General features: G+C 61.9%; 51 protein-coding genes, 3 tRNA genes and 1 riboswitch. Of the genes, 40 read left to right on the top strand and 14 right to left on the bottom strand.

Annotated elements, in window-relative coordinates; translation table 11 throughout:
- Positions 1 to 338, top strand: a 338-nt coding sequence (locus B9N72_RS01575; protein ID WP_085274709.1) for a transposase, incomplete at its 5' end; no start/stop codon positions are given.
- Here the strand turns inward: B9N72_RS01575 and B9N72_RS20530 are convergent.
- Both B9N72_RS20530 and B9N72_RS01580 read right to left on the bottom strand, forming a co-directional pair.
- Entirely contained in the window at positions 329 to 553 is a 225-nt protein-coding gene (locus tag B9N72_RS20530) for a hypothetical protein (protein ID WP_143477728.1), read from the bottom strand. The genes B9N72_RS01575 and B9N72_RS20530 overlap by 10 nt on opposite strands.
- Before the next feature lie 103 nt (positions 554 to 656).
- On the bottom strand, positions 657 to 3,587 hold the full coding sequence (locus B9N72_RS01580) for a DEAD/DEAH box helicase (RefSeq protein ID WP_085274710.1): 2,931 nt from the start codon (positions 3,585 to 3,587) through the stop codon (positions 657 to 659).
- Between the two features lie 316 nt (positions 3,588 to 3,903).
- Here B9N72_RS01580 and B9N72_RS01590 point away from each other — a divergent pair, with 316 nt between their 5' ends.
- Positions 3,904 to 4,284: a hypothetical protein gene (locus B9N72_RS01590; RefSeq protein ID WP_200810863.1), complete on the top strand. Its 381-nt coding sequence runs from the start codon at positions 3,904 to 3,906 to the stop codon at positions 4,282 to 4,284.
- 278 nt (positions 4,285 to 4,562) lie between these two features.
- Here the strand turns inward: B9N72_RS01590 and B9N72_RS01595 are convergent, their stop codons facing one another.
- A complete protein-coding gene (locus tag B9N72_RS01595) occupies positions 4,563 to 5,984 on the bottom strand; it encodes an integrase (protein WP_085274712.1) in 1,422 nt (473 codons plus the stop codon).
- A gap of 204 nt (positions 5,985 to 6,188) precedes the next feature.
- Between B9N72_RS01595 and dusA the strand changes: the two genes are divergently transcribed.
- The 8 genes from dusA (at position 6,189) to recG (ending at position 14,147) form a co-directional block, all read left to right on the top strand.
- Positions 6,189 to 7,130 carry a tRNA dihydrouridine(20/20a) synthase DusA gene (dusA, locus tag B9N72_RS01600; protein WP_234985856.1) on the top strand — a complete coding sequence of 314 codons (942 nt, stop codon included), beginning with the start codon at positions 6,189 to 6,191 and terminating at the stop codon, positions 7,128 to 7,130.
- A gap of 250 nt (positions 7,131 to 7,380) precedes the next feature.
- Entirely contained in the window at positions 7,381 to 7,974 is a 594-nt protein-coding gene (gene rdgB / locus B9N72_RS01605; protein ID WP_085274713.1) for an RdgB/HAM1 family non-canonical purine NTP pyrophosphatase, read from the top strand.
- A 106-nt stretch (positions 7,975 to 8,080) separates the two neighbouring features.
- On the top strand, positions 8,081 to 9,271 hold the full coding sequence (hemW, locus tag B9N72_RS01610) for a radical SAM family heme chaperone HemW (RefSeq protein ID WP_085274714.1): 1,191 nt from the start codon (positions 8,081 to 8,083) through the stop codon (positions 9,269 to 9,271).
- 2 nt (positions 9,272 to 9,273) lie between these two features.
- Positions 9,274 to 9,657 (top strand): RidA family protein, encoded by a 384-nt coding sequence (locus B9N72_RS01615; RefSeq protein ID WP_085274715.1) that lies wholly within the window; start codon positions 9,274 to 9,276, stop codon positions 9,655 to 9,657.
- Between the two features lie 139 nt (positions 9,658 to 9,796).
- Positions 9,797 to 10,432: a LysE family translocator gene (locus tag B9N72_RS01620; RefSeq protein ID WP_085274716.1), complete on the top strand. Its 636-nt coding sequence runs from the start codon at positions 9,797 to 9,799 to the stop codon at positions 10,430 to 10,432.
- Between the two features lie 35 nt (positions 10,433 to 10,467).
- Positions 10,468 to 11,313 (top strand): PhzF family phenazine biosynthesis protein, encoded by an 846-nt coding sequence (locus B9N72_RS01625; protein ID WP_085274717.1) that lies wholly within the window; start codon positions 10,468 to 10,470, stop codon positions 11,311 to 11,313.
- Between the two features lie 84 nt (positions 11,314 to 11,397).
- Complete coding sequence (locus B9N72_RS01630; RefSeq protein WP_085274718.1) at positions 11,398 to 11,832, top strand: DUF2147 domain-containing protein; 435 nt, start codon at positions 11,398 to 11,400, stop codon at positions 11,830 to 11,832.
- Between the two features lie 266 nt (positions 11,833 to 12,098).
- Positions 12,099 to 14,147: an ATP-dependent DNA helicase RecG gene (gene recG, locus B9N72_RS01635; protein WP_085274719.1), complete on the top strand. Its 2,049-nt coding sequence runs from the start codon at positions 12,099 to 12,101 to the stop codon at positions 14,145 to 14,147.
- 210 nt (positions 14,148 to 14,357) lie between these two features.
- Here recG and B9N72_RS01640 read toward each other — a convergent pair whose 3' ends face one another.
- From B9N72_RS01640 to pstS, 5 genes are all read right to left on the bottom strand, one after another.
- On the bottom strand, positions 14,358 to 15,818 hold the full coding sequence (locus B9N72_RS01640) for an inorganic phosphate transporter (protein WP_085274720.1): 1,461 nt from the start codon (positions 15,816 to 15,818) through the stop codon (positions 14,358 to 14,360).
- 215 nt (positions 15,819 to 16,033) lie between these two features.
- Positions 16,034 to 16,798 carry a phosphate ABC transporter ATP-binding protein PstB gene (gene pstB / locus B9N72_RS01645; RefSeq protein WP_008953457.1) on the bottom strand — a complete coding sequence of 255 codons (765 nt, stop codon included), beginning with the start codon at positions 16,796 to 16,798 and terminating at the stop codon, positions 16,034 to 16,036.
- 12 nt (positions 16,799 to 16,810) lie between these two features.
- Positions 16,811 to 17,659 carry a phosphate ABC transporter permease PstA gene (pstA, locus tag B9N72_RS01650; RefSeq protein WP_085274721.1) on the bottom strand — a complete coding sequence of 283 codons (849 nt, stop codon included), beginning with the start codon at positions 17,657 to 17,659 and terminating at the stop codon, positions 16,811 to 16,813.
- A gap of 77 nt (positions 17,660 to 17,736) precedes the next feature.
- Complete coding sequence (pstC, locus tag B9N72_RS01655; protein WP_085274722.1) at positions 17,737 to 18,699, bottom strand: phosphate ABC transporter permease subunit PstC; 963 nt, start codon at positions 18,697 to 18,699, stop codon at positions 17,737 to 17,739.
- A gap of 120 nt (positions 18,700 to 18,819) precedes the next feature.
- Positions 18,820 to 19,860 carry a phosphate ABC transporter substrate-binding protein PstS gene (gene pstS, locus B9N72_RS01660; protein ID WP_085274723.1) on the bottom strand — a complete coding sequence of 347 codons (1,041 nt, stop codon included), beginning with the start codon at positions 19,858 to 19,860 and terminating at the stop codon, positions 18,820 to 18,822.
- Between the two features lie 157 nt (positions 19,861 to 20,017).
- On the opposite strand from pstS, the gene tpiA reads away from it, so the two are divergent.
- The 18 genes from tpiA to B9N72_RS01750 all read left to right on the top strand — a co-directional run bounded on the left by tpiA (position 20,018) and on the right by B9N72_RS01750 (position 36,076).
- Entirely contained in the window at positions 20,018 to 20,764 is a 747-nt protein-coding gene (gene tpiA / locus B9N72_RS01665; RefSeq protein WP_085274724.1) for a triose-phosphate isomerase, read from the top strand.
- Position 20,765: 1 nt separating this feature from the next.
- The gene (secG, locus tag B9N72_RS01670; RefSeq protein ID WP_085274725.1) at positions 20,766 to 21,110 is read left to right on the top strand and encodes a preprotein translocase subunit SecG; all 345 of its coding nucleotides are present in this window, start codon (positions 20,766 to 20,768) and stop codon (positions 21,108 to 21,110) included.
- A gap of 14 nt (positions 21,111 to 21,124) precedes the next feature.
- Positions 21,125 to 21,209 (top strand) — tRNA-Leu (locus B9N72_RS01675).
- A gap of 90 nt (positions 21,210 to 21,299) precedes the next feature.
- Positions 21,300 to 21,656 (top strand): NADH-quinone oxidoreductase subunit A, encoded by a 357-nt coding sequence (locus B9N72_RS01680; RefSeq protein ID WP_008953452.1) that lies wholly within the window; start codon positions 21,300 to 21,302, stop codon positions 21,654 to 21,656.
- Positions 21,647 to 22,123 carry a NuoB/complex I 20 kDa subunit family protein gene (locus B9N72_RS01685; RefSeq protein ID WP_008953451.1) on the top strand — a complete coding sequence of 159 codons (477 nt, stop codon included), beginning with the start codon at positions 21,647 to 21,649 and terminating at the stop codon, positions 22,121 to 22,123. Before B9N72_RS01680 ends, B9N72_RS01685 begins: the two co-directional genes overlap by 10 nt.
- 11 nt (positions 22,124 to 22,134) lie before the next feature.
- Positions 22,135 to 22,728, top strand: a complete 594-nt coding sequence (locus B9N72_RS01690; RefSeq protein ID WP_085274726.1) for an NADH-quinone oxidoreductase subunit C — start codon at positions 22,135 to 22,137, stop codon at positions 22,726 to 22,728.
- Positions 22,721 to 23,974: an NADH-quinone oxidoreductase subunit D gene (locus B9N72_RS01695; RefSeq protein ID WP_085274727.1), complete on the top strand. Its 1,254-nt coding sequence runs from the start codon at positions 22,721 to 22,723 to the stop codon at positions 23,972 to 23,974. Before B9N72_RS01690 ends, B9N72_RS01695 begins: the two co-directional genes overlap by 8 nt.
- Positions 23,974 to 24,474, top strand: coding sequence for an NADH-quinone oxidoreductase subunit NuoE (gene nuoE / locus B9N72_RS01700; protein WP_085274728.1), 501 nt, complete (start codon positions 23,974 to 23,976; stop codon positions 24,472 to 24,474). The genes B9N72_RS01695 and nuoE overlap by 1 nt, the downstream gene beginning before the upstream one ends.
- Positions 24,474 to 25,769, top strand: a complete 1,296-nt coding sequence (gene nuoF / locus B9N72_RS01705; protein WP_085274729.1) for an NADH-quinone oxidoreductase subunit NuoF — start codon at positions 24,474 to 24,476, stop codon at positions 25,767 to 25,769. The genes nuoE and nuoF overlap by 1 nt, the downstream gene beginning before the upstream one ends.
- Before the next feature lie 3 nt (positions 25,770 to 25,772).
- The gene (gene nuoG, locus B9N72_RS01710) at positions 25,773 to 28,130 is read left to right on the top strand and encodes an NADH-quinone oxidoreductase subunit NuoG (protein WP_085274730.1); all 2,358 of its coding nucleotides are present in this window, start codon (positions 25,773 to 25,775) and stop codon (positions 28,128 to 28,130) included.
- Positions 28,131 to 29,180, top strand: coding sequence for an NADH-quinone oxidoreductase subunit NuoH (nuoH, locus tag B9N72_RS01715; protein ID WP_085274731.1), 1,050 nt, complete (start codon positions 28,131 to 28,133; stop codon positions 29,178 to 29,180). It abuts the gene before it with no gap.
- A gap of 28 nt (positions 29,181 to 29,208) precedes the next feature.
- Positions 29,209 to 29,688 (top strand): NADH-quinone oxidoreductase subunit NuoI, encoded by a 480-nt coding sequence (gene nuoI / locus B9N72_RS01720; protein ID WP_198019650.1) that lies wholly within the window; start codon positions 29,209 to 29,211, stop codon positions 29,686 to 29,688.
- Between the two features lie 9 nt (positions 29,689 to 29,697).
- Positions 29,698 to 30,342 carry an NADH-quinone oxidoreductase subunit J gene (locus B9N72_RS01725; RefSeq protein ID WP_008953443.1) on the top strand — a complete coding sequence of 215 codons (645 nt, stop codon included), beginning with the start codon at positions 29,698 to 29,700 and terminating at the stop codon, positions 30,340 to 30,342.
- Positions 30,343 to 30,368: 26 nt separating this feature from the next.
- Positions 30,369 to 30,674, top strand: a complete 306-nt coding sequence (gene nuoK / locus B9N72_RS01730; protein WP_008953442.1) for an NADH-quinone oxidoreductase subunit NuoK — start codon at positions 30,369 to 30,371, stop codon at positions 30,672 to 30,674.
- Between the two features lie 34 nt (positions 30,675 to 30,708).
- Complete coding sequence (nuoL, locus tag B9N72_RS01735; RefSeq protein WP_085274732.1) at positions 30,709 to 32,760, top strand: NADH-quinone oxidoreductase subunit L; 2,052 nt, start codon at positions 30,709 to 30,711, stop codon at positions 32,758 to 32,760.
- A gap of 43 nt (positions 32,761 to 32,803) precedes the next feature.
- Positions 32,804 to 34,297 carry an NADH-quinone oxidoreductase subunit M gene (locus B9N72_RS01740; RefSeq protein ID WP_085274733.1) on the top strand — a complete coding sequence of 498 codons (1,494 nt, stop codon included), beginning with the start codon at positions 32,804 to 32,806 and terminating at the stop codon, positions 34,295 to 34,297.
- Positions 34,298 to 34,315: 18 nt separating this feature from the next.
- Positions 34,316 to 35,770: an NADH-quinone oxidoreductase subunit NuoN gene (nuoN, locus tag B9N72_RS01745; RefSeq protein ID WP_085274734.1), complete on the top strand. Its 1,455-nt coding sequence runs from the start codon at positions 34,316 to 34,318 to the stop codon at positions 35,768 to 35,770.
- 9 nt (positions 35,771 to 35,779) lie between these two features.
- Positions 35,780 to 36,076 (top strand): DUF2818 family protein, encoded by a 297-nt coding sequence (locus B9N72_RS01750; RefSeq protein WP_085274735.1) that lies wholly within the window; start codon positions 35,780 to 35,782, stop codon positions 36,074 to 36,076.
- A 365-nt stretch (positions 36,077 to 36,441) separates the two neighbouring features.
- Here B9N72_RS01750 and B9N72_RS01755 read toward each other — a convergent pair whose 3' ends face one another.
- Positions 36,442 to 37,308 carry a lipid A biosynthesis lauroyl acyltransferase gene (locus B9N72_RS01755; RefSeq protein WP_085274736.1) on the bottom strand — a complete coding sequence of 289 codons (867 nt, stop codon included), beginning with the start codon at positions 37,306 to 37,308 and terminating at the stop codon, positions 36,442 to 36,444.
- Positions 37,309 to 37,317: 9 nt separating this feature from the next.
- Positions 37,318 to 38,205, bottom strand: coding sequence for a lysophospholipid acyltransferase family protein (locus B9N72_RS01760; protein ID WP_085274737.1), 888 nt, complete (start codon positions 38,203 to 38,205; stop codon positions 37,318 to 37,320).
- Between the two features lie 79 nt (positions 38,206 to 38,284).
- Between B9N72_RS01760 and metK the strand changes: the two genes are divergently transcribed.
- From metK to B9N72_RS21345, 4 genes are all read left to right on the top strand, one after another.
- Positions 38,285 to 39,454 carry a methionine adenosyltransferase gene (gene metK, locus B9N72_RS01765; protein ID WP_085274738.1) on the top strand — a complete coding sequence of 390 codons (1,170 nt, stop codon included), beginning with the start codon at positions 38,285 to 38,287 and terminating at the stop codon, positions 39,452 to 39,454.
- Between the two features lie 176 nt (positions 39,455 to 39,630).
- Positions 39,631 to 39,701, top strand: a riboswitch (S-adenosyl-L-homocysteine riboswitch).
- Between the two features lie 213 nt (positions 39,702 to 39,914).
- Complete coding sequence (gene ahcY / locus B9N72_RS01770; protein ID WP_085274739.1) at positions 39,915 to 41,327, top strand: adenosylhomocysteinase; 1,413 nt, start codon at positions 39,915 to 39,917, stop codon at positions 41,325 to 41,327.
- 284 nt (positions 41,328 to 41,611) lie between these two features.
- Positions 41,612 to 42,448, top strand: a complete 837-nt coding sequence (metF, locus tag B9N72_RS01775) for a methylenetetrahydrofolate reductase [NAD(P)H] (protein ID WP_008953433.1) — start codon at positions 41,612 to 41,614, stop codon at positions 42,446 to 42,448.
- 169 nt (positions 42,449 to 42,617) lie between these two features.
- Positions 42,618 to 42,818, top strand: a complete 201-nt coding sequence (locus B9N72_RS21345; RefSeq protein ID WP_234985857.1) for a YqhA family protein — start codon at positions 42,618 to 42,620, stop codon at positions 42,816 to 42,818.
- Between the two features lie 117 nt (positions 42,819 to 42,935).
- Here the strand turns inward: B9N72_RS21345 and B9N72_RS01785 are convergent, their stop codons facing one another.
- Positions 42,936 to 43,415, bottom strand: coding sequence for an Lrp/AsnC family transcriptional regulator (locus B9N72_RS01785; RefSeq protein ID WP_085274740.1), 480 nt, complete (start codon positions 43,413 to 43,415; stop codon positions 42,936 to 42,938).
- A gap of 171 nt (positions 43,416 to 43,586) precedes the next feature.
- Between B9N72_RS01785 and B9N72_RS01790 the strand changes: the two genes are divergently transcribed.
- From B9N72_RS01790 to B9N72_RS01820, 7 genes are all read left to right on the top strand, one after another.
- The gene (locus B9N72_RS01790) at positions 43,587 to 44,372 is read left to right on the top strand and encodes a phenylalanine 4-monooxygenase (RefSeq protein WP_085274741.1); all 786 of its coding nucleotides are present in this window, start codon (positions 43,587 to 43,589) and stop codon (positions 44,370 to 44,372) included.
- Positions 44,373 to 44,604: 232 nt separating this feature from the next.
- Positions 44,605 to 45,687, top strand: coding sequence for a 4-hydroxyphenylpyruvate dioxygenase (gene hppD, locus B9N72_RS01795; protein ID WP_085274742.1), 1,083 nt, complete (start codon positions 44,605 to 44,607; stop codon positions 45,685 to 45,687).
- Between the two features lie 199 nt (positions 45,688 to 45,886).
- The gene (locus B9N72_RS01800; RefSeq protein WP_085274743.1) at positions 45,887 to 47,017 is read left to right on the top strand and encodes a homogentisate 1,2-dioxygenase; all 1,131 of its coding nucleotides are present in this window, start codon (positions 45,887 to 45,889) and stop codon (positions 47,015 to 47,017) included.
- A gap of 194 nt (positions 47,018 to 47,211) precedes the next feature.
- Positions 47,212 to 48,195 carry a fumarylacetoacetate hydrolase family protein gene (locus B9N72_RS01805; RefSeq protein WP_085274744.1) on the top strand — a complete coding sequence of 328 codons (984 nt, stop codon included), beginning with the start codon at positions 47,212 to 47,214 and terminating at the stop codon, positions 48,193 to 48,195.
- Positions 48,188 to 48,838: a maleylacetoacetate isomerase gene (gene maiA / locus B9N72_RS01810; RefSeq protein WP_085274745.1), complete on the top strand. Its 651-nt coding sequence runs from the start codon at positions 48,188 to 48,190 to the stop codon at positions 48,836 to 48,838. The genes B9N72_RS01805 and maiA overlap by 8 nt, the downstream gene beginning before the upstream one ends.
- Before the next feature lie 153 nt (positions 48,839 to 48,991).
- Positions 48,992 to 49,067, top strand: a tRNA-Phe gene (locus tag B9N72_RS01815).
- A gap of 46 nt (positions 49,068 to 49,113) precedes the next feature.
- Positions 49,114 to 49,189, top strand: a tRNA-Phe gene (locus tag B9N72_RS01820).
- A 56-nt stretch (positions 49,190 to 49,245) separates the two neighbouring features.
- On the opposite strand, the gene B9N72_RS01825 is transcribed toward B9N72_RS01820, so the two are convergent.
- The gene (locus B9N72_RS01825) at positions 49,246 to 50,025 is read right to left on the bottom strand and encodes an AraC family transcriptional regulator (protein ID WP_085274746.1); all 780 of its coding nucleotides are present in this window, start codon (positions 50,023 to 50,025) and stop codon (positions 49,246 to 49,248) included.
- A 132-nt stretch (positions 50,026 to 50,157) separates the two neighbouring features.
- Here B9N72_RS01825 and B9N72_RS01830 point away from each other — a divergent pair, with 132 nt between their 5' ends.
- Positions 50,158 to 51,057: a DMT family transporter gene (locus B9N72_RS01830; protein WP_085274747.1), complete on the top strand. Its 900-nt coding sequence runs from the start codon at positions 50,158 to 50,160 to the stop codon at positions 51,055 to 51,057.
- Positions 51,058 to 51,143: 86 nt separating this feature from the next.
- On the opposite strand, the gene B9N72_RS01835 is transcribed toward B9N72_RS01830, so the two are convergent.
- Both B9N72_RS01835 and B9N72_RS21605 read right to left on the bottom strand, forming a co-directional pair.
- Entirely contained in the window at positions 51,144 to 52,487 is a 1,344-nt protein-coding gene (locus B9N72_RS01835; protein WP_085274748.1) for a dicarboxylate/amino acid:cation symporter, read from the bottom strand.
- A 376-nt stretch (positions 52,488 to 52,863) separates the two neighbouring features.
- A partial coding sequence (locus B9N72_RS21605) for a THUMP domain-containing class I SAM-dependent RNA methyltransferase (protein ID WP_327078267.1) occupies positions 52,864 to 54,844 on the bottom strand: 1,981 nt, incomplete at its 5' end.

Consider the following 54,844-nt stretch of genomic DNA (forward strand, 5'->3'; position numbering starts at 1 on the left):
CCCATGAACAGACCGTGCGCAAGCAAGAGGTTGAGGTCTTTTTGCAGAGTTTGGCTGAGCGATCCAGTCGTGAGCGGCCGACCTTGCTGATCCTGGATAACGCGCGGATGCACGCCGCCATCAGAGAAGATAAACGTGATGTCTGGTTGCTGGATCATGGGTTTCATCTCTGCTTTCTGCCAGCTTATAGCCCAGAGCTGAACCTGATCGAGCAGCTCTGGAAACAAGCCAAATACCACTGGCGACGATGTAAGACATGGGGTGCCACCGAATTGAAAAGCAAGGTGACCGACTTGCTGGATAGGGTTGGCACAGAACTCAAATTTAGTTATGCGTGATTACTTAGTTTCTCGTGCGTTGAAATAGTTACATCTTGCCCCTTAAACCCTATTTTAATGTTTCCAATTGCGTGAAAATTACCGTCTTGATCGTGTATTGACAAATGGAACATTGTAATAAATGAAAAATCATTCCAATAGTCTATTTTTAAATATGCCTGATCAACACCGTTGCCTGGCATGCTTTCTCCACGAGGTATGACTTTAAATTTCATTAATATCTTATCCATTAAATTAGGTTATATGACCGTGATGCCTGAAGTTTCCAGTAAGCAGCACTTCGTGGTGCGAACAGGCTACGTTGTACCTTGGAACGAATCAGGGGCTCGCAATTACTCGCATGTCCACGTCCGCAATGTCACGCAGATACATATAGCTGGTACCAAGAACTGTCATAACGCTATCGGTAACCTCATGAACAGAGAAGGCAGGCTGCACAATGAAGAAGCCCATCTGCACCTCCACGTCGCGCGATTTAAGCCTCAGAAAGTCAATTTCTTGGGGCGTGCCTTTAAGCAAGCGCTCTTGACCATTGCTATACCGATTGAGCAATCGTTGGAAGAGCTCAGGGCCCTTGTGTAGCCATTTCGCAGAGCGACTTGCTTGTCCTGCAACGACATATGCATCATTTACACGTGCACCGGGCTGGTGGCCGCTACTACAGTACTTGCAGTGGTAAAGATCCACCACGACGTGATCTGCAGCATGTCGAACCGCAACCAGATCAGCAACTTCGCCGGCACCATCATCGTTGAAAACAATGTCGTAGCTTTCAGCGATTTTCTGATACGTAAAGCCTTGGACAGAATCAAAGTCTGCAGCGTGCGTCATGGATTCCTTGTGAATATTCGTCGTTCCCCAGTCCCAGCTAGAAAGTAGGTGGCGCGGCAGAGTCACATTTAGTGATGCGTGGGTGTAGTAGCGGTAGTTTCCGATGAGTATTGAGCCATCGGCTTGAAGTAGGCGTAGACGCTCGCGATCAAGGTACTCGTGAAGGTCGTGTTGCTTGTTACCGATGCGAATACTTGCCTGCCCTGTTGAATACCGATATCCGTCATCTTCAAGCTGTATGCGGATTGTTAGTAAGTTAAGCTCTTCACCGGCGGGCGTAATTGCTGAAAGTGGAACAGCAAGCGTATTTGAGCTCTCCTTTATAGGCAGGCCAAGTTTGGTATCCAGCAGCGAGTAGGATGCGCCACCGACGGTGATTGCACACCGGCTCTCAGTATCGACACCCATTGAGTCCGGCCAATCTGCAAAAAATATTCCATCAGGCCAGTGCCCTTGCAATTTCTCTGCACGCATGACATTGTGAAGAATCGCCGCCGTGTCGATAGAGGAGTCGTTGATCTTCGATGCAACCATGTCGCACCACTCCACCCACTCGTTGACAGCCCCAGTGTCCATCTTCCATAGCTTGCCCTTTGCCGAACACCCCGCCGTTGTACTCTCGCCAGCTGCGTGACCAACGCCAAAGATATTCGACTTGATAGAGCGACCATTTTCTAAATCATCCATGACACGGTTAACGTCTTGTCCGACGTGCATGGTAAAGCGAACATCTCGACCGGACCGACTTAGTCCAACGTTTTGGAGCTTGAGTCGGTTTATGCCATGCATAACTCTGAAAACGTCATCGCCGTTAATTCGCTGCGCAGTATTGGCCACAAGAGATTGAAAACGCGCAGCTTGGCGCTCATCACCTGTACACGAAATAAAGAGAGTTGAATCGCTCTGCCGGTAATATGCGAGATACAGGTGCCACGTCGAACCATAGATTGAGTCGCTCTTCGCCCACGCTACAGGGGCAACTTCGTTGGTGACCGCCATAACAATGGTGCCATCATCGCTAACTGAATGAAGTTCCAGCCCCTCTTTGGGAGTACCCAGTTGCCGGACCGATTTGGGATGCCAATTTGCTGGGGTAAGCCGGTACGCGAGTGTGCTGATATTGGGGGATGGGTTGAGAGCTGCGATTTTGGCACTATCCGTGTCACCTTCAAACCTCGCTTCAAATTCCTGCCGCTGTAGCTCGCGATTGATGCGCTCGGCACTAACTTCGCGAATTATCAGGCTCCAATCCGCACTTTCCTCGTATAGAAGTTTCATCGGGCTGTCAGCGCGTTGGTTGGCGATGTTTGCCACAAACTTCGCAGTTCCTAGGCGAGAGTCCGTGCGAGTGAGACGACCGATAAACTGCAAAGTGACAGCTGGGCTCTGGTGTTGGTCATGGATCGCAGCGATTTTGAGTTCTGGTAGATCGAACCCTTCACCGAACATGTCGACACAAACGACAATCCGACTTTGCCTCGTCCTGATTTGCTCGAGATCGCGCTCCCTGTGCTTGCTCTTACTGTGGATGACCACGGGCTCAAACCTAGCACCTAGTTCGGCATAGAGCTCAAAGATCTTGTTTGCCTTTGGGATCGTGGCACACCGGGCCATGAGGATGTGGTCGAAGCCTGCCTCGATGTCGGCGACTAGGAGCTCGATTGCTTTGGCGGCGATCGTTCGGTCGATTTCACTAGTCACATATTCTCGGACAGGGAAAAAGTCGATTCTCTGGAAGTAGTTGTCTCGTTGCGCCTGACTCAAAGAGTAGTTGAAGATGATTTTGCCGTTGAGACGCTGCTGGTCGAGCCGGAAGGGAGTAGCAGTGAAGTACACCGTCGGCTTTGGCTCAAACGCTTTACGAATTCGGCCCCAAGTCACTGCCGCTACATGATGTGCCTCGTCAAATATCAAATGCGTGTAGTTAGCAGCGAATGCATTCAGTTCATCATCACTCAACTGCGCGAGCGCAGCAGGCGTTGCAATCGTTACGTTTGCCCCAACGATCGCACCGAGGTTCATCGCGGCATCACGGCTGTCGATGCGATGAACAATAGGGGAGAGAATGTCCGGGGAAATTGCGTTTATCGCGCGAAGTCGCGTTAGGGTGGCAAGGCGTTCGCCAATCTGCGTGCGCAGCGCGTCAGAGGGAACAATCAGCAAAGTGCGGGGAAAAAGGCCCGCGATGATGATCGAAAAGATAGCATCTGTTTTCCCCGTACCTGTCGGCATGACCACTGTTGCCGGGACAGCGGGATCGGAATCGAGGTGAGAGAATACTGCAAATGCTGCTGCTCGCTGCGGTTTTCGAAATCCCGTGAAGTTGTTGAAATTACTCTCGACCGCGAAGTTCAACCTGCCATCGGCCCAACTCCGGTAGACGGCATTCTCTCGGTAGAAATCGACATCAACATCCATTGCGAATATCCCTTACTTAAGATCCGATTGTGCCATCGCGTTGAAGATCAAGGCATACCAATACAGGCCGTTGAACTGGTCACCCTGCCGGTGCAGCTCATCCTGAAAGTTGGTCGCCCGCAAAGGCGAGGTGGTACTGCAAAAGCAAACAGTATCACCATACCTCAGTGAAGTGACATTGGCATTTATCAAAAACTTCAGCATCACAATCTGGATAGGAAAGAAACAAGCTGATTCCGGTCAGGTACTTCTGGCAACCGCGAAAGAACTACAATAACATTGTCATCAACTGAAAAAGCCTGAACAGGCCATGTGGATGGAAATGGACGAACTGGACCGCAGCCACTACACCTTGCACGCCTGCGCGCATTGCAAGGGAACAGGTACCTGCACTAGTGGGCCGGACGGGGCCAGCTGCATGGTGTGTGCCAAAAGGAATGAGCTGAAAAAAGGCCTTTACCACGGGCTGGCCTGCGGCACCTGTGGCGGGCTAGGGAAAACCGACACCATGACCTACCGCATGACCCACCGTACCCAGCCGATCCTGTCCATCAGCCTTGTTTTCGGATCAATCGGACTGATACTGCTGTTTGGCTTCGCCGGCAGCCCCTACTTCCACGAGGTTCTGACCTTCTGCACGACGCTACTCGGTAGTGTGATTGGCTACTATTTCTCGAAAAACCCAAAGCAAAGTTGAACAGGTTTCTCCGCAGGCAAGAACTGACAGGGAAAAGTCGTAGGGCAATGCTGTTAAATCCATCATCATGCCGGCAAAAAACAGGCAAATATATGAAAAATTACCCTCCAGGGCGCTTTCTGTTTGCTCCTGTGCCGTATGCAAGCGCCCCACCTCCTCACCCCGGACGTGTCCGGAGTTTTGTGTAAGGCTGCCGCTCTACATTCATCTGTCAAATGGCCGCTTTGGCCGATCAGCAGGCATGATCGGCCCGAGCTCCGCACGAATAATCTGTGGGCTTACTCTTGTGTTTGTCGTATCAGAACCTGCAGCAATTCATCAGCAAAAAGATTCTGCTTGCCATGCCTGCCCAGTCGTCCGGTTTTGAGCCTATGTCGGAGGCTGTTGATGGTTGTCGCCTCTGGCAGCCAGATCATTTCCCCATCTGATTCAACCTCGAACAGCTCCTGCTCTTCCTTGAACACAACAAAGACCTTGGTGTCGGTGAAGAAAGCGGCAAACAGGATGCTTATCCCTCCGATGTCTTTGGGGCGAAGCCCAAAGGCATCCAGAACATCCTGTCGGCATGACCATTCTCCTGCGTAACAACCGTCTTGCTCTGGTCTTTCGGGTTCGATTCTCACGACTGTAGGGGAGAGAGGGGCGCCGAACTTATCGTGCAGCGATTCCGGTCTGAGTTGGGTATAGCGTTTGAGATTGTTCCAGCTGCGATGGCCAGACACCATGGCCACTTCTTGGATCGATAGCCCCGCCTCGAACAGGCGGCTGATTCCCTCGTGACGCAGGTCGTGAAAGCGCAGGTCGTGGATGCCCAAATCGTTACAGGCGCGCTGCCAGGCGGCGGTCACTGAGCGGATGTTATAGGGGAAGATCAGCTCGGCGTCTCGCGGTTGAGCTTGGACAATGTCCCAGGCTTCACCCAGCAAGGGGACCCATTGGTCGTTGAAGACCTTGTGCTTCGGGTCTTTGCGCTGGCGCACCAGGATCAGCCGCTTTTCTTCATCGAGATCGTCCCAGCGCAGTCTTTCGATCTCCGCTGCACGCATGCCGCTTGAAATAGCAAACCGTACGAGGTCGACATGGGGGATGATGGAGTTGTGCGAGGATTGGCGTGACTCCAACCAGGTGAAGATGCGTTGCAGTTCATCTCCCGTCGGGCGACGATCACGGGCGCGGCTTTTGCCTATCAACTTGAGCTGGTGCAGGGTGCCCATGGCTTCATCTATGGCTTGCCCTGAAACGGGCATGGACCAGACACGCTTGGCATGCTCCAGAACCGATTTCAGGTAGCTGACGTCGTGTAGCACCGTGGCGGGACCCGCTCCTTCCTCCTGACGGTCACGGCAGTGTTGGATGACATCGGCTGCATCCAGTGTTAGTGCTTCCTTTTCGGCAATCGGGCGGGCTAACAGGCTATCCAACACATAACCCTTGGTCCGGCCGATCTTGCCGGCGGGGTCTAGCTCTTCAACGTAACGACCAATCAGCATGCCGACCGTCGCTTTGCCCATCTTGCGCTTCTCGATTGCCCCATGCCCCTTCAGGTCGAGCTCCAGCCGGGCAGCCCAGTCTCGAGCCAGCTTTTCCTTCGGGAAGCTGCGGGCTTCGCTGAAAATGATCTTTCCACCGCGCTTGACCCGTACTTGGGCGCGATAGGATAATTCTCCGTTTGTTTTCAATTGCTTAGTGATCGTTGCCATGTCGATAGTACTCCGGTGCTACGAAGTGCTTGTGATTGGTGCTATATCCCCGAAAAGTAGCACTTACTGTAGCACCAAAGTGACGAAAATGGGCAAAAATTGGCCGGAATGGACAGAAATAAGATTGTAGCTAATGGTGCTGAAAGCCGCGCCAATCAAGGAATTCAAGGGAAATTGCCGGCCAGACGGTTGTCGGTTGCGCCGATGCTGGACTGGACCGACCGCCACTACCGCTTTTTCGCTCGCCAGATCACCCGGCACTCCTGGCTCTACACCGAGATGGTCACCACCGGGGCGCTGCTGTACGGCGATGTCGCCCGCCACCTGCGCTATCACGAGTGCGAGCATCCCGTCGCGCTGCAACTGGGCGGATCGGAGCCGGACGAGCTGGCACGCTGCGCCAAGTTGGCCGAAGAATGGGGCTACGATGAGATTAACCTCAACGTCGGCTGTCCCTCGGAACGGGTGCAGAAGGGCGCGTTCGGCGCCTGCCTGATGGCCGAGCCGCAACTGGTGGCCGACTGTGTCAAGGCGATGCGCGACGTGGTCGGCATCGACGTCACCGTCAAGCACCGCATCGGCATCGATGCGGTGGAGGACTACGGCTACGTGCGCGATTTCGTCGGACAGATCGTCGAGGCCGGCTGCGCCACCTTCATCGTGCATGCGCGCAATGCCATCCTCAAGGGCCTGTCGCCCAAGGAAAACCGCGAAATTCCGCCGCTCAAGTACGACTACGTCTATCGCCTCAAGCGGGAATTCCCCGACGTCGAAATCCTGATCAACGGCGGGGTGAAGACCAACGACGAGATCGCCCATCACCTGCAACACGTGGACGGCGTGATGGTGGGGCGCGAGGCCTACCACAACCCGTGGCTGATGGCGGAGTGGGACGCGCGTTTTTACGACGACGCCAGAACCGCGCCGACCCGCGACGCCGTGATCGAGGCGATGCTGCCGTATATCGAGCAACGGCTGGCCGAACCCGGCACCCAGCTGCGTCACATCGCACGCCACATCCTCGGTCTCTACCAGGGCCTGCCGGGCGCGCGCTCCTGGCGCCGCATGCTGTCCGACTCGGCCTTGCTCAAGGGAGCCGACGCCGGCCTCCTGCTCACGGCACGCGACGCCACTGACCGCAGCTGAGATTTGGCGTATGACAAACGGCCGGTCCGGACCGATGTGTCCCGCCGGCCGTTGTTTTTGATTCAGGTCTATGTCATGGCTTAGCTATTTTCATTGGTGTAAATCACTGAGTGTGAATAAAAATACAGTGATAGCCTCCAATAATTAGAGATTTTTCTGCTGAATTGTCTGTTCCTGATTTTTCACTTCCGATGCACGCGCATCTGTGGCTAAATCGCAGCCGATAGCAGGTTTCACTCCAGGAGAACCCATGTTCGACCGCATCGTGCTGGCGAGCAACAATGCCGGCAAACTGAAGGAATTTTCTGCGTTGTTCGCCGAACTCGGCATCGCCGTGCATCCGCAAGGCGAGTTCGACGTGCCAGAATGCCCGGAACCGCACCACACCTTTCTGGAGAACGCGCTGGAAAAGGCGCGCCACGCCAGCCGCGTCACCGGCCTGCCGGCCTTGGCCGACGACTCCGGCATCTGCGTCGAGGCATTGGCTGGTGCGCCCGGTGTGCAGTCGGCGCGTTTCGCCGGCGAGCCGAAGTCTGACGCGAGCAACAACGCACTGCTGTTAGAAAAGCTGGCCGGCGAGCCCAACCGCCGCGCTTGGTACTACTGCGTGCTGGTATTGGTGCGCCACGCCGATGACCCGCAACCCATCGTCGCCGATGGCGTCTGGTACGGCGAGGTGATCGACAGCGCGCGTGGTGAAGGCGGCTTCGGCTACGACCCGTACTTCCTGCTGCCCGGCTACGGCCGCACCGCCGCCGAGCTCGATGCGGGCGAGAAGAACCGCGTCAGCCACCGCGGCCAAGCGGTGCAGGCGCTGATGGCCAAGCTCAAGGCGCTGGCGTGAGCATGGCCGCCGCCAAGAATCCAAGCCGCAACGCACTGGAAGCGAGATCGCGAAACCGAGCGAGCAGCGACGAGACAGTACTAATAGTACGGCGAGGAGCAGCGCAGTGACGGTGACAAAGATATCGCTTTCAGGGCTAAGCGGATTACGTGAACTGCCGCCGCTGTCGTTGTACATCCACTTTCCCTGGTGCGTGCGGAAGTGCCCGTACTGCGACTTCAACTCGCACGAGGCCAAGAACGGCTTCGATGAAGACGCCTACGTCGCAGCGCTGCTTGCCGACCTCGAAAGCGCCTTGCCGGCGGTGTGGGGGAGGCCGGTGCACACCATCTTCATGGGCGGCGGCACCCCGAGCCTGTTCTCGGCACGCGCGATGGACACGCTGCTGGCCGGCATCCGCGCTCGCGTGCGGCTGTATCCGGACGCCGAGATCACCATGGAGGCCAACCCCGGCACCTTCGAATCGGACAAGTTCAAAGGCTTCCGCGAGGCCGGCATCAACCGCTTATCGATCGGCATCCAGAGCTTCGACCCGGCGCATCTGAAGGCGCTCGGTCGCATTCACGACGGCGACGAGGCACGCCGTGCGGTCGACATCGCGCTGACGCACTTCGACAACGTCAACCTCGACCTGATGTACGCGCTACCCGGCCAGACCCTGGAGCAGACTCTGACGGATATGGGCACCGCGTTGTCGTTTGGCGTCACGCACGTTTCGGCGTATCACCTGACCATCGAACCCAACACGCTGTTCGCGCGCTACCTGCCGCCCAAGCTGCCGGACGACGAACTGTCGGCCGACATGCAGGAGGCGCTGGAAGCGCGCCTGGCCGAAGCCGGCTTCCATCACTACGAAACCTCGGCCTTCGCCAGGCCCGGGCGCGAGTGCCGGCACAACCTGAACTACTGGCAGTTTGGCGACTACCTCGGTATCGGTGCTGGCGCGCACGCCAAGATCAGCGCCCACGACGGCATCGTGCGCGAGATGCGCTACAAGCAGCCGGCCGCCTACCTCAAGGCGGTAGCCGAGGGCCAGCCGGCGCAAAGCCGCGAGCGCATCGCCCGAGGCGACCTGCCGTTCGAGTTCATGATGAACCTGCTGCGCCTGACCGATGGCTTCGAGCTGCGCCTGTTCGCCGAACGCACCGGCCTGCCGCTGACGCACATCCAGCGCGAGCTGGCTGAGGCCGAGGCGCAGGGGCTGATCGAACGCGACCTGACCACGCTCAAGCCGACCCTGAAAGGCCAGCGTTTCCTCAACGACCTGTTAACCCTGTTTCTGAAAGAAGGAGAATAAGCATGGCAAAAGAAATCATCCACACCGACAACGCCCCGGCCGCCATCGGCGCCTACTCGCAGGCCGTCAAGGCCGGCAACACCGTGTACCTGTCGGGCCAGATTCCGCTCGACCCGGCCACCATGACCGTGGTGGAAGGCGGCTTTGCCGCCGAGGCGCACCAGGTGTTCAAGAACCTCAAGGCCGTGTGCGAAGCCGCCGGCGGCTCGCTCGACCAGATCGTCAAGCTCAACGCCTACCTGACCGACCTGTCCAACTTCGCCACCTTCAACGAAGTGATGGGCCAGTACATGAGCCAGCCGTTCCCGGCGCGTGCCGCCATCGGCGTGGCCAGCCTGCCCAAGGGCGTGCAGGTAGAAGCCGACGCGGTGCTGGTGCTGGAATAAGCGCTTTCGCACGCACAAACAAGCGGCCTCAGGGCCGCTTTTTTGTTTTTGGCGGGGAATACAGTGTTCAACCCATCGCTAATGGGCAGCCGGGCCGCATCATGTTAATTTGCAGTACAGATCACCATAGGACGCTGACATGATTGGCATCGAGACATTAGGGTTGTTCTTGCTGAGTGTGATGCTGCTGTTGCTGTCACCAGGACCGAACATGGCGTTCCTGCTGTCGTACAGCACCCTGCAGGGCGCTCGCGCCGGTTATGCCGTGGCGCTGGGTATTCTGCTGGCGGACGTGGTGCTGACCCTGCTGACAGCGGGTGGGGTGACGGCGATGCTGATGGCTTGGCCGCCACTGTTCGATGCATTGCGCCTGGCTGGTGCAGCTTACCTAGTGTGGCTGGCCTGGAAAGCCTGGCGCAGCGGAGGCCTGATGGCCTTGGCCATCCAGCCCAAACGGCGCGAGAGCGAGATCTTGCGCATGGCCATGTTCAATAGCCTGCTCAACCCCAAGGCGCTGCTGTTTTTCATGGTGTTCTTGCCGCAGTTCGTGAATGCGTCGCAGGGCCATGTCGGCTGGCAACTTTGCCAGTTGGGTGCGGTGCTGACTCTAGCGGCGTTCCTGTTTCATGCCCTGCTGGGCCGCATGGCGGCATCGGTCAGCGGCTGGCTGACACGCCAGCCGGGCTTTGCGGTATGGCAGGGGAGGGTGCTGGCCATCGTGCTGCTCGGTCTGGCTGCGCGCTTGCTGCTGTTGCAGCGTCCGGCACAAGGTTAGCCATCATGCAAAAAAGCTCCCTGTTAGGAGTCGCGATGCGCTCGTTCTCCTTCCAACTCGTCAACGTGTTTGCCGAAAGCCACTTCGGCGGTAACCCATTAGCTGTGTTCACTGATGCCGAAGGGCTCGACGACGCCACCATGCAGGCCATCGCGCGCCAGTTCAACCTGTCGGAAACGGTGTTCCTGTTTCCGTCCGGCACAGCGGCGGCGCGGCTACGCATCTTCACTCCGAGTTACGAACTGCCGTTCGCCGGGCACCCCACGCTCGGCAGCGCCGCGGTGCTGCACCGACTGGGTCGGTCTGGTGACGACTTCGTGTTGGAAACCAACGCAGGGCCGATTCCACTGACACAACGCGACGGCGTGTTTACGCTGCAGGCCAACGCCGCCACGGCCCGGCCATCAGGGCTCAGTCTGGCGGACACCGCCGAGATGCTCGGCCTCTCCGCCGCCGACATCGTCGCTGCGCCGGAATGGGTCAGTACCGGCTCCGAGCAACTGCTGGTGCGCATCGCCAGCCGCGAAGCGGTGCAGGCGGCACGCCCCGATCCTCAACTGTTCATGCAGCGCGCCACGCTCCATCCCGGCCGCAGCGTCGCCTACCTGTGGTATGAGAACGACAACGTCGCCACGGTGCGGCTGTTCTTCGAGCAGCATGGCGCGGTGATCGAAGACCCGGGCACCGGCTCGGCCTGCGCCAACCTCGGTGGCTGGTGCGCACTGAACGGCCATCAGCCGCTGGCGTGGCGCGTGGAGCAGGGTCACGCCATCGACCGCCTCAATGTGTTGGAACTGACAGTGAGCGCGGCGGGCGAGGTACGTGTCGGCGGGCGTGTCATTTTTGTCGGTTCCGGGGTGTTCGAGTTACCCGGTTCTTGACGCTGAATCGGCGTGAAGGCATCCTCGAGCTACGGCTCCAAACCAACGTTTAAATAGTGGGCTGACACGAGGAGAGGAATAATTATGAAACACCTTGCAAAACTGGCGCTGCTGGCCCTGGCTGGAGGCATGTTGGCCCAGTCGGCGCTGGCACAAAGCGCCGCCGGCACCTGGAAGACCATCGACGACGAGACCAAGCAGGCCAAGGCGCTGGTGCAGATCAGCGAAGGGGCCGACGGTCAGCTGTCGGGCAAGATCATCAAGCTGTTCAACAAGCCGGATGCCGTGTGCGAGAAGTGCGATGGCGCCAACAAGGGCAAGCCGGTCAATGGCCTGACCATCGTCTGGGGGCTGAAAAAGGACGGCGAGGCCTGGAACGGCGGCGAGATCCTCGACCCCAAGTCCGGCAAGGTCTACAGCGCCAAGATGAAGCTGGTGGACGGCGGCAACAGGCTGGAGGTGCGTGGCTTCCTCGGCGTGTCGCTGCTGGGGAGAACCCAGGTGTGGGAGCGCCAGTAAGCGCATGACATCAGGCGGCTGGGCCGTCGCATCTTGAGTGCCGGTGGAGTGCGTGCGACTTTATCGCGGAGATTTGCACGCAGAAATTCACTCCGCGATACGGAATCCCCATGTACGCGGTTTACATTTCGGTTCCTGTGCTCCGGCCACACTCAACCTGCCTCGGCTCGCTCGCCTAGCGGGGTTAAATCCCGCAGTGACCCTTCCGGGGCGGATGACACCGCGGTGTCTTCCGCCTTTTTGTTTTTCGGTACAATCGGCCGGTGATGAGTACCTTTCCCGATATCGCCAGCCAGCCGCCCGCCGTGGCGCCCGCTACCGCCAAGCGGCTGGAGAAGCTGGGCATCCGCCGCCGTTTCGATCTCGTCCTGCATCTGCCGCTGCGCTACGAGGACGAGACGCACCTCTACCCGATCGCCCAGGCGCCGTATGGCCAGGCGGTGCTGGTGGAGGGCGAGGTGGTGGCGCACGAAGTGCAGTACCGCCCGCGCAAGCAGCTCCTGGTGCAGCTCGAGGACAAGAGCGGCACGCTGATGCTGCGCTTCATCCATTTCTATCCCAACCATCTCAAGCAGCTGGCGCAAGGCAAGCGCGTACGCGCGCTGGGCGAGGTGCGGCGCGGTTTTCGCGGCGACGAGATGGTGCATCCGAAGATTCGCGAGGTGCTGGAGGGGGACCCGCTGGCCGACAGCCTTACGCCGATCTACCCCACCGTCAATGGCCTGACCCAACCGGTGTTGCGCCGGCTGATCCATGCCGAGCTGAAGGCGCAAACCCTGGGTGAAACCCTGCCGGAAGCCGTGCGAGGGCAGCTCGGGCTGGTGCCGTTCGCCGACTCCATCCGCCTGCTGCATGCGCCGACGCCGGAATACTCCGCCACCCAGCTCGCCGACCCGGCCTTGCCGGCCTGGCAGCGCCTGAAGTTCGACGAACTGCTGGCGCAGCAGCTGTCGATGCGGCTGGCCTACCGGGCGCGGCGGCGCGGCAAGGCGCCGGTGATCGCCGGTGACGGCCGGCTGCGCGCCGCGCTGTCCGCCAGCCTGCCGTTCGCGCTGACGGCAGCGCAGCAGAAGGTGCTGGGCGAAATCACCGCCGATCTGGCGCAGCCCCACCCCATGCACCGCCTGCTGCAGGGCGACGTCGGCAGCGGCAAGACCGTGGTCGCGGCGTTGAGCGCGCTGGCGGCGATCGAGGCCGGTTTCCAGGTGGCACTGATGGCGCCGACCGAGATCCTCGCGGAGCAGCACTACCTCAAGCTCTCAGCCTGGCTGGCGCCGCTCGGCATCGAGGTGGCCTGGCTGAGCGGTTCGCTGCGCAAGAAGCAGAAGAGCGCGGCGCTGGAGCAGGTCGCCAGCGGCCAGGCGCGGCTGGTGATCGGCACCCATGCGCTGTTCCAGGACGAGGTGGTGTTCGACAACCTGGGCTTCTCCATCGTCGACGAGCAGCACCGCTTCGGCGTCGGCCAGCGCCTGGCACTGCAGGGCAAGGGCGGCGAGCCGCACCAGCTGATGATGTCGGCCACGCCGATCCCGCGCACGCTGGCGATGAGCTTCTACGCCGATCTCGACGTCTCGGTGATCGACGAATTGCCGCCGGGGCGCACCCCGATTGTTACCAAGCTCATCAACAGCGCGCGCCGCGACGAGGTGGTGGCCTACGTCGACCGCACCTGTGCCGGCGGCCAGCAGGCCTACTGGGTATGCCCGCTGATCGAGGAGTCGGAAACCCTGCAACTGCAGACCGCGGTCGATACCCACGCCCAGTTGGCCGAAGACCTGCCGCACTGGCGCGTGGGTCTGGTGCACGGACGTATGAAAGCGTCGGAAAAGGCCGAAGTGATGGCCGCGTTCGCCGCCAACGAACTGCAGGTGCTGGTGGCCACCACGGTGATCGAGGTCGGCGTCGACGTGCCCAATGCCAGCCTGATGGTGATCGAGCACGCCGAGCGCATGGGATTGGCGCAACTGCACCAGCTGCGCGGGCGGGTCGGGCGCGGCGCCGCCAAGAGCGCCTGCGTGCTGATGTTCGATACCCCGTTGTCGGAACTGGCCAAGGCACGGCTCAAGGTGATCTACGAAAACACCGACGGCTTCGAGATCGCGCGCCAGGACCTCAACATCCGCGGTCCCGGCGAATTCCTCGGCGCTCGCCAGAGCGGCCTGCCGATGCTGCGTTTCGCCGACCTGGAACAGGATATCGAACTGCTGGAGGCGGCCAAGGAACTGGCACCCGAGCTGCTCAAACGTTGGCCGAACGAAGCCGCGGCCCATCTCACGCGCTGGCTCGCCGGGCGCGAGCATTTCCTCAAGGCATGAAAAAAGGGCCGCATGAAGCGGCCCTCGAGCGTAGCGAGGCTCCCTTGCAGGGCAAGGGCGGGGGGATTGGGAATAGATGGGCAGGCTGCGGAGTCAAATACTTGGGTGGAGAGGCCCGGCTTTGCCGGGTCCTGTAAAAACGCATCGAAGTACTTTGTCAGCAGCCGGAGGGCCGCTTGCAGCGGCCCTGGTCTTGTCCTGCGGCAACGCTCAGACGAACAGATGCACGCCGAGGTAGTAGAAGCCGATCGACAGTCCGATGCACACCGGCAGCGTCAGAATCCACGCCATCAGGATGCTTTTCAGTGTCGACAGCTGCAGGCCGGAACGGCCTACCACCATGGTGCCCGCCACCGCGCTCGACAGCACGTGGGTGGTCGAGGCCGGGGCACCCACCAGGCTGGCCAGGCCGATCGCCACGCCGGTGACGATCTGCGCCGACATCCCTTGCGAATAGGTCATGTCCTTCTTGCCGATCTTCTCGCCCACGGTCAGCGCCACGCGCTTCCAGCCCACCATGGTGCCGATGCCGATCGCCAGAGCCACCGCCGCGATCACCCACATCGGGGCGTACTCGGTGGTGACCGTCAGGTCGCGCTGGATGCCCTTCAGCTGTTTTTTCTCGACGTCGCCGATGCTGGCGATCTTGGCGATCTTCTTGGCGCTGTCGGCCAGGCAGATCAGCTGGGTGCGGATGGCCCAGCGCTGGCTTTCCGGCAACTGCTGGAAGCTTCGGGCCTCGCCGATCGCCGACAGCAGCGTGCCGGCGTACTGTTGCGTGGCCGCCGGGCTGCAGCTGAAGGCCTGCGTCGGCTTGGCGGAGGCCGGGTACTGCGCCAGGATCGCCGACTCGTTGCGCTGGTACAGCTCCTTGAGCTGCAGCGCGGCGATCTTGGTGTGTTCGATCTGGATCGGGTCGCTGTCCAGATTCACCACGAACTGCGCCGGCACGATGCCGATCAGCACCAGCATCACCAGGCCGACCCCCTTCTGACCATCGTTCGAACCGTGCGAGAAGCTCAGGCCCATCGACGACACGATCAGCATGAAGCGCGCCCAGAACGGCGGATGCTTGCGCCCTTCGATCTGCTGGCGCTGGAACGGGCTCTTGTGGATGTTGCTGCGCGGCCACCAGTTCATCAGCAGGTAGAGCAGCAGGCCGGCCAAGCCGGCGCCGAACAGCGGCGAAAACAGCAGCGACATGCCGACGTCGATCGCCTTGCCCCAATTGATGCCGGTGCTGACATCAGTACCGTTGATCAGCGAGTTGCCGATGCCGATGCCGAGGATCGAACCGATCAGGGTGTGCGAGCTGGAGGAGGGGATGCCGAAATACCAGGTGCCGAGGTTCCAGATGATGGCCGAAGCCAGCAGCGAGAACACCATCACCATGCCGCGGTTCGAGTTGACCGCCACCAGCAGGTCCACCGGCAACAGGTTGACGATGGCGTAGGCCACGGCCAGACCGCCGGTCAGCACCCCGAGGAAGTTGAAGATGCCCGACAGCATAACCGCCGCTTGCGGTTTCATCGACTGGGTATAGATCACCGTCGCCACGGCGTTGGCGGTGTCATGGAAGCCATTGATGAATTCGAAGGCCAGAACGAAGCCCAGTGACAGGATCAGGGTCAGGGCCACATGGGTTTCCAGCCCTGAAAAGATGTCCAGCATGATAAGTTTCAAAAAGATGAAAGAAGGGCGGAATTGTTGGCTTTGGCCGGGGGAACGTCAAGTTTTTCACGCCGGGTGTGGCAATGGAGGCAGGGTGCACCACGCCAACTTGACGGCGGCAAATCCAGCATTCCGTCATAGTCACGCCACGGGCATCCACAAAGCAAAACGCCCCTGCAGGCAGGGGCGTGGCAAATGGCGTGCGGCGACGGCGATCAGCCGAACTTGCCGGTGATGTAATCCTCGGTCGCCTTCTTTTTCGGCGTGGTGAAGATCGCATCGGTATCGCCGAACTCCACCATCTCGCCCAGGTACATGTAGGCGGTGTAGTCGGATACCCGCGCCGCCTGCTGCATGTTGTGGGTCACGATGGCGATGGTGTAGTCCTCTTTCAGTTCGTGGATCAGCTCTTCGATGTGGGCGGTCGAGATCGGGTCCAGCGCCGAGGTCGGTTCATCCAGCAGCAGCACTTCCGGACGCGACGCCACGGCACGGGCGATGCACAGGCGCTGCTGCTGGCCGCCGGACAGCGAATTGCCCGACTGCTTCAGTTTGTCCTTCACCTCGTTCCACAATGCCGCCTTGCGCAGCGCCCATTCCACGCGGTCGTCCATCTCCGCCTTCGACAGTTTCTCGTACAGCTTCACGCCGAAGGTGATGTTGTCGTAGATCGACATCGGGAACGGCGTCGGCTTCTGGAACACCATGCCGACCTTGGCGCGCAGCAGGTTGATGTCGACGTCGCGGCCGAGGATGTTGTGGCCGTCGAGCAGGATCTCGCCTTCCGCATTCAGCCCGGGGTAGAGCTGGAACATGCGGTTGAAGGTGCGCAGCAGGGTCGACTTGCCGCAGCCCGAGGGGCCGATGAAGGCGGTTACCTTGCGCGAGGCGATGTCGAGGTTGATGCCCTTCAGGGCGTGAAACTTGCCGTAGTAAAAGTTCAGATTCTTGACCTGAAGCTTGATGTTGTTTTCAGCCATGTCCGTCAAGCCTTAATGCGATTGGGTTTTCTGACTGCCCATCCAGCGGGCAATGATGTTCAGCGCCAGCACGCTGAAGGTGATCAGCAGCGACCCGGCCCAGGCCAGGGTGTGCCAGTCGGCGTAGGGGCTCATGGCGAACTGGAAGATCACGATAGGCAGGTTGGCCATCGGCTGGTTCATATTGCTGTTCCAGAACTGGTTGTTCAGCGCGGTGAACAGCAGCGGCGCGGTCTCGCCGGAAATGCGCGCCACCGCCAGCAGAATGCCGGTCAGCACCCCGGCCTTGGCCGAGCGCAGCGTCACGTACAGCGTCACCTTCCACTGCGGCGCACCCAGTGCCGCCGCGGCTTCGCGCAGGCTGCCCGGCACCAGTCGCAGCATGTTCTCGGTGGTGCGCACCACCACCGGAATCACCAGGATCGACAAGGCCAGCGCCCCGGCCCAGCCGGAAAAGTGGCCGACGCTGACCACGTACATCTCGTAGATGAACAGGCCGATCACGATCGACGGCGCCGACAGCAGGATGTCGTTGATGAAACGGGTCGCCGGCGCCAGCCAGCCACGCTGGCCGAACTCGGCCAGATAGACGCCTGCCAGGATGCCGATCGGCGTACCGATCAGGGTGCCGAACAGCGTCATCAGCAAGCTGCCGTAGATGGCGTTGGCCAAGCCGCCGACGCTGCCCGGGGGCGGCGTGCTGCGGCTGAACACGTCGAGCGACAGCCCGCCCAGGCCCTGGTCGATCAGGGTCCACAGGATCCAGAACAGCCAGAACAGGCCAAATACCATGGCCATCATCGACGCCCCCATATTGAAGGCGTTGACGAGGCGGCGGCGGCGGTAAATCGATGGATCCATGGCAAAGCGTCCAGTCTGTCCCGGGCTCTCGGCCGACGAGGACGGGATGGCCGCAGGGATATGTGTACGATCATTCATTATGATGCCTTCCCTTCCTGCTTTTTCAGGCGCAGCAGCAGCATCTTGGAGCAGGCCAGCACGACGAAGGTGATGAAGAACAGAATCAGGCCGAGCTGAATCAGCGACGACAGGTACAGTTCGCCGCTCGCCTCGGCAAATTCGTTGGCCAGCGACGAGGCAATCGAATTGCCCGGTTCGAACAGGCCGGTGGCGAAATTCGACGAGTTGCCGATCACGAAGGTCACCGCCATGGTTTCCCCCAGGGCGCGGCCGAGTCCCAGCATGATGCCGCCGACCACGCCAGTCTTGGTGTAGGGCAGCACCACGTAACGCACCACCTCCCAGGTGGTGGAGCCCAGGCCGTAAGCCGATTCCTTGAGCAGCGTCGGCACGACTTCGAAGACATCGCGCATCACCGAGGCGATGAACGGAATGATCATGATCGCCAGGATCAGCCCGGCGGTGAAGATGCCGATACCCATCGGGGCGCCCTGGAACAGGAAGCCGATCAGCGGCAGCTCACCCAGGTTGTCGATCAGCATCGGCTGCACGTGGTCGGCGAACAGTGGGGCGAACACGAACAAGCCCCACATGCCATAGATGATGGACGGAATGCCTGCCAACAGCTCCACGGCGATCCCCAGCGGGCGCTTGAGCCAGGTCGGGCACAGTTCGGTCAGAAACAGGGCAATGCCGAAGCTGACGGGAACGCCGATCAACAGGGCGATCAGCGAAGTGGCCAGGGTGCCGTAAATCGGCACCAGCGCGCCGAACTTCTGGGACACCGGGTCCCAGTCGCTGGTCATGAAGAACTGCCAGCCGAAGGCCTTGATGCTGGGCAGGGCGCCAATGACGAGAGAAATCAGGATGCCGACCAACAGCGCCAGAACCAGGAACGCGAACATTCGCGTGACGTTCCGGAACAGCTTGTCGAGCATCATCTGACGGTTCATCCGCTGCTCGTTATTGTACTTTTCCATGTATGGCTCTATGTATTTCGATCCAGACAAAAAGCCGGGGAGAGACGTCTCCCCGGCCTGATCGCCCGGCGCTGGCAGGGCGTAACCCCCATTGTGCCAGCCGCCGTCTGATATGGCGATTTACTTCCAGATGGCTTTGCCGCTGTTGTCGGTGATCTGCTTCCAGCTGTCGCGGATGGTGGCCTTCACGTTGGCCGGCATCGGAATGTAATCCAGATCCAGCGCAGTCTTGTCGCCGTTCTTGTACGCCCAGTCGAAGAACTTCAGCGCTTCGCTACCCTGTACCGGCTTGTCCTGTTTCTTGTGCATCAGGATGAAGGTGGCACCGGAGATCGGCCAGCTGGCCTTGCCCGGCTGGTTGGTCAGGATCAGGTAGAAGCCCGGGGCGTTCTTCCAGTCGGCGTTGCCAGCAGAGGCCTTGAAGCTCTCCTCGCTCGGGGAAACATAGCTGCCGGCCTGGTTCTGCAGCTGGCCGTAGGACAGCTTGTTCTGCTTGGCGTAGGCGTACTCGACGTAGCCGATGGCGCCCTTGATGCGGGTTACGTAGTTGGCCACGCCCTCGTTACCCTTGCCGCCCACGCCGGTCGGCCAGTTCACGGCGGTGTTGGAGCCCACCTTGCCAGCCCAGTCGCTGGACACTTTGGATAGGTAGTTGGTGAAGATGAAGGTGGTGCCGGAGCCGTCGGAGCGGCGCACCACGGTGATCTTCTGTTCCGGCAGCTTGACGCCCGGGTTCAGGCTGGCGATGGCCGGGTCGTTCCACTTGCTGACCTTGCCCATGAAAATCTCAGCCAGCAGCGCGCCGGTGAACTTGATCTGACCTGCAGCCACGCCCGGCAGGTTGTACACCGGCACCACGCCGCCGATCACGGTCGGAAATTGGGTGAGGTCGGACTTTGCCAGCTCTTCCGGCTTCAGCGGCATGTCGGAAGCGCCGAAATCAACGGTTTTCGACTGAATCTGCTTGATGCCGCCGCCGGAACCGATCGACTGATAGTTCATGCTGTTGTTGCTGGAGGCTTTGTAAGCCTCGGCCCATTTGGCGTACAGCGGGTAAGGGAAGGTAGCGCCGGCACCGGTAATGTCTGCGGCGAAAGCCGTTCCGGACACAACGGCCCCCGTCAGAACCAACGAGGCGGCCAGGCGAATGGACTGTTTCATGCTTACTCCGTGTGAGCGACACAGTTGACGATGGGCGCATCCTAGCCCCCGTACTTTGCAGAAATATTACAAGTTGTCTTTTGGGAGCTGCCGGTGGGCGGTTTGACGCTCCTATGATCGGGGATATAATGCGCGTCGAAATAATATTGGGGGTGTTATGGCTGATAAGTTGGTGATTGGAAACTGGAAAATGCATGGGCGTCATGCGTTCAACGCACAATTGGTGGCGCAATTGTTGGCATCGGAGTCGGTCAATCGTGCCGGTGTCGCCATCGCGGTTCCCTCTCCCTACCTGGTGTCGGTCGAATCCTTGCTTAGCGGGCAGGGTCTGGCACTGGCCGCCCAGGACGTCAGCCGCTTCGCCGAAGACGGTGCGTTCACCGGAGAAACCTCGGCCAACATGCTGGCTGACGTTGGCTGCAACTACGTGCTGGTCGGCCATTCCGAGCGCCGTCAGTATCTCGGTGAAGGCAGTGAGGCGTTGAGCCAGAAGCTGCGCAACACCATCGCGGCCGGCCTCACTCCGGTATATTGCGTTGGCGAGACCCTGGCTGAGCGCGAAGCGAATCGTCATCTCGCGGTGATTCGTGAGCAGTTGTCTGTGCTCGACGGCATCGATGGCGGTGCGGTGGTGGTGGCCTATGAGCCGGTATGGGCGATTGGTACGGGCAAGGTGGCCAGTCTTGAGCAGATCGACGAAATCCACCATGAAATAAAAGCCGAATGCTTGCGCCGGCTCAAGGGCTCTGCTAATATTCGCGTCCTCTACGGCGGCAGCGTCAAAGCAGACAATGCGATGGCAATCCTGTCTCTCGATAATGTTGACGGGGCGCTGGTAGGGGGTGCATCCCTGGTTCCAGAGTCGTTTTCGATGATTTGCCAAACCGCTAGAAAATTGATATAGTATGGAAATTCTAAAAACGCTCGTTTGGATAATTAATATCATATCCGCAGTAACGATTATTGTCCTTGTTCTGATGCAGCACGGCAAGGGCGCGGATATGGGGGCGGCGTTCGGCGCGGGTTCGTCCGGTAGTTTGTTTGGGGCCTCGGGCTCGGCAAACTTCTTAAGCCGCACTACTGCTGTTGCAGCTATTGTGTTTTTCTCGACCTGTCTTGCCTTGGTCAAGCTCTCTGCTGGTCCCTCTAGTGAGCTAGGTGTGATGGGTGGGCAAGTTGAAAAAGTCGCGCCGCAACTCCCGGGCGGTGCCGCGAATCAGAAGCCTGCCGGTTCGAAGATACCGGAATAAAAGTTTAGTTATGTGCCGACATGGTGAAATTGGTAGACACGCTATCTTGAGGGGGTAGTGGCGAAAGCTGTGTGAGTTCGAGTCTCACTGTCGGCACCACCGTAAAAAACAGGCCACCGGGATTCCGGTGGCCTGTTTTATTTCGAGCCAAGGAGGGTCATACCTCCTTTTTTTGGGGGTATACGGGAAATGCTGCAAAATTACTTTCCCATTCTGTTGTTCGTCATAGTAGGGCTCTTGGTTGGTGTCGGCCCCATCCTGCTGGGGTGGCTGGTTGCTCCTAATCGTCCTGATCCTGAAAAACTCTCTCCTTACGAGTGCGGCTTCGAGGCCTTTGAAGACGCGCGCATGAAGTTCGACGTGCGTTATTACCTCGTAGCCATCCTCTTCATTTTGTTCGATCTCGAAATCACCTTCCTGTTTCCCTGGGCCGTCGTGCTGAAGGAACTCGGTGCGTTCGGTTTTGGTGTCATGGTGGAGTTCATTGCGGTTCTGACGCTCGGCTTCGTCTACATGTGGAAAAAGGGAGCCCTGGAATGGGAGTAGAAGGCATTCTCGAAAAAGGTTTCATCACCACGACCGCCGATAAGCTCATCAATTACACGCGTACCGGTTCCTTGTGGCCGATGACCTTCGGTCTCGCCTGCTGTGCGGTGGAAATGATGCATGCGGGTGCGGCCCGTTACGATCTTGACCGTTTCGGCGTGGTGTTCCGCCCGAGTCCGCGCCAGTCCGATCTGATGATCGTGGCCGGTACGCTGTGCAACAAGATGGCTCCCGCCCTGCGCAAGGTATACGACCAGATGGCCGAACCGCGCTGGGTCATCTCCATGGGCTCCTGTGCCAACGGCGGTGGCTACTACCACTACTCGTACTCCGTGGTGCGGGGCTGCGACCGAATCGTTCCTGTTGATGTCTACGTGCCGGGCTGTCCGCCGACTGCCGAAGCGCTGCTGTACGGCATCATCCAGCTGCAGAACAAGATCAAACGTACTAACACCATTGCCCGCTAAGGTAGAAACCCATGGCCTCCAAAATGGAAGCGCTCAAGTCGGTTGTCGAGCAGGTGCTGGGCGACAGGCTTGTCCAGAGCACGCTGGCGTTCGATGAGCTGACCATCGTCTGCAAGGCAGAAAATATCGTCGAAGCAGCCTCCCTGCTGCGTGATCATGCCGAGTTGTCGTTCGAGCAACTGATCGATCTGTGCGGCCTCGACTACAGCAGCTACAAGGACCAGCCCTGGGATGGTCCGCGCTTTGCCGTCGTCTATCATCTGCTGTCCCTCAAGCACAATTTACGTATCCGCCTCAAGACTTTCGCACCGGAAGACGATTTCCCCGTGGTGAATTCCGTCGTCGGCGTGTGGAATTCCGCCAACTGGTTCGAGCGCGAAGCGTTCGACCTCTTTGGCATCGTGTTCGACGGCCACCCGGACCTGCGTCGCCTGCTGACCGACTACGGCTTTGTCGGCCACCCGTTCCGCAAGGACTTCCCGCTGTCCGGCTACGTCGAAATGCGCTATGACCCGACGCAACAACGGGTGATCTACCAGCCGGTCACCATCGAACCGCGGGAAATCACCCCGCGCATCATTCGCGAGGAGACCTACGGTGGCTGAGATTCGCAACTACACGCTCAACTTCGGTCCGCAACACCCGGCTGCCCACGGTGTACTGCGCCTGGTGCTGGAACTGGACGGTGAAGTGATCCAGCGCGCCGACCCGCACGTCGGCCTGTTGCATCGCGGCACCGAGAAGTTGGCCGAAAGCAAGACCTTCATCCAGTCGCTGCCGTACATGGACCGTCTCGACTACGTTTCCATGATGAGCAACGAGCATGCCTACTGTCTGGCAATCGAGAAGTTGCTGGGGGTGGAAGTTCCCGAGCGGGCGCAATACATCCGCGTCATGTTCGCCGAGATCACCCGTATCCTGAACCACCTGCTGTGGATCGGGGCTCATGCCATCGACATCGGCGCGATGACCGTGTTTCTGTACGCCTTCCGCGAACGCGAGGACCTGATGGACTGCTACGAAGCAGTCTCCGGTGCGCGCATGCACGCGGCGTACTTCCGTCCGGGCGGCGTCTACCGCGATCTGCCGGACTCGATGCCGCAGTACACCGTTTCCAAGATCAAGAACGCGCGTGAACTGGCCAAGCTCAACGAAGGCCGCCAGGGCACCATGCTCGACTTCATCGATGCATTCACCCAGCGTTTCCCGACCTACGTGGACGAGTACGAAACCCTGCTGACCGACAACCGCATCTGGAAGCAGCGTACCGTCGGCATCGGCGTGGTATCGCCGGAGCGCGCGCTGAACCTGGGCTTCTCCGGGCCGATGCTGCGCGGTTCGGGCATCGAGTGGGATCTGCGCAAGAAGCAGCCCTACGACGTCTACGACCGCATGGATTTCGACATCCCGGTCGGCGCCAATGGCGACTGCTACGATCGCTATCTGGTGCGCATCGAGGAAATGCGCCAGTCCAACCGCATCGTCAAGCAATGCGTGGATTGGCTCAAGAAAAATCCGGGGCCGGTCATCACCGACAACTTCAAGGTTGCTCCGCCTTCGCGCGAAGGCATGAAGAGCAACATGGAAGAGCTGATCCACCACTTCAAGCTGTTTACCGAAGGCATGCACGTGCCGGAAGGCGAAGCCTACGCCGCGGTGGAACACCCCAAGGGTGAGTTCGGCATCTACCTAGTGTCGGATGGCGCCAACAAGCCGTACCGTCTGAAAATCCGCGCGCCGGGTTACGCCCATCTGGCGGCCCTGGACGAAATGTCGCGCGGCCACATGATTGCCGACGTGGTGGCGATCATTGGTACACAGGATATCGTGTTTGGGGAGATTGACCGCTGATGCTGTCCGCACAATCGCTTGCCTTGATCGACCGCGAGGTCGCCAAATACCCGGCCGACCAGAAGCGCTCCGCCGTCATGGGCGCTCTGCGCATCGCGCTGGAAGAGCGGCGCTCCACCGGTGAAACGCCGGAAGCCCGCTGCCTGAATCAAGAGGTGATCGAGTTCGTCGCCAACTACCTGGAAATTCCGCCGGTAGCCGCCTACGAAGTCGCCACCTTCTACAACATGTACGACATGAAGCCGGTGGGCAAATACAAGATCACCGTCTGCACCAACCTGCCCTGTGCGCTGCGCGGCGGGGTCAACGCTGCCGAGTACATCTCGCACAAGCTGGGCATCGCCATCGGCGAGACCAGCAGCGACGGCATGTACACCCTGTTGGAAGGGGAGTGCATGGGTGCCTGCGGCGACGCCCCGGTGCTGCTGGTGAACAACCACAGCATGTGCAGCTTCATGACGTCCGAAGCGATCGATAAAAAACTGGCGGAGTTGAAATAATGGCAGTCTTCGTCAATGGTGTGATTTTCGACGGCGTGGATACGGCTGCCGCCGATGCCTGGCGCCTCGACGCCTACGTGGCGCGTGGCGGCTACCAGGCTCTGCGCAAGATTCTCGACAGCAAGCTGCCGCAGGAAGACGTGATCGCCGAGGTGAAGAACTCCGGCCTGCGCGGTCGTGGCGGCGCTGGCTTCCCGACCGGTCTGAAGTGGAGCTTCATGCCGCGTTCGTTCCCGGGCGACAAGTACGTCGTGTGTAATACCGACGAGGGCGAACCGGGCACCTTCAAGGACCGCGACATCCTGCGCTTCAACCCGCATTCGCTGATCGAAGGCATGATCATCGCCGGTTACGCGATGGGCACCAAGGCCGGCTACAACTACATCCACGGCGAGGTCTTCGCCGAGTATCTGCGTTTCGAAGAAGCGCTGGAAGAGGCTCGCAAGGCCGGCTTCCTCGGCCAGAACATCCTCGGCACCGATTTCAGCTTCGAGCTGTACGCTCACCATGGCTACGGCGCCTACATCTGCGGCGAGGAAACCGCGCTCCTGGAGTCGCTGGAAGGCAAGAAAGGCCAGCCGCGCTTCAAGCCGCCGTTCCCGGCCAGCTTCGGCCTCTACGGCAAGCCGACCACCATCAACAATACCGAGTCGTTCGCCTCGGTGCCGTTCATCATTCGCGACGGCGCGCAGAAATTCCTCGAAGCGGGCAAGCCAAACAACGGCGGCACCAAGCTGTTCTCGGTTTCCGGTCACGTCAATCGTCCGGGCAACTACGAGATTCCGCTGGGCACCCCGTTCTCGACGCTGCTGGAAATGGCCGGCGGCATGAAGGACGGCAAGAAGCTCAAGGCGGTGATCCCGGGCGGTTCGTCTGCGCCGATTCTGCCGGCAGAGATCATGATGAATTGCACCATGGATTACGACAGCATCAGCAAGGCCGGCTCTATGCTCGGCTCGGGTGCCGTGATCGTGATGAACGAAGACGTGTGCATGATCAAGGCGCTGGAGCGTCTGGCCTTCTTCTACCACGAAGAGTCCTGCGGTCAGTGTACGCCGTGCCGTGAAGGTACCGGTTGGCTGTACCGCGTGATCCATCGCATCGCCAACGGCCAAGGCCGTCCGGGCGATCTGGAGCTTCTGGATTCCGTGGGCAACAACATGGCAGGCCGCACCATCTGCGCCCTGGCCGATGCCGCGGTGTTCCCGGTTCGCAGTTTCACCAAGCATTTCCGTCATGAGTTCGAATATGCGATCGAACACGGAAAGACCTTGGTGGACCACAAATGGTGTTGAGCGATGCTTGAAATTGAAATCGACGGTAAGAAACTGACGGTCCCGCAGGGAAGCACCGTCATGGATGCGGCCCACTCGGTGGGTACCTACATCCCTCACTTTTGTTACCACAAGAAACTCTCCATCGCGGCCAACTGCCGCATGTGCCTGGTCGAGGTAGAAAAGGCTCCCAAGCCGCTGCCGGCCTGTGCCACGCCGGTGACGGATGGCATGAAGGTGCACACCCACTCCGACATGGCCAAGAAGGCTCAGGCCGGGGTGATGGAGTTCCTGCTGATCAACCACCCGCTGGATTGCCCGATCTGCGACCAGGGCGGCGAATGCCAGCTGCAGGATCTGGCCGTGGGCTACGGTAATTCCGCTTCGCGCTACCAGGAAGAGAAGCGCGTGGTGGTGGGCAAGGACATGGGGCCGCTGGTTTCCGCCGAGGAAATGAGCCGCTGTATCCATTGCACCCGCTGCGTGCGCTTCACCGAGGAAATCGGCGGCTTCCAGGAAATCGGCATGGCCAACCGCAGCGAGTTCTCGGAAATCCTGCCGTTCCTCGGCAAGACCGTGGATTCGGAAATCTCCGGCAACGTCATCGACCTGTGCCCGGTCGGCGCCCTGACCTCCAAACCGTTCCGCTACAGCACCCGCGCCTGGGAACTGTCGCGCCGCAAGTCGGTGAGTCCGCATGACGGCTTGGGAGCTAACCTGATCGTCCAGGTCAAGGGCAACCAGGTAATGCGCGTGCTGCCGCTTGAGAACGAAGAGATCAACGAGTGCTGGATCGCTGACCGTGACCGTTTCTCCTACGAAGGCCTGAACAGCGCCGAGCGTCTGCAGAAGCCGATGATCAAGCACGACGGTAAGTGGCACGAAGCCGACTGGCAGACCGCGCTGGAGTACGTGGTCAAGGGCCTGAACGGCGTGTCGCGCGATCATGGCAAAGACGCCATCGGCGTGCTGGCCAGCCCGCACAGCACCACCGAAGAATTGTTCCTGGCACAGAAGCTGGCACGCAGCTTCGGCGTCAACAACGTCGACTACCGCCTGCGCCGCTCCGACTTCCGCGCCGACGCTGCCCAGCAGGGCGCGCTGTGGCTCGGTTCCAGCATCGTCGACCTGGCTTCGGCCAAGTCGGTCCTGGTGGTGGGCAGCACCCAGCGCCAGGAGCAGCCGCTCTTGGCCTCGCGCCTGCGCCAGGCGGTGAAGAAGGGCAGCGAACTCAACGTCATCCACGTCGCTGACGACGCGCTGCTGACCAAGCTCAACGCCAAGCTGATCGTCTCGCCGCTGGCGCTGGTGAACGCGCTGGCCCAGGTACTGAAGGCCGTGGTGGCGATCAAGTCGGGCGAGAGCGCGATCGATCTGGCCGCCGTGAGCGTGTCGGCCGAAGCGCAGCGTATCGCCGAAAGCCTGTGCGGCGCCGAGAGCGCCTCGGTCGTGCTGGGCAACGTGGCGCAGCATCACCCGGCCTTCTCCGAGCTGTTGTCGCTGGCGCAGGAAATCGCCCGTCTGAGTGGAGCCCGCTTCGGCGTGCTGGCCGAGGCCGCCAACAGCGTGGGTGCCGAACTGGTCGGTGCCGTGCCGACGCGCGGTGTCTTCGGTGCCGCCGTGTCGGCCGGTCTGGACGCGCAGCAGATGATTGCCGCACCGCGCAAGGCCTACGTGCTGCTGAACAGCGAAGTCGAGTTCGACAGCTACAACCCGCAGGCTGCCGTCGCCGCAATGAAGTCGGCCGAAACCGTGATCGCGCTGACCGCGTTCAAGGCCGAGGGTCTGCTCGACTACGCCGACGTGCTGCTGCCGATCGCGCCGTTCTCCGAGACCGCCGGCTCCTTCGTCAACATGGAAGGCCGTCTGCAAACCTTCAACGGCGTAGTTCGCCCGCTGGGTGAAGCGCGTCCGGCCTGGAAGGTGCTGCGTGTGCTGGGCAACATGCTGGGGATTTCCGGCTTCGAGTACACCAGTGTCGAAGAAGTCCGCGCCGAATGGCAGGGCAAGGGCGATATCGCACCGAGCCTGAACAATGTGCTGGCCTCCGTTTCGGCCAACGTGCAGCCGGCTGCCACCGCGCTGGTGCGCGTCGGCGAAGTGCCGCTGTACCAGGCCGACGCCATCTGCCGCCGCGCCTCGTCGCTGCAGGCGACGCGTGCCGCCGCCGTACCGGTGGCGCATGCGGCGCAGAGCGTGTTGGACGCTGCCGGCGTGCAGTCTGGCGCCGTCGTGGTGCTGAAACAGGGCGACGGCCAGGTGCGCGTGGCGCTGGAAGCCGACGCCACGCTGCCGGCCGGCGTCGTACGCCTGGCCACCGCGCATCCGACCACCATCGCACTGGGCGGCATGTTTGACCCGATCGAGATCAAGCAGGGGTAAATGATGGAGTTCTTGCAAGGCATTCTTGGCAATGAGGCGGGGCTCACCGTGTGGACCCTGCTCAAGATCGTCGCCATCGTGGCGCCGATGATGGGTGCGGTGGCCTACCTTACGTTGGCCGAACGCAAGGTGATCGGCTACATGCAGGTGCGTATCGGCCCGAACCGGGTCGGTTACTATGGCCTGCTGCAACCGCTGGCCGACGGCATCAAGCTGCTGCTGAAGGAGATCATTCTCCCTACCCAATCCAGCAAGGGCCTGTTCCTGCTGGCGCCGGTGCTGTCGATCGGTCCGGCCCTGGCCGCCTGGGCGGTGGTGCCGTTCACCGACAAGCTGGTACTGGCGAATACCAACGCCTCGCTGCTGTACATCATGGCCATCACCTCGATGGGCGTGTACGGCGTGATCATCGCCGGCTGGGCCGCCAACTCGAAGTACTCGTTCCTGGGCGCGCTGCGTTCGGCGGCACAGATCGTGTCGTACGAAATCGCCATGGGCTTCGCCCTGGTCGGCGTGCTGATGGTGAGCGGCAGTCTGAACCTGGTCGACATCGTCAACCAGCAGGGTCACGGCGTGGCCGGCGGCTCGGCGCTGTCGTGGAACTGGCTGCCGCTGTTCCCGCTGTTCATCGTCTACCTGATCTCCGGTGTCGCCGAGACCAACCGTGCCCCGTTCGACGTTGCCGAGGGTGAGTCCGAGATCGTGGCCGGTTTCCACGTGGAATATTCCGGCATGGCCTTTGCCGTGTTCTTCCTCGCCGAATACGCCAACATGATCTTGGTGGCCGCGATGACCTCGCTGATGTTCCTGGGCGGTTGGCTGTCGCCGTTCCCGGCGTCGTGGGGCGTGCTCGGTGCCTCCGGCTTCATTTGGATGGCACTGAAGATATCGCTGGTACTGTTCTGCTTCCTGTGGTTCCGCGCGACCTTCCCGCGTTACCGCTACGACCAGATCATGCGTCTGGGCTGGAAGGTGTTCATTCCGGTTACGCTGGTCTGGGTGTTTGTCGTCGGCGTGTGGATGATGAGCCCGTTGACGCTCTGGAACTGATACGGGTTAGGTGAAGAGCATGGATACGATTCGCAATTTTTTCAAAACGTTCTTGCTGGTGGAGCTGGTGCAAGGCCTGATGCTGACGGGCCGCCACTTCTTCGCACGCAAGATTACCGTGCAGTTCCCGGAAGAGAAGACGCCGCTGTCGCCTCGCTTCCGTGGCCTGCACGCCCAGCGCCGCTACGCCAACGGTGAAGAACGCTGCATCGCCTGCAAACTGTGCGAGGCGGTGTGCCCGGCGATGGCGATCACCATCGAGTCGGAGCAGCGCGACGACGGCACCCGCCGTACCTCGCGCTACGACATCGACCTGACCAAGTGCATCTTCTGCGGCTTCTGCGAAGAGGCCTGTCCGGTGGATGCCATCGTGGAAACCCACATTTTCGAGTATCACGGCGAAAAGCGTGGCGACCTCTACTACACCAAGCCCATGCTGCTGGCCATCGGTGACAAGTACGAGTCCGAGATTGCCGCCCGCAAGGCGGCTGATGCCAAGTATCGCTAAGGGGGTGTGATGAGCTTTCCTACCGTTGTTTTTTATGTACTGTCGGCGATCCTGATTTTCGCCGGGCTCCGAGTCATTACGGCCAAGAACCCGGTGCACGCCGCGCTGTATCTGGTGCTGGCGTTCTTTACCAGCGCCGGCCACTGGCTGCTGCTGGAGTCGGAGTTTCTCGCCATTTCGCTGGTGCTGGTCTATGTCGGCGCGGTGATGGTGCTGTTCCTGTTCGTGGTGATGATGCTCGACATCAACTTCGAGAAGCTGCGCGAAGGCTTCTGGAAGAACGCCCCCCTGGCCGGTACGGTCGGTCTGATCATGGTCGGCGAGATGGTGCTGATCTTGATGAGTCCGGAAGCCAGCCTCGGCAGCTACAAGGGCGCCGCTCCGCTGGCCGCTGACGCCAGCAACATCCGCGAACTGGGCCGCCTGATCTATACCACCTACCTGTGGCCGTTCGAACTGGCCGCCGTGGTGCTGCTGGTCGGCATGGTGGCTGCGATCGCGCTGACCATGCGCAAGCGCAAGGACACCAAGTTCGTGAATCCGGGCGATCAGGTCGTGGTTCGTCGCGACGACCGTGTACGCCTGGTGAAGATGGCTGCCGTAAAACGTTCGGAACCGGTTGCTGAAGCCGAGTCCGCTGATCAACAGGCCTGACGGCCGAACAACATAAGGGAGGAAACGTGCTGACGCTGACTCACTTCCTGGTGCTGGCCGCAATCCTGTTTGCTATCAGTGTGCTGGGCATCTTTCTGAACAGGAAGAACGTGATCGTTCTCCTGATGGCTATCGAGCTGATGCTGCTCGCGGTGAACTTCAACTTCATCGCGTTCTCGCATTACCTGTCGGATACGGCAGGGCAGATTTTCGTCTTCTTCATCCTGACCGTGGCGGCTGCCGAGTCCGCTATCGGTCTGGCGATCCTGGTGGTGCTGTTCCGCAATCTGCAGACCATCAACGTCGAAGACTTGGGCAGCCTCAAGGGCTAAGACAAACCGGATACCAAACTACAAAGCACAAAGCATGGATATGAAAAGCTTATACCTGCTGATTGCCCTGGCGCCGCTGGCCGGGTCTCTCATCGCGGGCTTGTTTGGATGGGCCATCGGACGTCGTGCCTCACACGTCGTGACCATTCTGGGGGTGGCCGTTTCGGCGGCCCTGTCGCTCAAGGTGCTGTCCGGCTTCATCTCCGGCCAGACGGAAGTCTTCAACGGCGCGGTGTACACCTGGCTGACCGTCGGTGGCCACGAGTACGCGGTCGGCTTCCTGGTGGATAAGCTGACCGCCATGATGATGGTGGTGGTGAGCTGTGTTTCGCTGATGGTGCATGTCTACACCATCGGCTACATGCAGGAAGACCCGGGCTATCAGCGCTTCTTCAGCTACATCTCGCTGTTCACCTTCTCGATGCTGATGCTGGTGATGAGCAACAACTTCATCCAGTTGTTCTTCGGCTGGGAAGCGGTGGGCCTGGTGTCCTACCTGTTGATCGGCTTCTGGTTCAAGCGTCCGACGGCGACCTTCGCCAACCTGAAGGCCTTCCTGGTCAACCGCGTCGGTGACTTCGGCTTCCTGCTCGGCATCGGCCTGGTGCTGGCTCATTTCGGCGGTTCGCTGAATTACAGCGACGTGTTCGCGGCCGCGCCGGCCTTGGCCAACAAGACCATCCAGATCTTCCCGGGCGTCGAGTGGTCGCTGATGACCGTCACCTGCATCCTGCTGTTCGTCGGCGCGATGGGTAAGTCGGCGCAGTTCCCGCTGCACGTGTGGCTGCCCGATTCGATGGAAGGCCCGACCCCGATCTCGGCGCTGATTCACGCCGCGACCATGGTGACCGCCGGCCTGTTCATGGTGTCGCGCATGAGCCCGCTGTTCGAGATGTCGGACACTGCACTGAACTTCATCATGATCTCCGGCACCATCACCGCGCTGTTCATGGGTTTCCTGGGCATCGTGCAGAACGACATCAAGAAAGTGGTGGCGTACTCCACGCTGTCGCAGCTTGGCTACATGACCGTGGCGCTGGGCGCTTCGGCCTACTCCGCCGCGATGTTCCACGTGATGACCCACGCCTTCTTCAAGGCCCTGCTGTTCCTGGGTGCCGGTTCGGTGATCATGGGCATGCACCACGATCAGGACATGCGCAACATGGGCGGCCTGCGCAAGTACATGCCGATTACCTGGATCACCTCGCTGATCGGCTCGCTGGCGCTGATCGGTACCCCATTCTTCTCGGGCTTCTACTCGAAGGACTCGATCATCGAGGCGGTGGCCGCGTCGCACCTGCCGTTCGCCGGCGTGGCGTACTGGGCGCTGATCATCGGCGTGTTCGTGACCGCGTTCTACTCCTTCCGCATGTACTTCCTGGTCTTCCACGGCAAGGAGCGCTGGATGGCGAACCATGGCGCGCACCACGGCCATGACGAAGACCATGACGATGAGGAGCCGTCGACTGATCATCATCACGGCCTGGGTCCGAACGACAAGCCTCACGAGAGCCCGTGGGTGGTGACTCTGCCGCTCGTGGTGTTAGCGATTCCGTCCGTGCTGATCGGCTTCTTCGCCATCGAGCCGCTGTTGTTCGGCGACTTCTTCAAAGGCGCGATCACCATCGACGCGCTGAAGCACCCGGGCATGCACGAGCTGGCCGAAGAGTTCCACGGTCCGGTGGGGATGGCTGTTCATGCACTGAGTTCGCTGCCGTTCTGGCTGGCATTGTCCGGCGTGGTCGTAGCCTGGATCTTCTACATGAAGGCCCCGCATATTCCGGCGGCCATCAAGCAGCGCTTCAGCGCCGTGCACAAGGTGCTGGACAACAAGTACTACATGGATGATCTGTACTTCAACCTGTTCGCCAAAGGCTCGCGCGCGCTGGGCACCCTGTTCTGGAAAGTGGGTGACATGCTACTGATCGACGGCCTGATGGTGAACGGGACGGCCAAGCTGGTCGGCGTCTTCTCCCGCCTGACCCGCAAGCTGCAGACCGGCTTCATCTACAGCTACGCCGCATCGATGATCATCGGCGTGCTGGGGCTGATGACGCTGTGGTTTGCCGGCATCATCCTGCGCTGATAGGTCGATACACTGGAATTGAATAACAACTTAGGCTTTGACTATGTTCACTAATATGTTAAGTCTGGTGGTCTGGACACCGATCGTGGCCGGATTGCTGGTGCTGGCGACGGGAGGGGACCAGCGCGCACCGCTGGCCCGTTGGCTGGCCCTGGCCGGGGCACTGGCCGGCTTCCTGGTGTCGCTGCCGCTCTATACCGGCTTCAACGACCTCAACGGCGGCATGCAGTTCGAAGAAATGCGGCCGTGGATCCAGGCGCTGAACATCAACTACCACTTGGGCGTGGACGGCATCTCGATGCTGTTCATCGTGCTCAACAGCTTCACCACGCTGATGGTGGTGCTGGCGGGCTGGGAGGTGATCCAGAAGCGCGTGGCGCAGTACATGGCGGCCTTCCTGATCATGTCCGGCCTGATCAACGGCTCCTTCGCCTCGCTCGACGCGATGCTGTTCTACGTGTTCTTCGAGGCGATGCTGATCCCGATGTACCTGATCATCGGTGTCTGGGGCGGTCCGCGCCGCGTGTACGCGTCGGTCAAGTTCTTCCTGTACACCCTGCTGGGCTCGCTGCTGATGCTGGTGGCGTTCATCTACATGTACTTCAAGGCCGGCAAGACCTTCGAGATCCTGGCCTTCCACGACATGAAGATCGCCCTGAGCGTGCAGATGCTGCTGTTCGTCGCCTTCTTCCTGTCGTTCGCGGTGAAGGTGCCGATGTGGCCGGTGCACACCTGGTTGCCGGATGCCCACGTTGAAGCCCCGACCGGCGGTTCGATGGTGCTGGCGGCGATCACCCTGAAGCTGGGTGCCTACGGCTTCCTGCGGTTTGCCCTGCCGATCCTGCCGGACGCTTCGCGCGAACTGGCCTGGGTGATGGTGGCGCTGTCGCTGGTGGCGGTGGTGTACATCGGTCTGGTGGCTCTGGTGCAGTCCGACATGAAGAAGCTGGTGGCGTACTCGTCGATTTCGCACATGGGCTTCGTAACCCTGGGCATGTTCATGTTCCTCGGCACCAACATGAACCAGTGGGCCGTCGAAGGCGCGCTGGTGCAGATGGTGTCGCACGGCTTCGTGTCGGCCGCCATGTTCTTCTGTATCGGTGTGATGTACGACCGTCTGCACAGCCGCAACATCGCCGACTACGGCGGTGTGGCCAACAAGATGCCGATCTTCGCTGCCTTCATGATGCTGTTCGGCATGGCCAACTCTGGCCTGCCGGCCACCTCCGGCTTCGTCGGCGAATTCATGGTGATTCTGGGCGCGGTGCAGGTGAACTTCTGGTACGCGGCTCTTGCTGCCACCACCCTGATTTTCGGCGCGGCCTACACGCTGTGGATGTACAAGCGGGTGATCTTCGGTGACATCGGCAACAGCCACGTCGCCGAGATGAAGGATGTGAACAAGCGCGAGTTCCTGGTGCTGGCCATCCTGGCTATCACGGTACTGGGCATGGGTCTCTACCCGCAGGCGTTCGTCTCCAAGATGCACCTGTCGGTGAACGACCTGATCGCGCATGTAGCGCAAAGCAAGCTGTAAGGCCACAAGGAAACCACAATGAATTGGGCTGATTTGAACCTGGTGCCGGCGATGCCCGAGATCTTCCTGATCTCGGCACTGTCGGCCATCCTGTTGCTCGATCTGTTTATTTCGGATGCTCGGCGCAGCATCACCTACGGCCTCAGTCTGCTGACCCTGGCCGGTACCGCCGCGCTGCAGGTGTATACGTTCGAGCCGTACGCGCAGTACACCTTGTCCAACATGTTCGTTGCCGATCCGTTGGCCTCGCTGGTGAAGCTGGCGATGTACGGTGCAACTGCAATGATCCTGGTGTATTCGCGCCAGTACGCCGCCGACCGCGACATGTACAAGGGTGAATTCTTCACCCTGGCGCTGTTCGCACTGTTCGGCATGAACGTGATGGTATCCGCCAGCCACTTCCTGTCGCTGTACATGGGGCTGGAACTGCTGTCGCTGTCGCTGTACGCGCTGATCGCGCTGCAGCGTGACTCGGTGCCGGCGACCGAAGCGGCCATGAAGTACTTCGTGCTCGGCGCGCTGGCTTCCGGTCTGCTGCTGTACGGCATGTCGATGGTGTACGGCGCGACCGGCACGCTGGAAATCGCCGCCATCGCCAAGGCTATCCACGGCGGTTCGGCCAACCAACTGCTGCTGGTATTCGGCTTGGTGTTCCTGGTGGCTGGTCTGGCGTTCAAGCTGGGTGCGGTACCGTTCCACATGTGGGTGCCGGACGTCTACCAAGGCTCGCCGACCGCGATCACGTTGATGATCGGCGCGGCGCCGAAGCTGGCGGCGTTCGTGTTCATTTTCCGCATCCTGGTGCAGGGTCTGGACGGGCTGACCGCCGACTGGCAGAGCATGCTGGCGATCATGGCCGTGCTGTCGATGGCGATCGGCAACATCACCGCCATCGCCCAGACCAACCTGAAGCGCATGCTGGCTTATTCGACCATCTCGCACATGGGCTTCCTGATGCTGGGCCTCCTGGCTGGCAACGAACAGGGCTATTCCTCGGCGCTGTTCTACGCCATCACCTACGTGCTGACCACGCTGGCTTCCTTCGGCGTCATCATGGCGCTGTCGCGCGCCGGCTTCGAGTGCGACAAGCTGGAAGATCTGAAGGGGCTGAACAGCCGCAACAGCTGGTACGCGGCCCTGATGCTGCTGACGATGTTCTCGCTGGCCGGGATTCCGCCGCTGGTGGGCTTCTACGCCAAGTTCGCGGTGATCAAGGCCATCGTCGATATCGGTTTGGTGAAGCTCGCGGTGTTCGCCGTGGCGATGTCGCTGATCGGCGCCTTCTATTACCTGCGCGTGGTCAAGCACATGTACTTCGACGAAGTGCAGGACACGAGCCCGATCGTGGTGCGTGGCGACATGCAGCTGGTGCTGTCGCTCAACGCCCTGGCCCTGCTGGTGCTGGGCGTGGTGCCGGAGCGACTGATCGAAATCTGTGTCGAGGCGATGAAACAGTCGCTGACCGTACTCTAAGGAGTCATCGTGGAGAGCAGCGTCGCCACCGTATTGCTCGTCGCCGTGCTGGCGGCCAACCTGCCCTTTTTCATGCCACGCATTGCCGGCGTGATCAAGGTCGAGTCCAAGCATGCCGGCTGGCGGCTGCTTGAGCTGGTGGTGCTGTTCTTCCTGGTCGGGCTGCTGGCTCGTTTCCTGGAAGGCCGCCAGATGCCGGTGCACAGCCAGAACTGGCAGTTCTACGCCACCACGGCGGCCTTGTTCCTGGTGTTTGCTTTCCCGGGCTTTGTCTACCGTTACTTCTGGAAGAAGCGCCGCAACTGAGCCGCTCCGCCTCCCCAAAAACCCGACTGTATGCAGTCGGGTTTTTTCTTTTCCGGGCCTAACAGGGGAGGGGGCTTCGGCGCTCTGGTGATGACTCGACTGGCTGCCCAGTCGGGCTGGAAGGACTGGAGGGCGCTGGAGCAACAGCGGCTTCGACTTCGGCGGAGTCGTGCGGGGTTGGGAGGATTGCGGCGCGCAGTCCGCGGGTTTGCCGGGGGCGGTGGCAATGAGCGTGGCTGGGGACCCGTAATCAGCCGTCGCGGTCGAGACGGAATGTTGCTCGGGCATCATCGAGTGCTATGGCGTGCGGGGCCGAAAAAAAAGCCGCCTATTCGGGGCGGCTGGTTGTGGGGTAGACGCGCAGCTCAGTAGAAGCGTGGCTGCCCGGCCGGGCGGGTCTTGAAGCGCTTGTGCAGCCAGAAATACTGGTCGGGTATTTCGCGGATGCGCTCCTCGAGGAAGGCGTTCATGCGCCGGGTGTCGGCTTCGACGTCGTCGGTCGGGTAGTTTTCCCACGGGGGGTAGTATTCGAGCTCGAAGCGGTTGCCGACGCGGCGCGCGATGACCGGGACCACGTGTGCCTTGGCGAGCTTGGCGATGCGCGACAAGCCGGGGATGGTGGCGGCGTCGGTGTCGAAAAATTTCACGAAGAGCGAGTCGCGAGGGCCGAAGTCCTGGTCGGGCAGGTAGAGGAAGGGTGCGTGGTCCTGGCGCATCGCCTTGATGATGGAGCGCAGGCTTTCCTGGCGCGACACGATGTAGCAGTTGTCGTAGCGCTGGCGGCCCTTGTAGATCTGCGCGTCGAGTTCGCGGTTTTTCTGGTGCGAGTAAACGCTGACCAGCGGGATGTCCTGGTTCATGCGATAGGCGCCCATCTCGAAGGCGACGAAGTGCGGGTAGAACAGGATGACGTCCTCGCCCTTGGCGCGCAGGTCGGTGACGTAGTGCAGGTTCTTCACGGTGACCAGCTTGCGGATGCGTTCGGCGGAGCTCCACCAGCACACGCCGTACTCCAGCGCCAGCCGTATCATGTGCTGGAAGTTGCGGCGGATCAGGAGCTTGCGTTCGGCCAGCGACATGTCGGGAAAGCACAGGCGCAGGTTGATCAGGCCGACACGGCGCCGTTCGCGCGCCAAGGCGTAGGCGAGACTGCCGAGCAGCCAGGCGAGCGCGCCGATGAGCCACATCGGCAGCAGACGGAGCAGCCATAGCAGGGCAAAAACGATCTTCATTGTTGCTTGTTATCCTTGTTGCGGGGCGGGCGGGGTGACGCCGGCGGGGCATTTGTAACGGTTGTAACTCCACAGGTACTGGGCGGGGTAGCGGCGGATCAGGTTCTCGACGGCGCGGTTCAGCGTTGCGGCATCCTGCTCTTTGTCGCCGCTGAAGGCTTCCGGCAGCGGCTCGATGTGCACCGCGAAGCCGGCGCCCTTGGGCAGGCGCTCGCCAGTGAACAGCAGCACCTCGACACCGGAGACCTGCGCCAGGCGCGGAACCAGCGTCATGGTGTAGGCAGGCTGGCCGAAGAACGGCGCCCACACTCCCTCGCCGTTGCCGGGTACCTGGTCGGGCAGGATGATGGTGGCTTCGCCGGATTTCAGTGCCTTCATCAGCACGCGTACGCCTGCGCCGGTGGCCGGGGCGGTCTTGCCCTTGCCGCGGCTGCGGCCGGCCTGCATCACCGGTTCCAGCCAGGCAAGCTTGGGCGGGCGGTACATGGCGGTGAGCGGGAACGGCAGGCGCGAGCTGATGTAGCGCCCGGCGATGTCGTAGCTGCCCAGGTGCGGGGTGACGAACACGATGCCGTGGCCGGCGGCGAGCGCCGCCTCGACGTGCTCCCAACCGCTGCAGTGGCGCACCATGGCGGCGATGTCGTCCGGCTCGCGGCACCAGGCGATGGCCAGCTCCAGTGTGCCTTTGCCGGTTTCCGCCGCGGATTGTTTGACTAAGTCTTGGAAAACCTGATAACTTTTGCCGATTTGACTTGACCTAAGATTTTCCTCCAGTCTCGCCGCGAAGCGGGGGGACAGATGATAGGTAAGCCGTCCCAGGCAGGCCCCCAGTCCCTGCAGCCATGCCAGTGGCAGCCGCGCGAGGAGGGAGAGCAGAAAATGGACCAACGTTGCCATCACGGGTTCAGAATGAAATGTGGAAGCGGCCTATTTTATCATCCTTCAGTTTTAGGCTTTCTCCGGGAATGAAAAATCAATGAGCGAATACCTGTTTACCTCCGAGTCGGTGTCCGAAGGGCATCCGGATAAAGTTGCCGACCAGATTTCCGACGCTATCCTCGACGCCATCCTGCGCGAAGACAAGCATGCACGCGTTGCGGCCGAAACGCTGGTAAATACCGGCCTGGTGGTGCTGGCAGGCGAGATCACCACGACCGCCAACGTCGACTACATCAAGATCGCGCGCGAGACCGTCAAGCGCATCGGCTACGACAACGCCGACATGGGCTTCGACTACCGCGGCTGCGCCGTGCTGGTGGGCTACGACAAGCAGTCGCCCGATATCGCCCAGGGCGTCAACGAAGGCCAGGGCCTCGACCTCGACCAGGGCGCCGGCGATCAGGGCCTGATGTTCGGCTACGCCTGCGACGAAACCCCGACGCTGATGCCGTTCCCGATCTACTACGCGCACCGCCTGGTGCAGCGCCAGGCCGAACTGCGCAAGGACGGCCGCCTGCCGTGGCTGCGTCCGGACGCCAAGAGCCAGATCACCTGCGTCTACGACGCTGAGACCGGTCTGCCCAAGCGCATCGATACCGTGGTGCTGTCGACCCAGCACGCGCCGGACATCGACCACAAGGCACTGACCGAGGCGGTGATCGAGGATATCGTCAAGCCGGTGCTGCCGCCGGAGATGCTGACCGCCGAGACCCGCTTCCTGATCAACCCGACCGGCCGCTTCGTCATCGGCGGCCCGCAGGGCGACTGTGGCCTGACCGGCCGCAAGATCATCGTCGATACCTACGGTGGCGCCGCACCGCACGGCGGTGGTGCGTTCTCCGGCAAGGACCCGTCCAAGGTCGACCGCTCGGCCGCCTACGCCGGTCGCTACGTGGCGAAGAACATCGTCGCAGCCGGGCTGGCGCGCCAGTGCCAGATCCAGGTGAGCTATGCCATCGGCGTGGCGCAGCCGACCTCGATCTCGGTCGACACCTTCGGCACCAACAAGGTCCCGAACGAACTGATCGTCGAGCTGGTCAAGCGCCACTTTGATCTGCGCCCGAAGGGCATCATCCAGCAGCTCGACCTGCTGCGCCCAATCTACGGCAAGACCGCCGCCTACGGCCACTTCGGCCGCGAGGAGCCGGAATTCACCTGGGAGCGCACCGACAAGGCCGAGGCGCTGCGCGCGGACGCCGGGCTGTAATCCGGAGCGGATGTTCCGATGCCGAAAGCGGGCCGTGTGCCCGCTTTTTTCATGCCCGGTTGAGGGGGCGTGGCGGCCAGCCTGGTTGGCTGTTGCCGTTGCTGGGTGTGGTGTCGCCGCCGCAGTGCCGGCTCCGCCCTGTTCGGCCGGGGCGTTTTGCGGGTACAATGACGGGCTAAACCGAGGAGCGCTGCGAGAGGCTGTTCCCTCCCAGGCTCGGTTTCCGCATCAACGGCGCTCACCCTCATAACCCCGTGCCGGACGGGCTTGTGGGTGAGAGTTTGTGAACGAATCTGCCGTGCAGCCCCACGCCGGCCCTGTGCTGCTCGCCGTACCCCGTGTACGGCCGTGCTTCAGCAGCCGATCAGGAGGAGTGGCGACGACCGCAGGCAATCCCTGTGGGACGATTTCTTCCGCAAGCTCTGCGCCGCATCCCACCGGCCACATCGTGGAGTTCTTGATGAACGCTGTGGCTGATACCTTTACCGATTTCTACGTTGCCGATATGGCCCAGGCCGCCTGGGGCCGCAAGGAACTGGCGATTGCCGAGACCGAAATGCCGGGCCTGATGGCGCTGCGCGCCGAATACGGCGACAGTAAGCCGCTCAAGGGCGCGCGCATCGCCGGCAGCCTGCACATGACGATCCAGACCGGCGTGCTGATCGAGACGCTGGTGGCGCTGGGCGCCGACGTGCGCTGGGCGTCGTGCAACATCTTCTCGACCCAGGACCACGCCGCCGCCGCCATCGCCGCGGCCGGCATCCCGGTGTTCGCCTTCAAGGGCGAGTCGCTCGACGAGTACTGGGAGTTCTCGCACAAGATCTTCGAATGGCCGGAAAACGAGCCGGCCAACATGATCCTCGATGATGGCGGCGACGCCACGCTGCTATTGATGTTGGGCGCGCGCGCCGAGAGCGACCGCTCGCTGATTTCCAAGCCGACCAACGAAGAAGAGGTGGCGCTGTACGCCGCCATCGCCCGTTACCTGGAGCAGGACGCCAACTGGTACTCCAAGCGCCTGAAGCACATCAAGGGCGTGACCGAAGAGACCACCACCGGCGTGCATCGCCTGTACCAGCTGCAGAAGGAAGGCCGCCTGCCGTTCCCGGCGTTCAACGTCAACGACTCGGTAACCAAGTCCAAGTTCGACAACCTGTACGGCTGCCGCGAGTCGCTGGTGGACGGCATCAAGCGCGCCACCGACGTGATGATCGCCGGCAAGATCGCCGTGGTGCTGGGCTACGGTGACGTGGGCAAGGGCTGCGCGCAGAGCTTGCGCGGGCTCGGCGCCACCGTGTGGGTGACCGAGATCGACCCGATCTGCGCGCTGCAGGCGGCGATGGAAGGCTACCGCGTGGTGACCATGGACGACGTGTGCGACCAGGGTGACATCTTCGTCACCACCACCGGCAACGTGTCGGTGATCACCCACGACCACCTGGTGAAGATGCGCAACAACGCCATCGTCTGCAACATCGGCCACTTCGACAGCGAAATCGAAGTCGCCAGCCTGCGCCAGTACCAGTGGGAGAACATCAAGCCGCAGGTCGATCACATCATCTTCCCGGATGGCCGCCGCATCATCCTGCTGGCCGAAGGCCGTCTGGTGAACCTGGGCTGCGCCACCGGCCACCCGAGTTTCGTGATGTCCAACAGCTTCACCAACCAGGTGCTGGCGCAGATGGAAATCTTCCAGTTCGGCGAGAAGTACGGCAAAGAGGTCTATGTGTTGCCGAAGCACCTGGACGAGAAGGTGGCGCGCCTGCATTTGGCACGCATCGGCGTCAAACTGACCGAGCTGACCCAGCAGCAGGCTGATTACATCAGCGTGCCGAAGGAAGGCCCGTACAAGCCGGCGCACTATCGCTATTGATATGGGTACAAAGGCGGGCAGGGCAGCCCGCCTTAGAGCCTCTCATTAGGCGGCTACGCCTGCGTATCTTGAGTGTCAGCGGACTGCGTGCGCATCTATGATGCGCTCAGCGATTGGGAATCCTCATGGACTCCGTGTCCATTCCGGTTCCTGTGCTCCGGCGACACTCAACCTGCTTTGGCTCGCTCACCTACTGAGAGGCTCTTGAGGGTAGCAGACGACACTTCCGGGAATAACGACCGCTTCGGCCAACCTTGGCATGGGGCGGCGACAGAGATCAGATCATGAGCACCAAGCCGCGTACCTTCAGTTTCGAGTTTTTCCCGCCCAAGACGGCGGAAAGCATCGCCAAGCTGCGCACCACGCGTCAGCAGCTGGCGCAGTTCAAGCCCGAATTCTTCTCCGTCACCTTCGGCGCCGGCGGCACCACGCGCGAGGGCACGCTGGGGACGGTGCTGGAGATCCGCAACGAGGGCTACGCCGCCGCACCGCATCTGTCGTGCATCGGCTCCACCCGCGACAACATCCGCGCCATTCTCAACGAGTACCGGAGCCACGGCATCCGCCACATCGTGGCGCTGCGCGGCGACCTGCCGTCCGGCATGGGCGAGGCCGGCGAGTTCCGCTACGCCAACGAGCTGGTGGCGTTCATCCGTGCCGAGCATGGCGATCATTTCCACATCGAAGTCGCCGCCTACCCGGAGTTTCACCCGCAGGCGCGCTCCGCCGAGGACGACCTCAACAACTTCGTGCGCAAGGTGCAGGCCGGCGCCAATTCGGCGATGACGCAGTATTTCTTCAACGCCGACGCCTACTTCCGCTTCGTCGACGAGGTGCAGGCGCGTGGCGTGGACATCCCGATCGTGCCGGGCATCATGCCGATCGCCAACTTCGGCCAGCTGTGTCGCTTCTCCGACATGTGCGGCGCCGAAGTGCCGCGCTGGTTGCGCCTGCGCATGCAGGCCTACTACGACGACACCGCCTCAATCCGCGCCCTCGGCCTCGACGTGGTGACCGAGCTGTGCGACCGCCTGCTGACGGGTGGCGCCCCTGGCCTGCACTTCTACACTCTGAACCAGGCCGGCATCGTCTCGACCATCTGGCAACGCCTGGGGTTGTGAGGGGGCGACGAGGAACGCGACAGCGACCCTGGTAGAGGCCCGGCAGTCGAGCGAGGCGCGCAAGTCGCGCCTCGGGCAGGTGATCTTCTGGAGCCGCTGGCAGCCACTGCCGATCGACCTCGGCCTGATCGTGGTGCAGGGGGTGTACGCCTGAGAGTTCCTGCCTTCGTTGTGGGAGCTGCCGCACAACCTGCCGGTGCTGACTGAAACCGAGATCATGCTGTCGGTGCTGGCGCTGATCGACGTGGTGATGATCCCCAACCTGCTGCTGATGGTGACGGTGGGCGGCTACGAGACGTTCGTGTCGGCGGCGGCGATCGCCTACACCGACAAGCTGCAGTACTCCACCGTGCACAGCAACAAGCACTGAATACCTCACAAGCAAACGGCCCCTAGGGGCCGTTTTTTCATGCTGGGGCAGGGCGGGGGAATCGCTCTCCACGCGCTTGCGCCGGCAGCCGGACGGCGAGTCCGCGACGCTGCCTGCTCAGGCTCCTTTCAGGTGGTCGAGCGGCAGGGCGGCGGTGCGCTTGAATTCCTTGAGCACGAAGCTCGACTTGACGTCCTGGATGCCGGGCTGCTGCAGCAACTGGTCCATCACGAAGCGCGAGAAGTGCTCCATGTCCTCGAAGTAGACCTGCAGCAGGTAGTCCATCTCGCCGGTCATGGCGTAACAGTTGATGACCTCCGGCCAGCGCTGCACGGCGTCGATGAACAAGTCCAGGTTGCCGCGCTTCTCCAGCATCACGCGCACGAAGGCCTGCAGACCGAGCCCGATGCGCGCCGGGTCGAGCAGTGCCACGTACTGGCGGATGACGCCGGATTCTTCCAGCTGCTTGAGGCGGCGCAGGCAGGGCGAGGGGGAGAGCGCGATGCGTTCGGCCAACTCGACGTTGCTCAGGCGGCCGTTGAGCTGGAGTTCCGCCAGGATGCGCAAATCTGTCTTGTCTAGTGTCATGTCTGGCATTTTGTTCTCGTATTTTCGCTTAAGAGTAAAATTTTATTTTAGTTATTAGTATTTTTTGGGTTTCTTTGCAAGGAAATTGCGAAGCAAATTGCCTAAAATGAGCTTGAAAGCATGTTGCATTTTAACAGTGGCGTCAGACCGCTGCAGTGCGTTTACCGAGGAGAGCATGCCATGTACACCGCCGATGCGGCGCTTGAGCGCGCGGACATGAAGTTGTCTGCCTTGCCGTCCGAATTGGACATTCACCGGGCCGTGGTGCCGGATTACACCGACATCGAGAACCATACGTGGGCCACGCTGCTGGCCAACCAGTGGGCGGTGCTACCGGGACGGGCCTGCAACGAGTTCCTGGCCGGGCTCGCGCTGATCGACTTCCCGAAGGAGCATATCCCGCGCCTGGCCGATATCAGCGACCGTATCGAGGCTGCCACCGGCTGGCGCCTGACCCGGGTCGACGGCATCGTCCCCGACAAGGAGTTTTTCGAGCTCCTGGCGCAGCGCATCTTTCCGTCCACCGACTTCATCCGCAAGCCCGAGGAGATCGGCTATACCCCGGCGCCGGACATGTTCCACGACCTGCTGGGTCATGCGCCGCTGCTCTCCAATCCGCGCTTCGCCTCGTTCTTCGAGCGCTTCGGCCGCGCCGGCGTCAAGGCCTTCGAGAGCGAGCACCCGGGCCGTGTCTGGCTGCCGCGCATCTACTGGTACACGGTGGAGTTCGGCCTGATCCGCAATCCGGAAGGCCTGCGCATCTACGGTGCCGGCATCCTGTCCTCGCCCAACGAGGTGCTCTACAGCCTGTCAGAACAGACGCGCAAGGTGGATTTCGACATCGGCCTGGTTGCCGAGACGCCGTACGACATCTGGCACATGCAGGACCAGCTGTTCGTGATCGACAGCTTCGATCAGCTGGAACACGAATTCGCACGCTGGACCGAAGAGAACGGTCTGGCCTGAGCGCCTGTTCACGTCGCGAGCGGCTTCCGCCCGGGCGAAGCGCGCTGCGGGAAGCGGACGGTACGGGAATACAGAAGGTCCGATCGCTGCGCCAATCCAGGATTGGCTCGCCATCCCCGTGAACCCCGAGCAGGGACGCAGAGCGAGATCGTGAACGGGTCTTGAGGTTTTGGCAGCACCCCACCCACACAGCAGGACGGCCCCGGCAGAGGGCTCCGAGGAGAAACGATCAATGAAGATGGAAACCATGACGGGCAACCCGCTCGCCACCGACGGCTTCGAGTTCGTCGAGTTCACCGCGCCGCAGGAAGAGGAGCTGGAGCACCTGCGCCAGCTGTTCCTGTCGCTGGGCTTCACCGAGATCGCCCGCCACCGCAGCAAGAACGTGCGCCTGTTCCGCCAGGGCGACATCAACTTCATCCTGAACGGCGAGCGCACCCAGCCCGCCAGCGAATTCGGCAAGGTGCACGGCCCGTCGGCCTGCGCCATGGCCTGGCGCGTGAAGGATGCCGCCCGCGCCTACGACTACGCGCTGGCGCACGGCGGCGACCCGTACGAGCGCCCGATCGGCTGCATGGAGTTGAACATCCCGGCGATCGAGGGCATCGGCGGCTCGGCCCTGTACTTCGTCGATCGTTACGGCGACGAGCACAACATCTACGACGTCGATTTCGTGCCGCTGCCGGGCGTCGACCAGCACCCGGTCGGGGTGGGGCTGAAGGAGATCGACCACCTCACCCACAACGTGATGCGCGGCAACATGGACAAGTGGGCCGGCTTCTACGAAGGCATCGGCAACTTCAAGGAAATCCGCTACTTCGACATCGAGGGCAAGCTGACCGGGCTGGTGTCGCGCGCCATGACCAGTCCGTGCGGCAAGATCCGCATTCCGATCAACGAGTCGTCCGACGACAAGAGCCAGATCGAGGAATTCCTGCGCGCCTACCACGGCGAGGGCATCCAGCACATCGCGCTGTCGACCGACGACATCTACCACACGGTAGAGACGCTGAAGGCCGCCGGCACGCGTTTCCTCGATACTCCGGACAGCTACTACGACCGCACCGACGCGCGCGTGCCGGGACACGGCGAAGACCTGGAGCGGCTGCGCAAGAACCGCATCCTGATCGACGGCGCGCCGGTGGACGGCGCCGGGATCCTGCTGCAGATTTTCACCGAGACGGTGATCGGCCCGATCTTCTTCGAGATCATCCAGCGCAAGGGCAACGAGGGCTTCGGCGAGGGCAACTTCAAGGCCTTGTTCGAGTCGATCGAGGAAGACCAGATCAAGCGCGGCGTGCTGAAGGCCGACTGAGAACGTGTGAATAAATCTGCTGCGCCCCCGGGGCCGGCCCTGTGATGCTCGCCGTACCACTTGTACGGCTGTGCTTTTCGAACCGGCCGCGGGGCGCTCGCGACGATTTCTTGCACACGTTCCGAGCCGCCAAGCGTTGTCTTTCGGCCAACCTTCGAGGTTGGCCGAAGCCCATGCCAGACCACACAGGAATTGCATCATGCGCAAATGGATCAGCTTTCCGCACCGCGAGGGCACCGTCTCGCGCCAGGCCCACGCCGACCTGCCGGCCGAGGGCATCTACGAACGCGAAGTCGGCCGCAGCGGCTTCTTCGGCCCGGCCACCCACCTGCACCACAAGCACCCGCCCACCGCCTGGAGCGCCTGGGAAGGGCCGTTGCGTCCGCGTGCCTTCGACCTGAATGAACTGCCGCAGCAGGGCGGCATGCCGTTCGCGGCGGCGTCGGTGTTGAAGAACGCCCACTGCGACTTCCGCATCTGGAGCGTCGACCAGGCCATGCCGGCGCTGTTCCGTAACGGCGACGGCGACGACGTGCTGTTCATCCACGAGGGCTCGGGCGAGCTGTTCTGCGACTACGGTCACCTGAGCTACCGCGACGGCGATTACATCCTGATCCCGCGCTCGACCAGCTGGCGTATCGAACCGGCCGCGCGCACCAGCATGCTGCTGATCGAGGCCACCAACGGCGCCTACCAACTGCCGGACAAGGGCCTGGTCGGGCCGCACGCCATCTTCGACGAAGCCATGCTCGACATGGCGCAGATCGACGATGCCTTCCGTGCCCAGCAGAGCGAGGACGAATGGCAGGTGGTGATCAAGCGCCGCGGCGCGCTCTCCACCGTGACCTACCCGTTCAACCCGCTCGACGCCATCGGCTGGCATGGCAACCTGGCGGTATGCCGCATCAACTGGCGCGACATCCGCCCGCTGATGTCGCACCGCTACCACCTGCCGCCGTCGGCGCACAGCACCTTCGTCGCCGAGCGCTTCGTGATCTGCACCTTCGTGCCGCGCCCGATCGAGTCCGATCCCGGCGCGCTCAAGGTGCCGTTCTATCACAACAACGACGACTACGACGAAGTGATCTTCTACCACGCTGGCGACTTCTTCAGCCGCGACAACATCAAGCCCGGCATGCTGACCTTCCACCCCGCCGGCTTCACCCATGGCCCGCACCCGAAGGCGTTCGCCAAGGCGATGAGCGACCCGAAGAAATTCACCGACGAAGTGGCGGTGATGATCGACGCGCGCGACGCGCTGGAGCAGGGCGAGGGGATGGCCGGCGTGGAATGGAGCGGCTATGTCGACAGCTGGAAACCCAAGGCTTGAGCACGCGGCGGGATGGCGCTGCCATCCACCCCCGCCCGGTTTGACGGCTGCCGCACCGCGCGCCGCGGCGCCGCATCATCTAGTCTGAAGCACCCGCGGCGATTGCCTGCACCCGAACCGATGCCATCGCGGCTGCAACCAGAGCCCGCCGTCAGCCAGGTTGGCCGAACAACGAGCAAGACGAGAACCCACCCATGAAACTCGCCACCTACCAGAACCACACCCGCGACGGCCAGCTGATGGTCGTCAGCCATGATCTGTCGCGTGCCGTCGCCGTGCCGCACATCGCCGCCACGATGCAAGCGGCGCTGGACGACTGGAGCAACGTCGAACCGGCATTGCAGGACACCTACCGGGCGCTCAGCCGCGGCGACGCCCCCCACGCCGAAGCCTTCGACCCCTCGCGCTGTCACAGCCCGCTGCCGCGCGCCTACCAGTGGGCCGACGGCAGCGCCTACCTAAACCACGTCGAGCTGGTACGCAAGGCGCGCGGCGCCACCGTGCCGGAAAGCTTCTACCACGACCCGCTGATGTACCAGGGCGGCTCGGACAACTTCCTGCCGCCGTGCGCGCCGATCCCGTTGCGCGACGAGGCGTGGGGGCTGGACTTCGAAGGCGAGGTGGCGGTGATCACCGGCGACGTGGCCTTGGGTACCGGTGTCGAGGAGTGCGGCCGCGCCATCCGCCTGCTGATGCTGGTCAACGACGTCACCCTGCGCAACCTGATCCCGAGCGAACTGGCCAAAGGCTTCGGCTTCTTCCAGAGCAAGCCGGCCACCGCCTTCTCGCCGGTGGCGGTGACCCCGGACGAGCTGGGCGACGCCTGGCACGGCGGTAAGGTGCACCTGCCGCTGCTGGTCGACTACAACGGGCGGCGTTACGGCGAGCCCGATGCCGGCGTCGAGATGCAGTTCAGCTTTCCCGAGCTGGTGGCCCATGTCGCCAAGACCCGCGCCCTTTGCGCCGGGTCCATCGTCGGCTCCGGCACCGTCTCCAATCATGACCGCCGCGTCGGCAGCTGCTGCCTCGCCGAGCAGCGCATGATCGAGATCATCGATGGTGGCGAGGCCCGCACCCCGTTCATGAAGGTGGGCGACACGGTACGCATCGAGATGCATGACGCTGGCGGCGCCAGCGTGTTCGGCGCCATCGAACAGACGGTGGTGGCACATGGCTGAGCGCATCCTGTACGACTATTTCCGTTCCAGCGCCGCCTACCGGGTACGCATCGCGCTCAACCTCAAGGAGCTGGACTACATCCAGGCGCCGGTAAGCCTGGTCAAGGGGGAGCAGCAGGGCGCCGCCTACCTGGCCCTCAATCCGCAAGGGCTGGTGCCGGCGCTGTCCGACAACGGCGTGCTGCTGACCCAGTCGCTGGCGATCTGCGAATACCTCGACGAAGCCTACCCCGATACGCCGCGGCTACTGCCGCTGGATCCGGTCGCACGCGCCCGGGCCCGCGCCATCGCCCAGTCCATCGCCTGCGATATCCATCCGCTCAACAACCTGCGGGTGCTGAATTACCTCAAGGGCGAGCTCGGCGTCGGGGACGAGTCGCGCAATGCATGGTATCGGCACTGGATCACGCAAGGCTTTGCCGCGCTGGAGCGTCTGCTGGCGGACACGGCCGGCAGCTATTGCGTCGGCGACAATGTCACGCTGGCCGACGTGTGCCTGGTGCCGCAGCTGTTCAACGCACGGCGCTTCGCCGTCGATCTGGTCCCGTACCCGCGGCTGGTCGCCGTGGGCGAGGCGCTGGAGCGGCTGCCGGCCTTCGCCGCCGCTCACCCGTCGCGGCAGCCCGACACGCCGCCGGCCTGAGCGCGGCAAAGAGCATTGGAATGGCCGGTGCCGTCATGCCCGGCCGTTTTTCATGCGATCGCCATTTGCATGACTTTCTCGCATTAGGGCTTGACGGCCATGTCATGCATCTGCTTTAATGCTGCTCTCTGACGGCGCAGTTAGCCGGATCGGGGCCAATTAGCTCAGTTGGTAGAGCAGCGGATTGAAAATCCGCGTGTCCTTGGTTCGATTCCGAGATTGGCCACCACTCGATTCTTCTTGTGGTAACAACGATCGGCAAACTGTGTTTTCATGGCCAATTAGCTCAGTTGGTAGAGCAGCGGATTGAAAATCCGCGTGTCCTTGGTTCGATTCCGAGATTGGCCACCAGATTCAAGAAAAAGCCCGAACATCATTGTTCGGGCTTTTTCGTTTCCGACCTACATTCAGCGCCACTGTCGGCGGTATTCCTCGGGTGTCAGTCCCATCAGGCGCTGGAACATGGCGATGAAGGCCGACGCGCTGTTATAACCCAGTTCCAGCGCGGTGTCCTGCACCGGGCGCCCGCCTTCCAGCAGGGCAATCGCCTGCAATACCTTCAGCCGTTGCCGCCAGGCGCTGAAGGACATCCCCAGATCGCGATGGCAGCGTCGCGACAGCGTACGCTCGGTGCTGTGCACCTCGCCGGCCCACGCCGCCAGCGAGCGCGTGTCCCCCGGCTGCTGCTGCAGGGCATGCAGTACCTTGCCCAGCTGTGGGTCGTCCGACATCGGCAGGTAGCTGTCGTGGCATGGGCTCTCCGCCAGCTGGTCGAGCAGTACCTGGAACAGACGCCCCTCACGCTCGGTGCGGGGGTATTCCAGCTGCCCTCGCCGCAGGGTGTCGAGAATGGCCTGGATCAGCGGGTTGATCGCCAGGGTGCACGCTTCCCGTGGCAAATCGGCACACTGCGCCGGCTCCAGATAGAGCGAGCAGTAGCTCGCCTCATAGCGGTTGCTCGCCACGTGTTCCAGCTGTGGCGGAATCCAGATGCCGTACTGCGGGGGCGCCAGGTAGTGACGCCCAGCCATTCCCACCTCCAGCACCCCGCTGAACGAATAGACGAACTGCCCCGCCGCATGGCGATGCGGGGGGTACTCGCTGGCGCCCTCCAGGTGCACCACGCGGAAGGACATCGGCTGAGTCAGCTGTTCGAGCAGGGGTGGCAATTGTCGGCGACGCGCCATATTGTCCAAAACTCCCTATGGGTTGTCGGAAATTCGTTATTTGATTGTAAACCGCCATCGCTACAATAGGGTCATCTTCATCGGGGCCGGTGCTTTCGCGCCCCGATCGTGACTTTGAGGATCGGAACAACCATGTCAACCGCTCGCAAACCGCTGGATGGCCTCGCCGCCGGATTGATGCTGCTGCTTTGTCTGTGCTGGGGCATGCAGCAGGTAGCCGTCAAACTGGCGGCCAGTGCCGTCAGTCCCATCATGCAGATCGGGTTGCGCTCCCTGCTCGCCGCATTGTTGGTGGGGGCCCTGATGTGTTGGCGCCAGGAGCGTTTCTCGCTGCGCGACGGTCGGCTGCGTGCCGGGCTGGTGGCAGGCGCGTTGTTTGCCGGGGAATTCCTGTGCGTCTCGGTCGGGTTGATCTATACCAGTGCCTCGCACATGGTGGTGTTTCTTTATTCGGCGCCGATCTTTACCGCGCTGGGCCTGCACTGGCGCGTCAAGGGCGAACATCTGGGGCGGGCGCAGTGGGGCGGGGTGGGGCTGGCGTTCGCCGGCATTGCGCTGGCCTTTTCCAACGGCCTGAGCGGGCAGGGGGAGTGGGGGCGCATGCTGCTAGGCGATGCACTGGGCCTGCTGGGGGGCTTGCTCTGGGCCGCTACCACCATTGTGGTGCGCGCTTCCAGCCTGTCCGAAGCGCCTCCGGCCCAGACCTTGCTGTACCAGCTCACCGTGGCCTCGGTGCTGCTGCTGGCGCTGGGTGGTGGCACGGGGCAGTGGGCGACGCTGCAGATGAGTCCGATCGCCTGGGCCAGCCTGCTGTTTCAGGGCGTGATCGTGGCGTTTGCCAGTTTCCTCGCCTGGTTCTGGCTGTTGCGCCGTTACCTGGCGTCGCGCCTGTCGGCCTTTTCCTTCCTGACGCCGCTGTTCGGCGTGGCATTCGGCGTGCTGCTGCTGGGCGAACCGCTCGACCCGCGTTTTCTCATCGGCGCGTTGCTGGTGTTTGCCGGCATCGTGCTGGTCAACCTGCGTCGCGCTTGAGCCGGCGTGATCCCGTTGGGCTTGCCCACCGGCAATAAAAAACCCCGTCACACGTGACGGGGTTTTGAGCGGACAAGGAATCCGCTTCAGGCGTTGACGCCCGGCTTGGTGGTCAGCACCACGGTGTCCAGCGTTTGTTCCGCAACGGCTTCCGGTTCGTCGGCTTCTTCCACGGTTTCACCGTTCAGCACGCGGTTCATGCGTTCCACGTCGAGGGCGTTTTCCCACTTGGCGACCACCACGGTCGCCACGCCGTTACCGATCAGGTTGGTGATGGCGCGGGCCTCGGACATGAAGCGGTCCACCCCCAGGAGCAGCGCCAGGCCTTCCACCGGCAGCTTGCCGTGCAGGGTGGCCAGCGTCGCAGCCAGCGTGATGAAGCCGCCGCCGGTCACGGCCGCCGCGCCCTTGGAGGTCAGCAGCAGCACGCCCAAGAGGCCCAGCTCCTCGCCCAGCGTCAGGTCCACGTTCACCGCCTGGGCGATGAAGATGGCCGCCATGGTCAGGTAGATCGAGGTGCCGTCCAGGTTGAACGAGTAGCCGGTCGGGATCACCATGCCCACCACCGGCTTGGCGCAGCCGAGGTTTTCCATCTTGGTCATCATGCGCGGCAGGGCCGATTCGGACGACGAGGTGCCCAGCACCAGGATCAGCTCTTCCTTGATGTAGGCGAGGAATTTCCACAGGCTGAAGCCGGTCAGCTTGGCGATGGCGCCCAGCACGATGAAGACGAAGGCGGCGCAGGTCAGGTACACACACAGCATCAGGTAGCTCAGCTGCTTGAGCGAACCCACGCCGTACTTGCCGATGGTGAACGCCATGGCGCCGAAGGCACCGATCGGGGCCAGCTTCATGATCATGCCGATGATGTGGAACATGGAGTGGGAGAATTCGTCGAGAATGCTCACCAGCGGCTTGCCCTTTTCGCCCATGGCCGACAGCGCGGCGCCCATCAGCACCGAGAACAGCAGCACCTGCAGGATCTCGCCTTCGGCAAAGGCCGATACCACGCTATGCGGGATGATGTTCATGAAGAAGTCGATGGTGTTCATCGACTTGGCGCCGGCGGCGTATTTGGCCACGGCGGCCGAGTCCAGCGTGGACGGGTCGATGTTGAGGCCGGCACCCGGCTTGAGCACGTTGACCACCACCAGGCCGATCACCAGTGCCAGCGTGGTCACCACTTCGAAGTACAGCAAGGCCTTGCCGCCGACGCGGCCGACTTCCTTCATGTCGCCCATCTTGGCGATGCCGACCACCACGGTGGTGAAGATGATCGGGGCGATCATCATCTTGATCAGCTTGACGAAGGCGTCGCCCAGCGGCTTCATCTTGGCGGCGAAATCCGGTGCCACGGCACCCAGCGTGACGCCGATGGCGATCGCCAGCAGCACCTGGAAGTACAGACGGGTGTAGAACGGTTTCTTCATGTCATTCCCTGTCGCAATCAACGATATCGTGTGTGAAGGTCGTGACCGGGGCTCGGTGAGGTGTGGCACGACCATACGACGATCGTAGCAGGCACATTAGCGTCGGCTAATTGGCGAAATCCCTAACGAAACAGAATGGCTGTCATTCCCAATCGGCATCGATACGTTGCCGCGCGTCATCCGGCGTGAACGGAACACCGGCAGGAATGTGCTGGCGAGAAAGCACGGTGCGACCGGAACAAGCGGCACCCTGCTAGAAGTAAAGACCATCCCGCCGCCCGCGGCAACGCGCGGGTGCAGCGAGGAGAGCGGCGCCTAAAACAAAACCGCCATGTCGGCATGACGATGGCGGTTGCGGGGGTGAGTCGAGGCAGGCTCAGTCGGCGTGTTCGTCGCTCTTGTCGCGGCGCGCGCTGCCGGCCACCAGCGGAATGGCGAACAGGCGGCATTCCAGGGCGCCGTTATAGAGCGGCACGCGGCGCTTCACCTCGAGGCGGATCAACTTGGCCAGGCGCAGGTCGCCGGTGAAGAAGTACGCGGTCCAGCCGGCGAAGTGCTGCTTGAGCCAGTCGCCCAGCTGCGGGTAGAGCGCGGCCAGCGCGTCCTGCTCGTCGAGGCGCACGCCGTACGGCGGGTTGCTGACGATCAGACCGTTCTCACCCTGCGGACGGACGTCGAGCACGTCGCCGGTATTGAGCGTGACGGCCTCGGCCAGGCCGGCTGCCTGCAGGTTGTGGCGAGCAATCGCGGTCATCGCGGCGTCGCGGTCGGAGCCGTGGATGGCGAGCGGGGCCAGCGGCTTTTCGGCCAACCTGGCTTCGAGCTGCAGCGCTTCCCACGCGACCGAATCGAAGTCGCGCAGACGCTGGAAGGCGAAGCTGCGGTTGCGGCCCGGCGCACGCTGCAGCGCGATGTCGGCGGCTTCCACGAGGAAGGTGCCGCTGCCGCACATCGGGTCGATGAGCGGCTGGCTGCCGTCGTAGCCGGCCAGCAGCAGGATGCCGGCGGCGAGGTTCTCGCGCAGCGGGGCCTCGCCGGTCTCCTCGCGCCAGCCGCGCTTGAACAGCGGCTCGCCGCTGGTGTCGAGGTAGATCTTGGCCGTGTCCGGGGTCAGGAACACCTGCACGCGCACGTCCGGGGTGCGGGTGTCGACCGAGGGGCGGCCGAGGCCGGACTGGCGGAAGCGGTCGCAGATGGCGTCCTTCACCGTCAGCGAGACGAAGTCGAGGCTACGCACCTGCGAGCCGACGCCGTCGGTCTTGAGCTTGATGGTGCGACTGACATCGAAGAAGCGCGGCCAGTCCACCTGCAGCGCCAGGCGGTTGACGTCGTGTTCGGAGGCGTAGCCACCCTCGGCCACCAGCATCAGTACACGGCTGGCGGTGCGGCTGTGCAGGTTGACGCGCATCATCAGCGTGGCATCGCCGCTGAAGCCGACCCCGCCGTCGGTCGGCTGGACGTGGCGCGCGCCCAGTGCGTCCAATTCCTCGGCCAGCACGCCTTCGAGGCCGCGCGGGCAGGGGGCGAACAGCGACAGCTGGACCTTGCGGCCGACCGTCAGTGGAGCGCTGGGCGCCGGCTGGTGCGGGGCATCGTGGCGATGGCCGCCGTGGTGCGGTGCGCCGCGGCTGTCGCGCGGGGCCGAACGCGGCTCGACATCGCCAGCGCGCTTGATGAAGCCGGGCTTCTTGGCGCCGGTCGGGCTCGGGGTGAACAGCGGAGTGTCGTCGCCGCTTTCCTCTTCGCGACGTGGGGCGTCGTAACGGGAGCGCGACTCGTAGCGCGCTTGCGGTGCCGCACGGTCATCCTCACTGCGCGGTGCCGGACGGCTGGTTTGTTCGTCCTGCTCCTTCGGCCGGCTGATGAAGGTCGGCTTTCTGGCGCCGGTCGGGCTCGGCGTGAACGGCAGCGCTTCGTCTTCCTGGCGCTTGTCTACTTCCTGGTGGCGCGGCTGGTCGGAGCGGTCGCGCCCGAAACGCGGCGGCTCGCCGCCCTGGCGTTTGTCGTGCTTGGCGAAGCCTTCACCTTCACGGCGCGGTGCGGGGCGACGCTCCTGCCATTCCCCTGGAGCGCGGGATGGGCCGGAACGCGGGTGCTGGGCGTCGTCGCGTGCTTCGTTCTTGCCGAACGCGGCGCTGTCCTTGCGCGACTGCCCATAGTGGCGCTTGTTGCGGTCGAAGCCCTGGCCCTGTTCCTGCCCCTCGCCCTGTTGGCGAGCCTGGCCGAAGCGAGGCTTGTCGCCGAACGGGCGGCGTTCCTGCTGGCCGAAACCTTCGCCTTCGCGGCGAGGAGCCGGTCGACGTTCCTGTCCTTCCCCCTGCTGGCGAGCTTGGCCGAAGCGCGGCTTGTCGCCGAAC

Source organism: Pseudogulbenkiania subflava DSM 22618, assembly GCF_900177275.1.
Classification (GTDB): domain Bacteria; phylum Pseudomonadota; class Gammaproteobacteria; order Burkholderiales; family Chromobacteriaceae; genus Pseudogulbenkiania; species Pseudogulbenkiania subflava.

Coding starts and splice junctions, on each gene's coding strand:
- B9N72_RS01595 (WP_085274712.1), bottom strand. CDS start 5,984: ATGGCAACGATCACTAAGCAATTGAAAACAAACGGAGAATTATCCTAT.
- B9N72_RS01800 (WP_085274743.1), top strand. CDS start 45,887: ATGCGCAAATGGATCAGCTTTCCGCACCGCGAGGGCACCGTCTCGCGC.
- pstA (WP_085274721.1), bottom strand. CDS start 17,659: ATGGATCCATCGATTTACCGCCGCCGCCGCCTCGTCAACGCCTTCAAT.
- B9N72_RS01630 (WP_085274718.1), top strand. CDS start 11,398: ATGAAACACCTTGCAAAACTGGCGCTGCTGGCCCTGGCTGGAGGCATG.
- hppD (WP_085274742.1), top strand. CDS start 44,605: ATGAAGATGGAAACCATGACGGGCAACCCGCTCGCCACCGACGGCTTC.
- nuoF (WP_085274729.1), top strand. CDS start 24,474: ATGGCAGTCTTCGTCAATGGTGTGATTTTCGACGGCGTGGATACGGCT.
- B9N72_RS01725 (WP_008953443.1), top strand. CDS start 29,698: ATGAGCTTTCCTACCGTTGTTTTTTATGTACTGTCGGCGATCCTGATT.
- maiA (WP_085274745.1), top strand. CDS start 48,188: ATGGCTGAGCGCATCCTGTACGACTATTTCCGTTCCAGCGCCGCCTAC.
- metK (WP_085274738.1), top strand. CDS start 38,285: ATGAGCGAATACCTGTTTACCTCCGAGTCGGTGTCCGAAGGGCATCCG.
- tpiA (WP_085274724.1), top strand. CDS start 20,018: ATGGCTGATAAGTTGGTGATTGGAAACTGGAAAATGCATGGGCGTCAT.
- nuoH (WP_085274731.1), top strand. CDS start 28,131: ATGATGGAGTTCTTGCAAGGCATTCTTGGCAATGAGGCGGGGCTCACC.
- B9N72_RS01785 (WP_085274740.1), bottom strand. CDS start 43,415: ATGCCAGACATGACACTAGACAAGACAGATTTGCGCATCCTGGCGGAA.
- nuoN (WP_085274734.1), top strand. CDS start 34,316: ATGAATTGGGCTGATTTGAACCTGGTGCCGGCGATGCCCGAGATCTTC.
- nuoG (WP_085274730.1), top strand. CDS start 25,773: ATGCTTGAAATTGAAATCGACGGTAAGAAACTGACGGTCCCGCAGGGA.
- B9N72_RS01825 (WP_085274746.1), bottom strand. CDS start 50,025: ATGGCGCGTCGCCGACAATTGCCACCCCTGCTCGAACAGCTGACTCAG.
- secG (WP_085274725.1), top strand. CDS start 20,766: ATGGAAATTCTAAAAACGCTCGTTTGGATAATTAATATCATATCCGCA.
- B9N72_RS01625 (WP_085274717.1), top strand. CDS start 10,468: ATGCGCTCGTTCTCCTTCCAACTCGTCAACGTGTTTGCCGAAAGCCAC.
- B9N72_RS01835 (WP_085274748.1), bottom strand. CDS start 52,487: ATGAAGAAACCGTTCTACACCCGTCTGTACTTCCAGGTGCTGCTGGCG.
- B9N72_RS01590 (WP_200810863.1), top strand. CDS start 3,904: ATGGAAATGGACGAACTGGACCGCAGCCACTACACCTTGCACGCCTGC.
- nuoE (WP_085274728.1), top strand. CDS start 23,974: ATGCTGTCCGCACAATCGCTTGCCTTGATCGACCGCGAGGTCGCCAAA.
- B9N72_RS01640 (WP_085274720.1), bottom strand. CDS start 15,818: ATGCTGGACATCTTTTCAGGGCTGGAAACCCATGTGGCCCTGACCCTG.
- ahcY (WP_085274739.1), top strand. CDS start 39,915: ATGAACGCTGTGGCTGATACCTTTACCGATTTCTACGTTGCCGATATG.
- B9N72_RS01580 (WP_085274710.1), bottom strand. CDS start 3,587: ATGGATGTTGATGTCGATTTCTACCGAGAGAATGCCGTCTACCGGAGT.
- B9N72_RS01740 (WP_085274733.1), top strand. CDS start 32,804: ATGTTCACTAATATGTTAAGTCTGGTGGTCTGGACACCGATCGTGGCC.
- B9N72_RS01760 (WP_085274737.1), bottom strand. CDS start 38,205: ATGGCAACGTTGGTCCATTTTCTGCTCTCCCTCCTCGCGCGGCTGCCA.
- nuoL (WP_085274732.1), top strand. CDS start 30,709: ATGGATATGAAAAGCTTATACCTGCTGATTGCCCTGGCGCCGCTGGCC.
- pstS (WP_085274723.1), bottom strand. CDS start 19,860: ATGAAACAGTCCATTCGCCTGGCCGCCTCGTTGGTTCTGACGGGGGCC.
- B9N72_RS01685 (WP_008953451.1), top strand. CDS start 21,647: ATGGGAGTAGAAGGCATTCTCGAAAAAGGTTTCATCACCACGACCGCC.
- B9N72_RS01755 (WP_085274736.1), bottom strand. CDS start 37,308: ATGAAGATCGTTTTTGCCCTGCTATGGCTGCTCCGTCTGCTGCCGATG.
- rdgB (WP_085274713.1), top strand. CDS start 7,381: ATGTTCGACCGCATCGTGCTGGCGAGCAACAATGCCGGCAAACTGAAG.
- B9N72_RS01690 (WP_085274726.1), top strand. CDS start 22,135: ATGGCCTCCAAAATGGAAGCGCTCAAGTCGGTTGTCGAGCAGGTGCTG.
- B9N72_RS01615 (WP_085274715.1), top strand. CDS start 9,274: ATGGCAAAAGAAATCATCCACACCGACAACGCCCCGGCCGCCATCGGC.
- B9N72_RS01790 (WP_085274741.1), top strand. CDS start 43,587: ATGTACACCGCCGATGCGGCGCTTGAGCGCGCGGACATGAAGTTGTCT.
- pstB (WP_008953457.1), bottom strand. CDS start 16,798: ATGGCTGAAAACAACATCAAGCTTCAGGTCAAGAATCTGAACTTTTAC.
- metF (WP_008953433.1), top strand. CDS start 41,612: ATGAGCACCAAGCCGCGTACCTTCAGTTTCGAGTTTTTCCCGCCCAAG.
- B9N72_RS20530 (WP_143477728.1), bottom strand. CDS start 553: ATGAAATTTAAAGTCATACCTCGTGGAGAAAGCATGCCAGGCAACGGT.
- B9N72_RS01830 (WP_085274747.1), top strand. CDS start 50,158: ATGTCAACCGCTCGCAAACCGCTGGATGGCCTCGCCGCCGGATTGATG.
- recG (WP_085274719.1), top strand. CDS start 12,099: ATGAGTACCTTTCCCGATATCGCCAGCCAGCCGCCCGCCGTGGCGCCC.
- dusA (WP_234985856.1), top strand. CDS start 6,189: ATGCTGGACTGGACCGACCGCCACTACCGCTTTTTCGCTCGCCAGATC.
- pstC (WP_085274722.1), bottom strand. CDS start 18,699: ATGGAAAAGTACAATAACGAGCAGCGGATGAACCGTCAGATGATGCTC.
- B9N72_RS01680 (WP_008953452.1), top strand. CDS start 21,300: ATGCTGCAAAATTACTTTCCCATTCTGTTGTTCGTCATAGTAGGGCTC.
- B9N72_RS01805 (WP_085274744.1), top strand. CDS start 47,212: ATGAAACTCGCCACCTACCAGAACCACACCCGCGACGGCCAGCTGATG.
- B9N72_RS01620 (WP_085274716.1), top strand. CDS start 9,797: ATGATTGGCATCGAGACATTAGGGTTGTTCTTGCTGAGTGTGATGCTG.